Genomic DNA, 56,576 nt, shown 5'->3' on the forward strand with positions numbered 1-56,576 from the left:
GCGACTGGGTCGAGGCCAACGACGACACCCGCCGCGACATCCTCGACAAGCTCGAGGACGAGGGGCCGCTGACCTCGAAGTCCTTTCCCCGACACCACGCTCGTGCCGTGGGAGTCGAGCGGCTGGAACAACGACCGCAACGTGCGGATGCTGCTCGACCGGATGGTCGAGCGTGGCGAGATCGCCCCGGTCGGCTACGAAGGGCGCGACAAGCTCTGGGACCCGGCCGAGCGTGTCTATCCTGACGAACCGGTCGTGCCGCTGGCCGAGGCGATGCACACACGCGGCGTGCGTCGTCTGAGATCGCTCGGGATCGCGCGGGGTCGGGCGGCCGCAGCGCCCAACGAGCCCAACGACGTCGGGGAGGTGGGGGAGCCCGCGGTGATCGAGGGTGTGCGCGGGACGTGGCGCGTCGACCCGGCCTACCCGGACGTAGAGCTGGCACCGCGGGTCGCGCTGCTGAGCCCGCTCGATCGCCTCGTCTTCGACCGCAAGCGGATGGCGGAGATCTTCGAGTTCGACTACCAGCTGGAGATGTACAAGCCCGCGGCGAAGAGACGTTGGGGCTACTGGGCGATGCCGATCCTCGACGGGGACCGGCTGGTCGGGAAGGTCGACGCCACCGCCGACCGGAAGGGCGACCTCTTCGTGGTCAACGCCGTCCACGAGGACGAGCCGTTCGGTCGGGAGCGCCGCGCGGCCGTCGACGCCGAGCTCGACTCCCCGGCCGAATGGTTGGACCTGCACCGCGTGGACCGGTCGGTCGGGTCGTCCGGACGCTGATAGGATCGGCACCGCTCGAACATCCTTTAACGATCCGTCCTGTGAGGCGGAGAAGGAGGTACGGCGTTGCCTTCACGCGCCTGCGCTGCTCGTCCTCGAGGACGGGCGGTCTTTCACCGGATACGCCTTCGGCGCCGAGGGGGAGACCTTCGGCGAAGCAGTGTTCTCCACCGGCATGACCGGCTATCAGGAGACGCTCACCGATCCCAGCTACCACCGCCGGGTCGTCGTGATGACGGCCCCGCACGTCGGCAACACCGGCATGAACGACGAGGACCCGGAGTCCCGCAAGATCTGGGTCGCCGGCTGCGTCGTCCGCGATCCCGCGCGTGCCGTCCAACTGGCGCTCCCAGCGCAGCCCGGACGACGAGCTGCGCCAGCAGGGCGTCGTCGGCATCAGCGACATCGACACCCGCGCGCTGACCCGCCACCTGCGTGAGCGCGGTGCCATGCGGGTGGGGATCTCCACGACCGAGACCGACGCCCGCAAGCTGCTGGCCCGCGTGCTCGAGACCGGCGAGATGACCGGCGCCAACCTCTCCGAGGCGGTGTCGACGCAGGAGGCCTACGTCGTGCCGGCGATCGGCGAGAAACGCTTCACGGTCGCCGCCGTCGACCCGGGCATCAAGGCCAACACCCCGCGGATGATGGCCGCGCGGCATCGAGGTGCACGTGCTCCCCGCCAGCTCGACCATCGAGGACGTGCTCGCGGTCAGTCCCGACGGGCTCTTCTTCTCCAACGGCCCGGGCGACCCGGCGGCCACCACCGGCCAGATCGAGCTGCTGCAGGCCGCGCTCGAACGCGAGGTCCCCTACTTCGGCATCTGCTTCGGCAACCAGCTCTTCGGCCGCGCGCTCGGCTTCGGCACCTACAAGCTGAAGTACGGCCACCGCGGCATCAACCAGCCCGTGATGGACCGCACCACCGGCAAGGTGGAGGTGACCGCGCACAACCACGGGTTCGCTGTCGACGCTCCGCTGGAGGGCACCACCACGACGCCGTACGGCGAAGCGTCCGTCAGTCACGTCTGCCTCAACGACGACGTGGTGGAGGGTCTCGAGCTCCGCGACGCCGAGGGAAAGCTGAAGAGCTTCTCAGTGCAGTACCACCCCGAGGCGGCGGCCGGCCCGCACGATGCGGCCTACCTCTTCGACCGATTCCTCGACCTGATGGAAGGGACGGCCTGACATGCCGAAGCGCGACGACATCAAGTCCGTCCCGGTCATCGGGTCCGGCCCGATCATCATCGGCCGGGCCTGCGAGTTCGACTACTCAGGCACCCGGGCGTGCCGGGTCCTCAAGGCGGAGGGCCTGCGGGTCATCCTGATCAACTCCAACCCGGCCACGATCATGACCGACCCCGAGTTCGCCGACGCCACCTATGTCGAGCCGATCACCCCGGAGTTCGTCGAGATGGTGATTGCCAAGGAGCGGCCCGACGCGATCCTGCCGACCCCGGGCGGGCAGACGGCCCTCAACGCCGCGATCGCGATGCACGAGAACGGTGTGCTGGAGAAGTACGGCGTCGAGATGATCGGGGCCAACTTCGAGGCGATCCACCGCGGTGAGAACCGCGAGCTGTTCAACGCGATCGTGCGGAAGGTGGGTGGGGAGGTCGCCCGCTCCTTCGTGTGCCACACGATGGACGACTGCGAGAAGGCGACGGTCGAGCTCGGTTACCCGGTCGTCATCCGGCCGTCCTTCACCATGGGCGGCACCGGCTCCGGCATCGCCTACAGCCCGCTGGACCTGCACCGCATCGCCGGTGCCGGCCCGGCTGCCTCTCCGACGACCGAGGTGCTGATCGAGGAGTCGATCATCGGCTGGAAGGAGTACGAGCTGGAGGTGATGCGCGACAAGTCCGACAACGTCGTGATCATCTGCTCGATCGAGAACTTCGACCCGATGGGCGTGCACACCGGTGACTCGATCACCGTCGCCCCGGCGATGACGCTGACCGACCGCGAATACCAGCACTTGCGTGACCCGGCCATCGACATCATCCGCGAGGTGGGCGTCGACACCGGCGGCTGCAACATCCAGTACGCCGTCAACCCGGCCGACGGGCGGGTCATCGTCATCGAGATGAATCCGCGGGTCTCCGGGTCGAGCGCGCTGGCGTCGAAGGCGACCGGTTATCCGATCGCCAAGATCGCGGCCAAGGTGGCGATCGGCTACACCCTCGACGAGATCGACAACGACATCACGATGACCGAGGCAGGCACCGCCACGGCCGCCTCGTTCGAGCCGTCGCTCGACTACGTGGTCGTCAAGGTGCCGCGGTTCGCGTTCGAGAAGTTCCCGACCGCCGACACGACCCTGACCACGCACATGAAGTCGGTCGGCGAGGCGATGTCGATCGGTCGCAACTTCACCGAGGCGTTCAACAAGGCGCTGCGCTCGCTGGAGGACAAGGCCGCCCCCTTCCACTGGACGGGGGCGACGGGGGACAAGTTCGCCCTGCTCGAGGAGATCCGGCGCCCGCACGACGGACGCGTGCAGAAGCTCATGCAGGCCGTCCGCGCCGGCGCGACCCGGGAGGAGATCTTCGAGGCCACGAAGATCGACCCGTGGTTCGTCGACCAGCTCTTCCTGATCGACGAGGTGGCCCCGGAGGTCGCGGCCGCGGTGTCGCTCGACGCAGCCACGTTGCGCCTCGCCAAGCGCCACGGCTTCTCCGACGCGCAGATCGCGGGCATCCGTGGCCTCGCCGAGGCCGAGGTCCGCCAGATCCGCTACGACGCGGGCGTCCGCCCGGTCTACAAGACGGTCGACACCTGCGCCGCCGAGTTCGCTGCCAAGACGCCCTACTACTACTCCTCCTACGACGAGGAGACCGAGGTCCTGCCCCGCACGAAGCCTGCGGTGCTGATCCTCGGCTCGGGCCCCAACCGGATCGGTCAGGGCATCGAGTTCGACTACTCGTGCGTCCACGCGGCCCCCGGAGCTGAGCCGGGCCGGCTACGAGACGATCATGGTCAACTGCAACCCGGAGACGGTCTCGACCGACTACGACACCGCCGATCGTCTCTACTTCGAGCCGTTGACGCTCGAGGACGTGCTCGAGATCTATCACGCCGAGCTGGCCGCCGGCCCGATCGCGGGGGTCATCGCCACGCTCGGTGGCCAGACGCCGCTGGGCCCGGCCCGTGGGTCTGCAGGATGCCGGTGTGCCGATCGTCGGCACGTCGCCGGAGGCGATCGAGCTCGCCGAGGAGCGGGGTGCCTTCGGCCGGGTGCTCGCGGCGGCCGGCCCGGTCGCGCCCAAGCACGGCACGGCCGTCTCCTACGAGGACGCCCGGGAGATCGCTCACACCATCGGCTACCCCGTCCTCGTGCGACCGTCCTACGTCCCGGGTGGCCGCGGCATGCAGATCGTCTACTCGGACGACCAGCTCAAGTCCTACATCGAGGGCGCGACCGAGATCAGCCCGGATCGCCCGGTCCCGGTGGACCGGTTCATCGACGACGCGGTCGAGATCGACGTCGACGCCATCTTCGACGGCGACGAGCTCTTCCTCGGCGGCGTGATGGAGCACATCGAGGAGGCCGGGATCCACTCCGGCGACTCGTCGTGCGCGCTGCCTCCGATCACGCTGGGAGCCGCCGAGATCCAGCGGATCCGAGCGGCCACCGAGGGGATCGCCCGCGGCGTCGGCGTCCGGGGCCTGATCAACATCCAGTTCGCGCTCGGCTCGGACGTGCTCTACGTCCTCGAGGCCAACCCGCGCGCCTCGCGCACCGTCCCGTTCGTCTCCAAGGCCACCGGGACCTCACTGGCCAAGGCTGCCTCCCGGGTGATGATGGGGGAATCGATCGCCCAGCTGCGCGCGGCCGGCATCCTGCCCGCGACGGGAGACGGTGGCGACCTGCCCGCCGACGCCCCGATCGCGGTGAAGGAGGCGGTGCTGCCCTTCAACCGCTTCCGCACGCCGGAGGGCAAGTTCGTGGACACCGTGCTCAGCCCCGAGATGAAGTCGACCGGCGAGGTGATGGGCTTCGACGCCGACTTCGGTACGGCGTTCAGCAAGTCGCAGGCCGCGGCCTACGGAGCGCTGCCGACGACGGGCAAGGTCTTCATCTCGATCGCCAACCGGGACAAGCGGACGATGATCTTCCCGGCCCGGGTGCTGGTCGACTACGGGTTCGAGATCCTCGCCACTCAAGGCACCGCCGAGGTGCTCCGCCGCAACGGGATCCCCTCGACGATCATCCGCAAGCACTTCGAGGGGGCGGGACCCGAGGGGCAGAAGACCTCCGTCCAGATGATTCTCGACGGCGAGATCGACCTGATCGTCAACACCCCCAACGGCTCAGCAAGTGACGCCCGGGTGGACGGCTACGAGATCCGCGCGGCGGCCGTGCTGGCCGGCATCCCGTGCATCACCACCGTCCGGGGTCTGGCAGCCGCGGTCCGGGGCATCGCGGCCGTGCGTCGCGGTGACATCGGGGTGCGGTCCCTGCAGGAATGGGCGGCTCACGGCGCGAGCGGCGCCCGGTGAGCTCGCCCTACCGGTTGCTCTTCGACCACGTGCTGACCCGGACCGATCCTGAGCGGGCGCACCACGCGGCGTTCGCGGCGATCCGCCTCGGGGCGCCCGTCACGAAGCGGCTTCCGCGACCGAGCTCCTCGCCGGTCACGGCCATGGGGCTGACGTTCGCCCATCCGCTCGGACTGGCGGCCGGTTTCGACAAGAACGCCGTCGGCATCGACGCGCTCTGGTGCCCCGGGCTTCGGGCACGTCGAGATCGGGACCGTCACCGGAGAGCCGCAGCCCGGCAACCCGCCGAAGCGACTGTTCCGCCTGCCCGCCGACCGCGCGGTGATCAACAGGATGGGCTTCAACAACGACGGTGCCGAGGTGGTCGCCGCACGGCTCAAGGCCCGCGGACGACGCCCCGGACCCGTCCTCGGAGTCAACATCGGCAAGACCAAGGTCGTGGCCGAGGAAGACGCGATCGCCGACTACGAGAAGAGCACCCGCCTGCTCTCGCCGTACGCCGACTACCTCGTCGTCAACGTCAGCTCGCCCAACACACCGGGTCTGCGCGGATCTGCAGGCCGTCGAGAAGCTCGAGCCGCTGCTGAGCGCCGTCCGCAGGGAGGCCGACCGGCACACGGCCGATCGCGTGCCGCTGCTCGTCAAGATCGCGCCCGACCTGAGCGACGACGACGTGCTCGCAGTGGCCGACCTCGCCATGGCCCCGGGGCTGGACGGGATCATTGCCACCAACACCACCATCAGCCGAGCCGGCCTGCGGTCCGACGCCGCCAAGGTCGAGGCGATCGGCGCCGGCGGTCTCTCCGGGCGTCCGCTCACGGCCCGCGCCAACGACGTCATGCGAGCGCTGCGCGGCCGTGTCGGCGACGACCTGACCCTGATCGGGGTCGGCGGCATCACCACGCCCGCCGACGCCCGTGAGCGGCTCGAGGCGGGCGCGACGCTGCTGCAGGGCTACACCGCGTTCATCTACGAGGGTCCGTGGTGGCCCCGGTCGATCGCGAGTGCGCTTGGCTGAGGATCGCGGCCCCCTCCACGTCACCGGCGAAGTGCTGGCGACGAAGAAGGCCGGTGCCTACCGGCACCTCACGATCACCGCCCCCGGCATCCCGCACCGATTCCGGGCGGGCAACTTCGTGGCCGTCAGCGTCCGGGACGGCCGCCTCGCGCGCCGCGCCCTCTGGATCCACCGCGTCAAGGAGTCCGGCGCCTTCGGTCCGACCCTCGACGTCGTCGTCAGCGCCACGGGCCCGGGCAGCACTGGCTCGCCGAGCGCCCCGTCGGCGCCCGGCTCGAGGTCACCGGCCCCCCGGGGCGGCCGTTCGCGCTGCCCCGGGAGCCCGTGACGTGCGTGCTCGTGGGCGACGGCCACGGCGCGGCGCCTCTGTTCCCGCTGGCCGAGCGACTCCGCGAACGCGGCTGCGCGGTCAACCTCGTGGTCTCCGCGCCTGACGAGTCCCGGCTGCTGTCCGCCCTCGAGGCGCGACGGTCCCGCCCGCGCCGTCACCGTGATCACCGGCGACGGCTCCGTGGGTGTTCGCGGCGCCGTACCCTCACAGATCGGCGGGATCCTCGAACGCGCGGACGCCGACGTCGTCTATGCCGTCGGCCCGCGAGAGATGCTGCGCGCCGTCGCGTCCGCCGCCGAGCAGCGGGGCGCCCGGAGCCGGTGGCGCTCGAGACGCCGATGCCGTGCGGCACCGGCCTGTGCCGGGGCTGCCCGGTCGCGGTGATCGCCGAGGACGGCGCCTCCCGGTCGTGCGTGGTTGCGTCGACGGTCCGGTCTTCCGCGGCGACCGGGTCGACTGGGAGTCGTTGTCATGAGCACCCTGCCCGGTCCGGTGATGGTCGCGAGCGGTTGCGGTGGCACCGGGCGCGAGCTCGCGGCGTACGCCGATCTGGTCGGTCTCGACTTCGTCACCCGATCCATCACCCTCGACCCGCGCCCCGGCGGCTCCTCGCCCCGGGTCGTGGAGACCCCGAGCGGCCCGGTCAACGCGATCGGGCTGCAGAACCCCGGCCTCGAGCACTTCCCGGCCACCGAGCTGCCGTGGCTGGTCCGGGCGGGCGTGCGGGTCTTCGTCTCGATCGCCGGCTCGACGATGGGGGAGTACGCCGACCTCGCGCGCCGCCTGAGTCGCGCGCCCGGCGTCGCGGGACTGGAGATCAACGTCGGCGCCCCCCGACCCGGGTGGGCGAGGACCTGTTCGACGTGCGCGAGCCCTACCACGCGGCCAGCGTCGTGGGGGCGGTCCGCCGCGAGTTCCCCGGCGACCTGCCGGTGCTCGCGAAGCTGCGACCCGACCTGTCGCGCATCGTGGAGGGTGCGCGCGGGGTGGTCGACGCGGGCGCCACGGCCGTCGTGATCGGCAACGCCGTTCCCGCTGCCATGCCCGACGGTCGCCCCGGCGGCCTGACCGGCCCCGCCATCGGCCCGATCGCGCTGCGCTGCGTCGCCGCGGTCCTGACGGAGCTTCCCGACGTCGCGGTGATCGGGGGCGGCGGCATCAGCACCGTCGCCGACGCTCGCCGCTTCCTCGACCTCGGGTGCGAGTTCCGTGCAGATCGGCACCGCCCTGTTGCATGATCCGACCACGGTTGCGCGGGTGCGCGCAGCCCTGACAGCAGAGGACACAGCATGACCTTCGGCGCACGACTGCACGACGCGATGAACACCCGCGGGAGGTTCTGCGTCGGCATCGACCCGCACTCCGCACTCCTGCAGGAGTGGGGGCTCGGCGACGACGTGGCCGGGCTGGAGAAGTTCGCCCTCACCGTCGTCGAGGCGGTCGCGCCCCACGTGAGCGTGGTGAAGCCGCAGAGCGCCTTCTACGAGCGCTTCGGATCGCGCGGTGTCGCCGTGCTCGAGCGGGTGATCGCCGAGTCCCGCGCCGCGGGCGCGCTGGTGCTGCTGGACGTGAAGCGGGGCGACATCGACTCGACCAGCCGGGCCTACGCCGACGCCTACCTCGACCCCGCCTCGCCGCTCGCGTCCGACGCGATCACCGCCAGCCCCTTCCTCGGATTCGGCTCCGCTCGACCCGATGATCGAGACCGCCCGCCGCTTCGAGGCCGGGGTGTTCGTGCTCGCGCTGACCTCGAACAAGGAGGGTGCGGAGGTGCAGCACGCCCGCACGTCCGAGGGCACGGTGGCGGGTGTGGTGCTGGACCACCCGGCGCACCTCAACGCCGACGCCACCCCGCTCGGCGACTTCGGCGCGGTCATCGGTGCCACCATCGGCAGCAGCGACGAACGGCTCGACTTCAACGGTCCGGTGCTCGCTCCCGGCTTCGGCGCCCGGGGCGGCACCGTCGAGGACCTCAAGCGGATCTTCGGCGCGGCTGCCCGCAACGTGCTCCCGAGCTCCTCGCGAGACGTGCTCCGGGCCGGCCCCGACGTCGCGGCGTTGCGCGAAGCGGCCCTGCGCGGCAACGACGCCGTCGCGGCGCTGGGAGACGCATGAGGATCTGGGTTGCGCTCGGAGTGGCGGCGGTCGTGCTGACGGCCTGCTCCGAGGACGGGACCGGCGGTTACTGCGAGTCCGTGAAGGAGCACCGGGTCGTGCTGAGCGACCCGGCCGCGAGCACCGAGCCGGGCGCGGTCTTCGAGCTCCTCGGCCCATACGCCGAGCTGCGGGACGAGGCGCCACGTGATCTTCGCGACGAATGGAGCCGGGTGATCGGCCGGATCGAGGCACTTCAGAGCGCCCTCGATGAGGCGGGCGTCGACCCGTCGACGTACGACCCGAAGACGACCCCGGACGGCCTTCCCGCCGCGGAACGCGCGGCAATCCGAGGCGCAGCGCGGATCTGGGGGATGAAGCGACGGTGGCGGCCATGGCCGGGATCGAGCAGCAGGCCCTCGACGTGTGCAAGACGCCACTGAGCCAGTAGCCGCCGGGGGAGCGTGAGACGGACGGGGTGCCGATTGCCTGCCGAGCAGCACTCTGACTAGATTGACGCGCACGTCCAGCCCGACCGACAGAGGAACCGATTTCGTGGCCTTGCCCCCACTCACGCCCGCGCAGCTCCGGCCGCCCTCGACAAGGCTGCGGCCTCACGCCGAGAGCGTGCCGAGGTGAAGAACCGCCTCAAGAACTCTGGCGCCTCGATCGTCGACGTCCTGCGCGAGGGGCGCGAGAACGAGGTCATCGGCAAGATGCGTGTCGTCGAGCTGCTGCAGTCGATGCCCGGTCTGGGCAAGGTCCGCGCCAAGCAGGTGATGGAGCGGCTCAGCATCGCCGAGAGCCGCCGCGTCCGGGGGCTCGGCATCAAGCAGGTCGCAGCGCTGGAGCGCGAGTTCGGCCCGCAAGAGCCGTCTTGAGCGAGATCGATCCTCCTCGACGCTCGCGACTGATCGTGCTCGCCGGCCCGACTGCCGTCGGCAAGGGCACCGTGGCCGCCGAGGTGCGCCGCCACCACCCCGAGGTGTGGATCTCCGTCTCCGTCACGACCCGCAAGCCGCGCCCCGGGGAGGAGAACGGCGTCCACTACTGGTTCGTCTCCGACGAGGAGTTCGACGCACTGGCCGAGCGCGGAGACCTGCTCGAGTCGGCCGTCGTACACGGCGTCAACCGTTACGGCACCCCGCGGGGTCCCGTCGACCTCGCCCCGGCCAGCGGCCACCCGGCGATGCTGGAGATCGACCTGCAGGGCGCGCGGCAGGTTCGAGAGACGATGCCAGAGGCGCTGTTCGTGTTCCTCAAGCCGCCGTCCCGGGAGGAACTCGAGCGCCGGCTGGTCGGTCGCGGCACCGAGACGGCCTCCGAGCGGGCGCGCCGGTTGGAGACTGCGCGGGTCGAACTGGCCGCCGAGAGCGAGTTCGACGTCACCGTGGTGAACCACGAAGTTCACGCTGCCGCCGAGGAGTTGGTAGCCTTGATGATGGTCGACGCTCCGGATCTGTCGTGAGTAGGTCGACCGACCATTTCTTCGACTCTGTGAGGCTCTAGCTGTGTCTGCCCCCAACATCGCCGCCGAGGGCGTCACCAACCCCTCGATCGACGACCTGCTCACCAAGACCGACAGCAAGTACAAGCTGGTCCTCTACAGCGCCAAGCGCGCTCGCCAGATCAACGCCTACTACTCCCAGCTCGGCGAGGGCCTGCTGGAATACGTCGGCCCGCTCGTGGACACCCACGTGCAGGAGAAGCCGCTGTCGATCGCGCTGCGCGAGATCAACGACGACCTGCTGACCTGTGAAGACGTCGACCCCGCCGAGCTCGCCGCCGAGGAGGCCGCTGCCGCGGCCGCCCGCGCCGAGGCGCAGGCGCAGTTCAACGCTGCCGAGTGACGTGTGACCACTGAGTCGACTGAGGCCGTGTCCCCACTGGGGGCGCGGCCTCGCGTCGTCCTCGGGGTGAGCGGCGGCATCGCGGCCTACAAGGCATGCGAGCTGCTGCGCCGCTTCACCGAGTCCGGCCACGACGTGACGGTCGTCCCGACCGCCGCCGCGCTGGAGTTCGTCGGCGCGCCGACTGGGGGCCGCTCTGTCCGGCAAGCCGGTCACGAGCGAGGTGTGGACGGGCGTCCACGCCGTGCCGCACGTCGCGATCGGCCGGGCTGCCGACCTCGTCGTGGTGGCACCCGCCACCGCCGACCTGATGGCGAAGGCGGCCCACGGACTGGCCGACGACCTGCTGACCAACACGTTGCTGACCGCGCGCTGTCCGGTCGTCTTCGCACCCGCGATGCACACCGAGATGTGGGAGCACCCCGCGACCGTCGCCAACGTCGCGACGCTGCGGGCTCGGGGCGCGATCGTGATCGAGCCGGCCGAAGGACGACTGACCGGCAAGGACACCGGCAAGGGCCGGCTCCCCGACCCGGCCGAGATCTTCGACGTCGCGATCGACGTGCTCGACCGCGGCGTGGCCGAGCCCGACCCGGCCGGACGCCACGTGGTCGTCAGCGCCGGCGGCACCCGGGAGTACCTCGACCCGGTCCGCTTCCTCGGCAACCGCTCGTCCGGCCTGCAGGGCTATGCCCCCGGCCGGGGTTGCGGCCGCTCGCGGTGCCGAGGTCACGCTGATCGCCGCCAACGTCGCGCTGCCCGGCCCGGCCGGCGTCAAGGTGATCTCCGTGGAGACCACTGCCCAGCTTCACGACGCGGTCGTCTCCGCCGCTGCCACCGCCGACGCGGTCGTGATGGCCGCAGCGCCCGCGGACTTCCGCCCCACCAGCGTCAGCGACGACAAGATCAAGAAGGCCGAGGACGGCTCGTCGCCGGCCATCGAGCTCGAGCAGAACCCCGACATCCTCAAGGAGATCTCGCACCACCGGCTCCGCGAGGGATCGGTGATCGTCGGGTTCGCCGCCGAGACCGGCGACGCCACCGGCTCCGTGCTCGAGCTGGGCCGGGCCAAGCTGGCCCGCAAGGGCTGCGACCTGCTCGTCGTCAACGACGTCAGCGGGGGAGCGGTCTTCGGCAGCCCCGACAACGAGGCCGTGATCCCGGGGGCGGACGGCGGTAGCGTCGACGTACCCCGTGGCACCAAGCGCGCTCGCCCGAGTCATCTGGGACGAGGTCGCGCGTCGATTCGACCACTGAGACGAGCGTCCCGCATAGTGGGCGGTCGCTATCGTGGAACCATGCCCGCGCGCGACCCGCACGGGCTCTGAAGCCTTGAAAATCCTTGAGTATCCCTGACAGGAGCACCGCTGTGGCTGGACGCCTCTTCACCTCGGAGTCTGTGACCGAGGGTCACCCGGACAAGATCGCTGACCAGATCAGCGACACCGTCCCGGACTACCTGATGGAGAACGACGCCGACAAGGAGAACCTCCGGGTCGCCGTCGAGACGCTGTTGACCACCGGCCTCGTGGTCGTGGCCGGCGAGGTCCGTACCAACGCCTACGCGCCGGTCGCCGACCTCGTGCGCAAGAAGATCCTCGAGATCGGCTACGACTCCTCCGACAAGGGCTTCGACGGCACCACGTGTGGCGTCCGGGTCGCCATCGGTGCCCAGTCCGCCGACATCGCCGCCGGCGTCGACCGGGGCCACGAGTCGCGGGTCGGCTCGTCCGAGGACGACCTCGACAAGCGCGGCGCCGGCGACCGGGGCCTGATGTTCGGCTACGCCTGCGACGACACCCCCCGAGCTGATGCCGCTGCCGATCATGATCGCCCAGCGCCTCGCCCAGACGCTGACCGAGGTGCGCAAGAACGGCACGCTCGGCTACCTCCGTCCCGACGGCAAGACCCAGGTGACGATCGCCTACGACGAGGACGACCGTCCCACCCGGATCGACACCGTGGTCCTGTCGACCCAGCACGCCGAGGACGTCGAGCACGCCACCCTCGAGGCCGACATCAAGAAGCACGTGATCGACCCGGTGCTGGCGACGTTCGACATCCCCTCCGAGGGCTACCGCATGCTGGTCAACCCGACGGGCAAGTTCGTCGTCGGCGGTCCCATGGGTGACGCCGGCCTGACCGGTCGCAAGATCATCGTCGACACCTACGGCGGCATGGCTCGCCACGGCGGCGGTGCCTTCTCCGGCAAGGACCCGTCGAAGGTCGACCGCTCGGCCGCCTACGCCATGCGCTGGGTCGCCAAGAACGTCGTGGCCGCCGGCCTCGCCCGCCGCTGCGAGGCCCGGGTCGCCTACGCCATCGGCAAGGCCGCTCCCGTCGGCGTCTTCATCGAGACGTTCGGCACCGGAATCGTCTCCGACGAGGCCATCCAGCAGGCCGTCCTCGAGGTCTTCGACCTGCGGCCCGCCGCGATCATCCGCGACCTCGACCTGCTCCGTCCGATCTACGCCAAGACCGCGGCGTACGGACACTTCGGGCGCGAGCTGCCGGAGTTCACCCGGGAGACGACCGACCGCGCCGAGAAGCTGAAGGCTGCCGCCGGCGCCTGATCGTCTCTTCTCTGTCGGAGTCCCCGCTTAGGCGGGGACTCCGACACATCTTGGCCGTTGCAGAGGCTGTTGCTAAATCGCCGGTCCGGGTACGTGACCTCTGAGCGCTGTGCCGAAATACTGGGGCCATGGCTCGTTCGTATCGTCCGGTTGATCGTGATCAGCAGTTTCTGATGCCTCCCTCGTTGCGTGAGTGGTTGCCGGAGGATCACCCGGTGTGGTTCGTGTTGGGGGTCGTGGAGGAGCTCGACACAAGCGGTTTCCATGCCCGGCACCCGAAGGTCGGTCCGGGGCGCCGCGTTCGATCCGGACCTGCTGCTGGGAGTGCTGGTCTATGCCTACGCGGTCGGGGAACGTTCCTCGCGACGGATCGAGACGCTGTGCGGTGAGCACGTGGCGTTCCAGGGTGTTGTGCGGGCGCGATGTGCCCGACCATACGGTGATCTCCCGGTTCCGCGCGACCCATGAGGACCGGTTCGCTGAGGTGTTCGCGCAGGTGCTGGTGCTGTGCGGGCAGGCCGGGATGGGCAGACTCGGCACGGTCGCGATCGATGGCACCAAGATCGCCGCGAACGCCTCGATCTTCGCCAACCGGGCCGAGGACTCACTGCGCGCTCAGGCCGACCGGATCGCCCGCCAGATCGCCGCCGAGGCTGCCGCGGCCGACGCGGCCGAGGACGAGCTGTACGGCGACAAGCACGGTGATGAGCTGGCCCCCGAGTTCGCCAACCCGGCCACCCGCGCGGCCGCGATCAAGGCCGCGCTGGCCGAGATCGAGAAGGAGAAGACCAAGCAGGCCGAGGAAGCCGCCGATGAGGCCGAGCGACGCGCACAAACCCGGCAGGTCCGGGCCGCGGCCCTGCGTGAGGAACTTGCCGCGGCCGAGCGGGAGGCCGCGGCACGGGTCGCGGCCCGGGAGGGCGTCCGGGAAGCGGCTCGCACCCACGGCACGCGCCGCCCCAGCGGGCAACGGCCACAGTTGGTGTCATGGAAGGTCCGCCGGCTGCGCGAGCGGCTGGCAGCCCTTGAGCGTCGCGCGGCCACCGCGGCTCCCCACCCCCGCAAGAGCATGGGCCGTGCGAGCACCCGGAAGGCGAACTTGACCGACCCGCAGAGCCGGGTCATGAACACGCGTACGGGCTGGGTGCAGGGCTACAACGCCCAGCTCGCGGTCACCGCCGACCACCTGATCCCGGCGCTGATGCTGACCCGGGCGCCCACCGACATGGACTGCCTGCAACCGATGATGAACGCAGCCCAGAGCGCCGCGAGGACCATCGCCCACACACGAGCCGACGACGGCGGTGACGATGAGATCGGGCTGGTCCCGGCCGATGCCGGCTACTGCTCGATGGACAACCTCACCGCCCCCGGACCCAACCGGCTCATCGCCACCGGCAAGGACCGACGACTCGCCGACGAGGCCGCCGACGACCCGCGGACCGGCCCACCACCGCCCGACGCGAGCCCGCTCGAACGCATGCGGCACCAGATGAAGACACCCGAAGGACTCGCCGCCTACGCCCACCGCGGCGCAACCGTGGAACCAGTCAACGCACACCTCAAAGACCAGACCGGACTACGCCGCTTCAGCCGCCGAGGACTCGCCGCGGCCACCAGCGAACTCAACCTCGCCGCCGCAGTCGTGAACCTGCTCAAGCTCCACCGCCACACCACCGCAGCACTGGCCACCTGACGAGATCGGCCGGGCGCGCGCCCGGCCGACGACCCTCAACACCGCCATCGCCGCCATCCCCACGCGCCGACGTACCGAAATCAAACAGCAACAGCCTCTGCAACGGCCGGGAAGCGCAAGACTTCCCCAACCTGTTCGGCCGGTGTTGGGCCGTCTGACCACATGGGGGCATGTCCTCACCCCGGCTCCTTCCGTAGGCTGGTCGGACGCAGCCGAAGAGCGCTGCGCATTCGTGCGAGCAGGGGAATCTCGATGACACAGCGCCGGAAGATGGCGGCAGTGGCAGCAGCACTCGCGGCCCCGGCGGGCGGTCAGCTGGCCGCCCGGTCGGCGGCCGAGGCCGCTGCCGATCCGCGGAACCCCGGGATCGCCCGCCTTCAGGAGGACGCGACGACCGGAGTCCGGATCGAGCGCAACGCCTCCGGCACCGCCGAATTCGTGGGCACGCCCGCTGGTTCCCGAGTGGTCAATCCGGGCGTGACCGCGTCCACCAGCGTCCGCGCCGCCGCGCGGTCGCACCTCACGCGGTACGGCGCCGCGCTGGGCCCGGCAGACGACGCCGAGCTGTCGCTCACGCGCACCGAAAGCTCCGTGTCGCGCCGGGACGTGGTGCGGTTCCAGCAGGAGGTCGACTCCGCGCCGGTCATCGGCGGCCGGGTGGTGGTGAGCCTCGACGGCGACCGACAGATGAGCTCGATGCTCTCCACGGTCTCGACCCTCGACAGCCTCCCGGCGGCCACTGCCCCCGAGAGCGAGGCCAGCGCGACCGCCGTGCGTGCGGCCGCCGGCAGGGCCGGCGCTGCCGGTCTCACGGCGACCAGCGAGGGGCGCTGGGTCTGGGACCCGGCGGTGTTCGGTGTCACAGACGCGCTCGGTGCGCAGGGCGTGTGGCGCTTCCCGGGTCGGCGACGGCCGGGGCGTACGCCGACTCGTGCTCGTCGACGACACGACAGGTCGTGTCGTGCTCCACCTTGACCGGATCCAGCACGTCGATCGCGTGGTGTGCGACAGCAGCAACGTGTATGGCGATCCGACCCCGTGCGCCGCGCCGTTCGCGCGCACCGAGACCGGTCCGGTGAGCGCGGTGGCCGACGTCAACAAGGCCTTCGACCACGCGGGATCGACGTCCAGCACCTACGCCCAGATCGCCGGCATCGACCTCACCGACACGATCGGGATCAACGTCGGGGGCGTGAAGAAGCTGGCCTCGACAGTGCGCTTCTGCCACCCCGACGACCCCTGCCCCATGGCCAACGCGTTCTGGAACGGCACCCAGATGTACTACGGCGCCGGCTTTGCGGACGCCGACGACGTCGTGGGCCACGAGATGACGCACGGCGTGATCGACCAGTACTCGGAACTCTTCTACTGGGGCCAGAGCGGCGCGATCAACGAGTCGATGGCCGACATCATGGGTGAGATCGTCGACCACCGCGCCGGCCACGTCGCCGCCGACGACGCCCGGCTGCTGGGGGAGGACCTGCCGATCGGTGCGATCCGGGACATGAAGGACCCCGTGGCCTTCGGGGACCCGGACAGGATGACGAGCGCCAACTACACCGCCAACCTGAGCTACAACGACAACGGGGGCGTTCACAGCAACTCCGGCGTCGGCAACAAGACGGCCTACCTGATCTCCCGGGGCACCCGGGGCGGAACCTTCAACGGGCAGACGATCACCGGCATCGACGCCAGCGACACTGGACTGACCAAGACCGGCAAGCTCTACTTCGACGCGATCACCCGGCTCACCTCGGGCAGCGACTACGCAGACCTTGCCGCGGTCCTCGAGCAGAGCTGCGCCGACTTCGTCGTTGCAGGGACGGCAGGGTTCACCGCCGGCGACTGCGCCAACGTCGCCAAGGCCGTGCTCGCCACCGAGCTCCGCACCACGCCTCCTGCCGCGCCGCAGCCGAGTGACGCAGTGAAGGCGTGCCCGACCGGGACGACTCTGCGCGAGCTGTTCAACAGCGAGACCGGCACCCCTGCCACCAAGTTCTCCGACACCACGGGTCTCTGGGGCTACGGCGTCAACCCCGGGTGGGGCAGCAATGCCACCTCCGGCAGGGACTCGTGGCTGGGCTACAACCCCGACCCCGGGTTGTACGACGACCCGACCTCCGCTTCCCTCAGGGCGGCCGCAGGCATCGCCGTACCAGCAGGTCAGCAGACCTACCTGCACTTCCAGCAGTGGCGGCTGTTCGAGTGGTACCCGGGAGGAGCCGCGCCGTACATCGACGGGGGCACTGTTGAGGTCGTCGCGGGTGCCGGTCCGGTCGACGCGGCAGGCCTGCCGTGGATCAACGGCCCGCAGCAGACGTTGCAGGCATACGGCCCATCCGACCCCAACCCGTGGGCGGGCCTGCGTGCCTTCGCGGGCGACAGCTTCGGGTGGACGTCCAACCAGCTCGACCTCTCGTCCTTCGCCGGGCAGACCATCAGGCCGCAGTTCACCGTGCGTGGCGACCTCACCACCAGCGAGATCGGATGGTGGCTGGACGACATCGTCGTCTACACCTGTGACGCGTCGACCCAGCCGACGCCGACACCCACCACGACCGCACCGACGACCGCGCCCACAGCCACCAACCCGCCGGCTCCGACCGTGCCGCCCGCGCCTCCGGTCGTCCAGCAGGTCTCGACGACCAAGGTCACGGTGGGCAAGGTGCGGCCGGGAAGGTCGGTCAAGATCAAGGCCATCGTGAAGATCGCGACGGGTGTGCCCACCGGTCGCGTGACCTTCAAGATCGATGGCAAGAAGGTCGTCAAGACCCGCGACATCGCGAACGGCAAGGCGATCCTCAAGCTCAGCAGGAAGCTGCAGTTCAAGCTGGGCCGCGGCAAGCACAGGGTCAAGGCGATCTACACGGGTTCACCCACAGCCATGACCAGCACCGGGAAGACATCGTTCAACCTGCGCTGAGCCGGCCGTCGGTGGCCGCTGATTGAATGCGCGCATGACCAACCACGAGGCCGGGCCAGCAGAGATGCTGCCCGGCCTGCGTGCCTCCGTGGCCGATGCGAAGGCCAAGGCGGCGGCGACCCGGGCGAGGAAGGCGGCCGAGTTCGAGCCTGCCGAGGTCGACCCGGTCGCGCGGGTGCTGGTCGACGTGCCGCTGGCCCACCTCGACCGGCCGTTCGACTACGCCGTGGCCGTCAAGGACGCCGCGACGGCGGTGCCGGGCGCGCGGGTCAAGGTGCGCTTTGCCGGCCGGGACGTCGACGGGTTCGTCCTCGAGCGGGCCGCCACCAGTGACCACCCGGGTCGGCTGCAGCCGCTCAGGCGAGTCGTCAGCCCGGAGCCGGTGCTGCATCTGGAGATCGCCGTCCTGACGGCCAGCATCGCGGAGCGGTATGCCGGAGCGCGGGCCGACGTCCTGCGGTTGGCCGTTCCGCCGCGGCACGCGGCCGGGGAGAAGGAGCCAAGTCCGCCAGCCCCCGGTGGCACTCCCACAGCCGATCCCACGACACGGGAGCACGTCGTGCACGGGCCGGCCTTCCTCTCCCATCTGGGCGACGGCGCGTCACCGAGAGCGGTCTGGAACGCGGCCCCGGGTGACGACTGGCCGGTCATGCTCGCCCACGCCGCCGCGGCCACTCTCGCAAGCGGTCGTGGGTCCTTGATCTGCGTCCCCGACCAGCGCGATGCACAGCGCGTGTCGAGCGCGCCTCGACCGGTGCTGGGAGTCGACCAGCACGTCGTCCTGTCCGCGGAGGCCGGGCCCGCGAAGCGCTACCGCGAGTTCCTCGCCGTCTCGCGCGGTGCTCGCAAGGTCGTGGTCGGCACCCGTTCGGCCGCGTTGGCCCCGGTGCACGATCTCGGCCTCGTGGTCATCTGGGACGACGGGGACGATCTGCACGCAGAGCCGCGTGCGCCATACCCACACGTCCGGGAGGTGCTGGCGCTCCGAGCCGCTCAGCAGGACACGGCGATGCTCGTCGGCGGGTTCGCGCGCACCTGCGAAGGGCTGCTGTTGCTCCGATCGGGGTGGGCGCACGAGCTCACCTCCGACCGGGCCATCGTCCGGGCTCGGGCGCGGGTCGATGTCGTGCCCGCCGAGGACCGGGCCGTCGGCTCCCGCATCCCGAGGGCGGCCTACGACGTGATCCGCGAGGGCCTGACGAGCGGTCCGGGTGCTCGTCCAGACGCCGCGCGCCGGCTATGCCCCCTCGCTCGCCTGCGAGCGCTGCCGGACACCTGCGCGGTGTGCCACGTGTGCCGGGCCGCTCGCGCTCGGCGGCCCCACGACACCCCCGACCTGCCGCTGGTGCGGTACGGCCGACCCGGCGTGGGCTTGCCGCGAGTGCGGCCACCGCGGGCTGCGAGCGCCGGTGCGAGGGGACGCGCGCACCGCCGAGGAGCTGGGCCGGTCCTTCGCGGGCACGACCATCCGCAGCTCCAGCAGCGACCGCGTTCTCACACGGGTCTCCGACAAGCACGACCTCGTGGTCGCCACCGTCGGTGCGGAGCCGCCGGCGGACGGGGGCTATGCCGCGGTCGTCATCCTCGACACTGGCTGACGCTCGCCCGCGAGGACCTGCGGGCCAACGAGGAGGCGCTACGACGCTGGTTGGGCGCAGCCGGACTGGTGCGACCCGGGGGTCGGGTCGTGGTCGTCGGCGACCCGGCGGTGCCCGCCCTGCAGGCGCTGGTGCGCTGGGACCCGGCCGGCTTCGCCGAGCGCGAGCTCGCCGAGCGCACCCAGACCCGCCTGCCACCCGCGGCGCGGCTCGCGACGATCACGGGGGAGCCGGGAGCACTCGACGACGCCCTGACGCTGCTCGCCCTGCCTGAGGTCGCCGATCTCCCCGGGGCCCGTCCCGGCCGACCGCGACGAGCAACGCGCGGTGATCCGGGTGCCCCTCGCCTCCGGACCTGCCCTCTCCGATGCGCTCGGCGAGCTCCAACGGATCCGCAGCGCACGCAAGCTCGACGCCGTACGCATCCGGGTCGATCCGCTCACGATCTAGCACTACTTGGCGGCACCAGGTAGTGTGTGTCGCATGGTAGCTGGAGACGAACGAGAGAGCTCCCTGCTCCGGGGCGTGCTGGACATGTGCGTCCCGGCGCTTCTTCGCGAGAGGTCAGGGCACGCGTATGAGCTCGTGAACCGGCTCCGGGAACGTGGGTTCGGCACCACCAGCTACGGGACGATCTACCCGCTCGTGACCCGGCTGGCGCGATTGGGTCTCGTCACGAAGACGAGCCGCCCCAGTGCGGACGGGCCGGCGCGACATGAGCTGGGCCTGACCGAGGCGGGCGAGACGGCCCTGAACGAATGGGAAGTGCAGTGGCACGAGGTCACCGCGCGAGTGGCGGCCGTGCTTGGTTCGCCCGAGTCATCAAGGAGCAATCGTGGCTGACAGGTCTGTGGAAGCGTGGGTCGACGAGGTGGAGGACTTCTGGCGCCGGGGGGCATGGCATCGACTGACCGTCGCAGACTGGTCGCGAACCTGCAGGCCGACCCGGACGGTGCCGTCGTCCGGGGAGCGCCCGTCGGCGAACTGGTGACCCGGGACGTTGCCGTGTTCGCCCGCGAGGTTGCCGACGCCGAGGGGCTTGAGCTCCTCGTCGATCGTCCGACGCCTCCCACGCGAGTGGATCTCGCGAGAACAACCGTTGGGGGAGCGGTGGCCGGGGCGGCACTGGCCCGGGCCCGGCTCACGAGTCCTCTCATGTTCTTCCCGACGGGCCCGATCTGGGCGGCACTCGCGGTGTACTACCCGGTCGCGCTCGGTCTCATGACCGGTGGAGCGGTCGCACTGGTCCGGTGGCGCTATCGCTGGTGGGACGGTGCGCAGCGGGCCGCTCGGGTCGGAGGTGCTGCAGCGCTCGGTGGCGTCGTGGCCAGCATCGGACCGGTCGCCGGGTTGGCGACAGCGCTCGGCTACAGCACCGCACTCCCCGGCGATGCTGTTGTACGCAGCAGTCGGCGCTGGGATCTGCTTCGGCGTGAGCCGCCTGCTGTTTCGTCGCCTGTCGCCCTACGCGCGACCCTAGACTCCGGACATGTTCGGAATCGGGGCGGCGGAGCTGTGGATCCTTGCAGGGAACCGTGCTGGCCCTGACGTTGGTGCGGCACGCCCGGCGGGCGCGCTGGGTCTCCGTGTCGCGCGAGTGGGTCGTCGATCTCGACGCGCCGGAGATCGAGGCAGTGCTGCGCAAGTCGTTCGGCGCCGTGCCGGGAGGCAGGTGGCGTTCGCAGCCCGACGGTTCGTGGCTCTACTCCGTGCGCCGCGTCCCACTGTGGGCCGTCGTGCTGGGGCTCTTCACGTTGCCGCTGGGGTTGCTGCTGTTCCCCGGGTCAAGGAGACGGCCGACCTGCACCTTCGTGTGTTCGTCGACGACGGGGGCAGCCGGGTCCTCGCGGTCGGACGCACGCCCGGTCCGACCGCCCAGGCGCTCGACGCGTGGCTGACCCGGATGGCGAGGCGCGAACAGGTGTGAGCCGTCTCTAGACTGGCCGCTCCCCGACCGAGGAGAAGCACCACGTGGCCGTCCAGCCCATCCGCTTGTTCGGCGACCCGATCCTGCGCAGCCGCGCGATCGAGGTCGACGCCTTCGACAAGGAGATCCGCACGCTCGTGCAGGACCTCACCGACACGATGCTCGCCGCGCCCGGCGCCGGGCTCGCGGCACCGCAGATCGGCGTCGGCCTGCGCGTGTTCACCTGGAACGTCGAAGGCACCGTCGGCCACCTCATCAACCCCGTCCTGTCGCTCAGCGACGAGACGCAGGACGGCGCGGAGGGCTGCCTGAGCCTGCCCGAGCTCACCTATGACTGCCTGCGCGCGCTCTCCGTCGTCGCGACCGGCTTCGACATGTACGGCGAACCGCTGCGCATCGAGGGATCCGACCTGCTCGCCCGAGCGATCCAGCACGAGACCGATCACCTCGACGGGATCCTCTTCATCGACAAGCTCGACACGGCCGCCCGCAAGGCCGCGATGAAGGAGATCCGCGAGTCCGACTGGTTCGGCCTCGAACAACCGACCGTCAAGGTGAGCCCGCACGGCACGTTCGGGCTGGGTCTGTGATGCGCGTCGTCTTCGCCGGGACGCCCGACGTCGCCGTACCCGCCCCGGACGCCTTGGCCGCGTCCGGCCACGAGCTCGTCGGCGTCGTGACCCGACCCGACGCGCCGTCCGGTCGGGGTCGCAAGCTCGTCGCCAGCCCGGTCGGCATCCGTGGCGAGGAGCTCGGCGTGCCCGTGCTCAAGCCGGTCCACCCACGCGATCCGGAGTTCCAGGGCTGCGTTGAAGGAGCTGCGTCCCGACGTCTGCCCGGTCGTCGCGCATACGGCGCACTGTTGCCGCAGTCCGCGCTGGACATCCCCGAGCACGGCTGGATCAACCTGCACTTCTCGATCCTCCCGGCTCGGCGCGGAGCTGCGCCGGTGCAGCACTCGATCTGGGCGGGCGACGACATGACCGGGGCCACGACCTTCCGGATCGTCAAGGAGCTCGACGCGGGCCCGACGTTCGGCGTCATGACCGAGCGGATCCGTCCGACCGACACGGCCGGCGACCTGCTCGGAAGGCTCGCCGAGGGTGGCGCAGAGCTGCTGGTGCGCACTCTCGACGGCATTGCCGACGGTTCGCTCGAGGCCCGCGACCAGCCCGGCGCGGGCGTGACCTTCGCGCCCAAGATCCCGGTCGAGCACGCCGAGATCGACTGGACCGACAGCGCGGTCCGCATCGACCGTCAGATCCGGGCCTGCACGCCCGGCCCGGGTGCGTGGAGCCTCTGGGAGGGCGAACGGTTCAAGATCGGGGCCGTTACCGTCGCCACCGACCGGGAGCGACTCGAGCCGGGTGTCCTCGAGGTCACCAAGAACGCCGTCTTCGTCGGCACCGCGACCCGGCCCGTCGAGCTCGGCGAGGTCAAGGCGTTCGGCAAGAAGCAGATGCGTGCGGCGGACTGGGCGCGCGGAGTGACCGTGCCCGAAGGCGCCCGCCCGGGCGACGCGGCGTCTGCCTGAACTTGCGCGGGACCCGCGGTCAACGCGCACGGTCGTGCCCCATGACCTCCCCCCGGGCCACCAGAAGACTCCGCACAGCTGCCGCGCTCGCGTCCGCCGTACTCGCCTCGCTCCTGAGCCCGGTGCTCAGCGCCGGGCCGGCCAGCGCCGACCACGCAGGCGCCGAGCCCGGGCCGATCAACGCGGCCAGCACGTTCGGCTGGTGGAACAAGGGCATCCTGTGGCGCGAAGAGTTCGAGGCGCCGTACACCGGACAGATGGGTCCGCAGTGGGTGTCGAACGGCCCCGGTCAGGTGTGGCACCAGAACGGCATGCTCACGCTCAACGCCACCAGCGAGGGCACCGTCTCCGCGACCCTCGCCGGCGCGGGTGACGAGGTGGGTCGCTGGGAGACGCGCCTGCGGAGCCGGCAGTACGGCCGCGGAAACGCGCGCTACCGGGTGCTGGCCGAGCTCGTCCCCGCCGCCGGTGCGGAGGAGCACTGTGGCGCCCGCAACATCGCGCTCGCGAGCTACACCCCCAACGGCAGGGCCGCGACGGTCTATGCCCGCACCCTGCCCAACGTCGCCTACAAGGCGACGAACCCGATGAGCCCGGGTCGCGACCAGTGGCACACCTACGCAGTCGAGGTGACGCGCGAGCGGATCTCATGGTTCATCGACGCCCACGTCGTCTACACCGAGAACCGTGACGACGTCCTCACCGGCGTGCCGCTGACCGTTCGGTTCACGATGGAGGCCAAGCCCGACCGGGTGATGAACGTCAGCCGGATGCAGATGGACTGGGTGCGGCACTGGAGCCTCGAGGCGCCCAACCTGCAGCCGGTGGACGCGCCCCCGACCCGTGCGGGCGTCTACGGCAAGGCCTGCTGAGCGCGGGTCTAGGCTCGCGTCTCGTGACCGTGCATGCCCGACCCGACGACGTTGACGAGATCTGTGCGGCACTGCCGAGCACGGAGTTCGGCACGACGTGGGGCGACGTCCCGACTCGGAAGGTGCCGGCCGGCGAGAAGGGCAGGGGTTTCCTGCTCTACCGCCACCCGCACAAGTCGGCGATCGATCCCGAGTCGGGTTTGCCGTACGACGACCTGCTGGTCATCCGCACGGCCAGCCCGGCCGACAAGGCCGCCCTCGTCGAGGACGAGTCGACGCCGTTCTTCACGATCGACCACTTCCGCAACTTCAACGCGGTGCTGGTCCAGCAGTCCCGTCTCGGCGAGCTGACGCTCGACGAGCTCACCGAGGTCGTCCAGACGCCCGGGCTGGCGGTCGCGCCCAAGCGCCCGGCGAAGGAGCTCCTGCCGGATGGCGAGTAACAACAAGGTGGACCCGTCACGACTGGCGGCCTACGACGTCCTCAAGGCCGTGCGTCTCGACGACGCCTACGCCAACCTCGTCCTGCCACAGGTCCTCGCCGAGCACAGGCTCGAGGGTCGCGACGCCGCCTTCACCACCGAGCTGGTGTCCGGCACCATCCGCTGGCAGGGCACCTACGACGCGATCATCGACGCCTGCCTGACCAAGCCGAAGCTCGAGGCCAAGGTGCGCGACGCGCTGAGGCTCGGCGTCCACCAGCTCCTCGCGATGCGGGTGCCGGACCACGCCGCCATCAGCACCAGCGTCGACCCGGTCCGCGCCCGGATCGGTGTCGGCCCGACCGGCTTCACCAATGCCGTGCTGCGCAAGGTGAGCGCCCGGGACCTCGGGGCCCGGATCATGCAGGTCGCCCCGGACCCGGTCCAGGACCCGGTGGGACATGCCTCGATCGCCCACTCCCACCCGCGCTGGGTCGTCGAGGCGCTGAGTGCGGCACTCGACACGGCAGCCGAGCTGCCCGCGTTGCTCGCCGCCGACAACGCCGCACCGCGGGTGATGCTCGTGGCCCGACCGGGACTCTCGACAGTCGGGGAGCTCGAGGCGGCCGGGGGAGTGCGGGGGAACCTTTCGCCGTACGCCGTCGAGCTGGCCGGCGGCGACCCGTCGGCCGTCCCCGCGGTGGCCGAGGGTCGCGCCGGTGTGCAGGACGAGGGATCGCAGCTGGTGGCCCCGGCCCCGGCCGAGGCTGATCTCGACGGACGCGACGAGCGCTGGCTGGACGTGTGCTCCGGACCCGGCGGCAAGGCCGCCCTGCTCGCCGCGCTGGCAGCGCAACGCGGTGCCAAGGTGCTGGCGAACGAGCTCCAGCAGCATCGCGCGCGGCTCGTCGCGCGTGGCACACGAGCCGTACAGGGAAGGCCTGAGCGGCGTCGTCACCGGCGACGGCACTCGTCCGCCCCGGCGCGAGGGAACGTTCGACCGGGTGCTCGTGGACGCCCCGTGCTCCGGCCCGGGCGCGCTTCGCCGCAGACCCGAGTCGCGGTGGCGGCGCATGCCCGAGGACCTCGACGTCCCGGTGCCGCTGCAGCGTGCCCTGCTCGCCTCGGCGATCGCGTCGACCCGTCCCGGTGGCGTGGTGGTCTATGCGACCTGCTCGCCGGTGCTGGCCGAGACGACGGGCGTCGTGGACGCCGTCCCGGCCGACCGGGACGACGCGCACTGGAGTCCACCCGCCAGCTGTGGCCGCACCGCGACGGCACGGACGCGATGTTCTTGGCCACGATTCGGCGACGCTGACTGTTCTCCATACCGCAATCGGGGGTCACCTGTTCCCTCCCGGGCGGTTGGTGTGGATGATGGACTCCGGGGGACCGGTCGGAGTGATCGGCACACGAGGGATCGAGCAGTCAGTGCAACGTCGTCTAAGGATCGCGGCCATCGGCGCGGCCCTGCTCTCACCACTGTTCATGTCGGGCGCCCGGGCGGAGGATGCGTCCAGGTCCACGTTGTCCGGTCCGGGGTCACCACTGGACGGGATGTACCTGACGTACGTCGGTTGCGATGTCATCGACGGGCCCGTCAGCGCTCCGTCTTCGCGGATCAACCGGGGACCCGACGTCGCGCCGCTCGGTCGCCGCAGCTTCGGCCCGGTGCCCACCGGCACGGGCACCGCGGCCGGGCCCGCGATCCATTTCCTGTCCCTGTCCGCGCTGGGCGCGAGCGTCGACGTCCGCGCCGAGAGCGGCACCACCGGCGCCTCCTACATCTGGGTGACCGCCCTCGACGCCCCGGCGGGGCACGCCCGGGGGGGACGCGTCAACCTGACCGTCTCGCCCGCCACCCGGCAGCACGTCGACACCGCGACGCTGCCCCACGAATGGCAGCTGGTCGACCTCTCCACCGGCCTGACCATGGCGGTCGAGTCCGCCACGCCCGCCGACTTCGCGGCCGGGCACGGCGACGGCGCGGGCTACGTCGTGACCGGCTTCGGCTGTGACGGCCGGGCGTTCAACGTCGATGCCGTCACCGGCAACGGACGGACCTGGGACTTCGAGGGGCTGACACTGTCCACGTCCATCACGCCGCTTGCGACGCAGATGGTCGCCGGGCAGCAGCTCGAGGTCGCCGGCCGGGTGACCGACCTCGTCGGCCGGGTCATGGGCGATCCGCTCATCCTGCAGTCCCGCGCGCCCGGTGCCGTCGACTGGGTCGACGTGTCGCCGCTGACCTACTCCGGCCCCGACGGCTCCTCACATGCCTCGGTCACGGTCACCGAGACGGCGGAGTTCCGCTGGCTGCGTCCCGAGAGCGAATACGCCGACTCGGGAGCCAGCGAACCGGTCCTCGTCACGGTCACGCCCGCGCCCACCCCCGAACCCACCCCCACCCCCGAGCCCGAGCCCGAGCCCGAAGAGACCGTCGCGCCGACTGGCTAGGGTGCGGGCATGGCGACCTCACCCAGCACCGAGATCGAGGTGGACGACCGGGTCGTGCGGGTGAGCAACCCCGATCGGGTCTACTTCCCCGCGTCGGGCGCCACCAAGCTCGACCTCGGTCAACTACTACCTCGCCGTCGGCGAGGGCATCGTCAACGCGCTCTACGAGCGGCCGTGCATGCTGCACCGGTTCCCCAAGGGTCTCGCCGGCGACAAGGTGCACCAGAAGCGGATCCCCGGCGGCGCACCGCCGTGGTTGGAGACCGTGCAGCTGCACTTCCCGCGTTGGAACCGCACTGCCGACGAGCTGTGCGTCACCGAGCTCGCGAGCGTGATCTGGGCGGTCCAGATGTCCACGGTCGAGTTCCATCCGTGGAACAGTCGACGCGCCGACACCGAGTCCCCCGACGAGTGGCGCATCGACCTCGACCCGGGTCCGGAGTGCGACTGGGAGACGGTGCAGCGGGTCGCGCACATCTCGCACGAGGTGCTCGACGAGCTCGGCGCCGTCGGCTTCCCGAAGACGAGCGGTGGCTCCGGCATCCACATCTACGTCCGGATCAAGCCCGACCACGGTTTCCGGGACGTACGCCGCGGAGCGCTCGCCTTCGCGCGAGGTCGAACGCCGAGCCGGTGGTGACGTCACCACCGCCCGGTGGCGCAAGGACCGTGCGCCCGACCAGCTGTTCGTGGACTACAACCAGAACGCCCGCGACCACACGATCGCTGCGGCCTACTCCGTCCGCGGCGTCGCCAACGCGCGTCTCCGCCCCGGTGCGCTGGGAGGAGATCAACTCCTTCGAGCCCGACGACTTCACGATCTTCACCATGCCGGCGCGGTTCGCCGAGATCGGCGATCTGCACGGCGGCATCGACAACGAGGTCTTCGACATCGCGCCCCTCCCGGAGTGGGCCGATCGCGACGAGGCGGCCGGGGCCGAACCTCCCGCCGACCCGGAGGACTGAGGTCCTGCTGACCCCGTGTCGAGTGATTCGTCGCACCGTGGATACAGCCACCTCATCACTCGACTCGTCGCGGCCCTAGGCTGACACCCGTGGGAATCCAGATCACGCCGTCCATCCTGAACGCCGACTTCGCCAAGCTGGGCGAGGAGATCGGTCGGATCGGCAGTGCCGACTGGGTGCACGTGGACATCATGGACAACCACTTCGTGCCCAACCTGACCTTCGGTCCGTCGATGATCGACGCGCTCAGCAAGGCCACCGACATCCCGCTCGACGCGCACCTGATGATCGAGGACTGCGACACCCGGGCGCCGCTCTACGCCGAGGCCGGCGCCAGCAGCGTCACCTTCCACGTGGAGTCGACCAAGGCGCCGATCCGGCTGGCCCGCGAGCTGCGCAACCGGGGCGCCCGGGCGTCGATGGCCCTCAAGCCGGCCACGCCGATCGAGGCCCTACGAGGCGCTGCTGCCCGAGCTCGACATGGTGCTGATCATGACCGTGGAGCCCGGCTTCGGCGGCCAGAAGTTCCTCGACCTGTGCCTGCCCAAGATCCGTACGGCGCGGGCGCTGATGCGCAAGCACGGCGTCGAGACTCGGTTGCAGGTCGACGGTGGAGTCAGCCTCGAGACCATCGAGCGCTGCGCCGAGGCAGGCGCCGACGTGTTCGTCGCCGGCAGCGCGGTCTACTCCGCAGGCGACCCCGACGCGATGGTGCGCGAGCTGAAGGCTCGCGCGGAGGCCGTCTCCACGTGAGCCGGCGGGCGACGGTTGACGACATCCACACCACCGCGCGGGCGATGCCGCACGTCACCGTCCACCGCCCCGAGGCCAACCCGGTCTACCGTGGTCGGCAGCAAGTCGTTCGTCTTCTTCCGCACGCCGCGACCCGACGCCGTTGACCCGGTGACGGGGGAGCGCTACGAGGACGTGATCGTCATCTGGGTCGCGTCCGAGGGCGACAAGCTCGCACTGGTGCAGGACGAGTCGTCGCCGTTCTTCACGACGCCGCACTTCGACGGGCACCCGTCCGTCCTGCTGCGCGCCTCCCGGGTGGGCGAGGTGTCGCGTGAGGAGATCGTCGAGCTCGTCCAGGACGCCCGGCTGGCCCAGGCCTCCCGCCGTCGAGGGGAGACGTGGCTGCGCGAGCACCAGCTGGGAGATTCCTAGCGTCGGCAGTTGGGAGGCTGATCGCAGCGACCACCCGCTCAGCGTGCTGCCGGCAAGCTCGAACTGCCGACGTCAGGACGGACGGGCCGCGATCTCCGAGCCACGTAGCCGACGTCACACTGAGACACCCGCGCGGGAATGTCCGGCCCTGTGGCAGAGTTCGATCCAGCAAGAGCGTGCTCTGGGGGCGGTGAAACTCCGCACCGGCGGTTACTGAGTCCGAAGCTTCCTCGCTTCGCTCGGAAGTCCAGCGACCCGACCACATCCAGTGGCCGGTTGACCAGTGAAATTCCCCGGACCGACGGTCAAAGTCCGGATGAGAAGATCACGCAGCGTGGACGTCGAGACGACGCCCGCGCCCGCCACCCCGGAGTCCACTTCCGGGACTAGAGGGGTAGCGATGACCACGACACCGGCCGAACAGGCTGCGATGCGCCGCGCCCTCACGCTGGCCGCCACACCCGGCGTGCCGCTGGGGCCCAACCCGCGCGTCGGCTGCGTGCTGCTCGACGCCGAAGGCGTGGAGATCGCGGAGGGCTTCCACCGCGGAGCCGGTACGCCGCACGCCGAGGTGGCTGCGTTGACCGAGGCCGGCGAGGCGGCGCGCGGAGCGACGGCCGTCGTCACGCTCGAGCCCTGCAACCACACGGGACGGACCGGCCCGTGCGTCGAGGCGCTGATCGCGGCGGGCGTGCGCCGCGTCGTCTTCGCGCAGCGCGACCCCAACCCGGTCGCCTCCGGGGGCGCAGCGGCGCTCGAGGCCGCCGACATCGAGGTCGAGGCCGGTGTGATGGCGACGGTGGCCCGGGGCGTCAACCGGGCGTGGACGTTCGCGGTCGAGCACCAGCGGCCCTTCGTCACCCGGAAGTTCGCCACCACCCTCGACGGTCGCAGTGCCGCCGCCGACGGCACCAGCCGCTGGATCAGCGGCACCGACGCCCGTCGCGACACGCACAGTCTGCGGGCCGAGTGCGACGTGCTCCTCGTCGGCACCGGCACCGTGCTCATCGACAACCCCCGGCTCAACGTCCGCGACGAGGTCGACGAGCCGGTCGAGCACCAGCCTCTGCGCGTCGTCATGGGGGAGCGCGGCATCCCCAACGACCGCCGCATCTTCGAGGCCCCGGGCGAGGCCCTGCACCTGAGGACGCGCGATCCGCGCGCCGCCCCGGCCGAGCTCTATGCCTCCGGTCGGCAGCACGTCTGGCTCGAGGGCGGTCCCACGCTGGCCGCCGCCTTCCTCAAGGCCGGCCTGATCGACGAGATCTACGCCTACGTCGCGCCCACCTTCCCGGGCGCCGGAGCCAACGCGGTCGGCGACCTCGGCATCAACACCATCAACGACCAGCTCCGCTGGCACCTCAAGCGGGCCGGCGTCGTCGGCACCGGCGCCGACGCGACCGTCCGCCTCACCCTCGAACCGTCGAAGGCAGGGATCTGATGTTCACCGGAATCGTCGAAGAGCTCGGCACCATCACCGCCGTCGAGGAGCAGGGCGACGCGATCCGGCTGACCGTGCGTGCCAGCACTGTCCCGGAGGGCACCGGTCTCGGCGACTCGATCGCCGTCAACGGGTGCTGCCTCACCGTGGTCACGACCGACGACGGCACTGGACCGCCGACGTCATGCAGGAGACGCTCGACAAGACCAGCCTCCATGGCGTCAAGGCCGGCGACGCTGTCAACCTCGAGCGCGCCGTCACGGTGGAGAAGCGCCTCGGCGGGCACATCGTGCAGGGCCATGTCGACGGCGTCGGCGAAGTGATCTCGAGGACGCCCAGCGAGCACTGGGAGGTCATCGAGATCTCGATGCCCGCCGACTTCGGCCGCTACCTCGTCGACAAGGGCTCGATCACCGTCGACGGCGTCAGCCTGACCGTGGTCGACGCCAAGGACGCGAGCTTCACCGTCAGCCTGATCCCCGAGACGCTCGCCCGCACCACGCTCGGCACGCGCCAGCCCGGCGACCGGGTCAACCTCGAGTTCGACGTGATCGCCAAGCACGTCGAGAAGCTTCTCATGGGCGGCTACCTGAAGGACCGCGGATGATCGACTGGATCCTGCACGGCACCATCGCCGTCGGCGACGGGCAGCTCTACGTCCGCGAGGTCGTCGGCAACGTCTTCGGCCCGGCCAGCGGATCCTCGGCATGCGCCGGGTCGTCTGGGCGTGGCCGGTCGGCCTGATCGGCAACATCTTGCTCTTCACCGTCTTCGTGACCGGCGAGATGAGCGGCGCCACCGACGAACCGCTCTGGGGCCGGGCCGGCCGGCAGGTGTTCTTCGCCGCGGTCAGCCTCTACGGCTGGTGGCGCTGGTCCCGCTCGCGCGCGGGCAGGCGGTGCCGCCGACGGCGGAGCGATCACGCCTCGCTGGGCCACTCGGACCGAGCGCGCCCAGCTCGTCGCGCTGGGGCTCGTCGGCTACGCAGCGGCGTACGCCATCCTCACCCGCATCGGCTCGTGGGGCCCGACCACCGAGGCCCGGATCCCGGCCGGCTCGATGCTCGCGACCTACGGCATGGCCCGCGGCTGGGTCGAGTTCTGGCTCGTCTGGATCCTCGTCGACATCGTCGGCGTGCGCTCCCTGATCAACGCGGGCTACTACCCGACGGCGGGGATGTACCTCGTCTACGCAGGATTCGTCCTGCTCGGCTTCGCCGTCTGGTGGCGAGCCACCCGAACCACCACCGAACCCACCCCTGAACTGGAAGGGGCCATCGCATGAGCGAGCCCATCAAGCTGGACAGCGTCGAGCAGGCCATCGCGGACATCGCCGCGGGCAAGGCGGTCGTCGTCGTCGACGACGAGGACCGTGAGAACGAGGGCGACATCATCTTCGCGGCCGCCAAGGCGACGCCGGAGCTGATGGCCTTCACCATCCGCCACTCCAGCGGCGTGATCTGCGTGCCGATGCCGGGCGACATGCTCGAGCGGCTCGAGATCCCGCTGATGACCCCGCACAACAAGGACAAGCTGCGCACGGCCTACACGATCTCTGTCGACGCCCGCGACGGCGTCAGCACCGGGATCAGCGCCGCCGATCGCGCCCACACGGCCAAGGTGCTCGCCGACTCGGCCACCGAGCCGTGGGAGCTCACGCGTCCGGGCCACGTATTCCCGCTGCGCTACCGCGAGGGTGGGGTTCTCGTACGCCGCGGGCACACCGAGGCAGCCGTCGACCTCGCCAAGCTGGCGGGCCTGACGCCCGCCGGCGTCCCGGTTGAGGTCGTCAACGACGACGGCACCATGAAGCGGGCGCCCGAGCTGCGGGCCTTCGCCGACGAGCACGGCCTGTCGATGATCTCGATCGAGGCACTGGTGCGCTACCGCCGCCGCCACGAGCTGCACGTCCTGCGGGTGGCCGAGACTCGCCTGCCGACCGCCCACGGTGACTTCACGGCCTACGGCTACCGGATCACGATCGACGACAGCGAGCACGTCGCCCCGGTGTACGGCGACGTGTCGGGCCCCGAGCCGGTGCTGACCCGCGTCCACTCCGAGTGCCTGACCGGCGACGTCTTCGGGAGCCACCGGTGCGACTGCGGACCGCAGCTCAACGAGGCGATGAAGAAGATCGTCGCCGAGGGCAGGGGAGTGGTGGTCTACCTCCGCGGCCACGAGGGCCGCGGCATCGGTCTGGTCGCCAAGCTCCGGGCCTATGCCCTGCAGGACGAGGGCCGCGACACCGTCGACGCCAACCTCGACCTCGGCCTCCCGGCCGACGGCCGCCACTACGGTACGGCGACGCAGGTGCTGCGCGACCTCGGCATCGAGTCCGTCCGGCTGCTCACCAACAACCCGGACAAGACCACGAGCCCGGAGGACTTCGGCATCAAGGTGTCCGAGACCGTGCCGCTGGCGATCCACCCCACCGACCACAACATCGACTACCTGCGCACCAAGCGCGACCGGATGGGGCACGTGCTGCCCGACCTGCCGGAAGAGATGACTGAGGAGCTGCACCAGTGAGCGAGCGAACCATCCCACACAGCGCGCCCGGTGCCTCATGCGCGCACGGAGCGAAGCGAGTACGTGCATGAGCAAACACGGAGCACCTGACCAGAGCGCGTTCGACGCGTCCGGCCTGAAGGTCGCGGTCGTCGCGGCGAGCTGGCACACCGAGGTGATGGACGGTCTTGTCGCCGGCGCCGAACGCGCGCTCGCCGCCCACCGGAGTCACGGACGCCACCATCGTCCGGGTGCCCGGCACCTTCGAGCTGCCCGTCGTCGCCTGGCGCTGGCACAGGGCGGCTACGACGCGGTCGTGGCGCTCGGCGTCGTGATCCGCGGCGGCACCCCCGCACTTCGACTACGTCTGCAACGCCGCCACCGACGGGCTCAACCGGGTCGCGCTCGACACCGGTGTGCCGGTCGGCTTCGGCGTACTCACGTGCGACAACGACCAGCAGGCGCTCGACCGCGCCGGTCTCGAGGGGTCCAAGGAGGACAAGGGCTGGGAGGCCACGTCCGCCGCCCCGGAGACCGCACGGACCCCCGGCCGACCTGCGAACGGGCTAGCGAGACACGCCATTCGTCGGCGAGCAGGGCATAGGACAGCCCGTCGTACCACTCGCCGTTGCGGTGCAGCCCCTCGCCGACATGGAGCGCTTCACGGCGCAGGCCGATGCGCTCCATGACGCGCCGGACGGTTCGTTCACGGCGAAGCAGTTGGCGATCACGCGACGCAGGCCCAGCCCGTCGAAGGCGATGGTGAGCAGCTCCCCGGCGGCCTCGGTGGCGAAGCCGCTACCTCCATGGGCCGGCGCCGTGCACCAACCGATCTCTGCGGTCACGTCCCGAGCCTGCTCGACGATCTCGGTCTGCGACCGGGCGTTCTCGGTCTTGAGGAACAGGTCACCGATGACCTCACCGTCGAGCTCGATCATCAGTGCGTAGGGGTAGCGCTTGTCGAAGTCGGTGCGCCGGGCCACGACATCGGTCGGCAGCATGGTCATCCAGTGGCCGACCGACTCCGGGGAGCGGTACGCAAACATCGTGTCGGCGTCCTCAGGCGTCGCCGGACGCAGGGTCAGGCGCTCGGTTGCGCGCGGCCGGGCGAGGCGTCCCCAGTCGGGCACGCCGATGATCTCGTTCATCCGGCCAGTCTTGCGGATGCCGGTCCCCGGACCGGGGCAGGGGAAGGGCGCGCGACCGCCTAGGCTTGCTGCTCGTGAAGACGTTCGAGGAGCTCTGGGCCGAGCTGAGCGAGAAGGCCGCCACCCGACCCGAGGGTTCGGGCACGGTCAAGCAGCTCGACGCCGGTGTCCATGCGATCGGCAAGAAGCTGATCGAGGAGGCCGCCGAGTCCCGGATGGCCGCCGAGCACGAGGGCAAGGACGCCACGGCGCTCGAGATCAGCCAGCTGCTGTACCACGCGCAGGTGCTGATGATCGCCAGCGGCCTGACGCTCGACGACGTCTACGCCCACCTCTGAGGAACCCATGACTCTCCGCATCGCCGTACCCAACAAGGGTGCGCTCTCCCGAGCCGCCAGCGACATCCTGCGCGAGGCCGGCTACCGCCAGCGCACGGACTCCAAGGAGCTCGCGCTCATCGACGCCGAGAACGACGTCGAGTTCTTCTACCTCCGTCCCCGTGACATCGCGCTGTACGTCGGCGAGGGCACGCTCGATGTCGGCATCACCGGCCGCGACCTGCTGCTCGACTCGGGCGCCCGGGCAGTCGAGTCGATGCAGCTCGGCTTCGGTCGCTCGAAGTTCCACTTCGCCGGCCCCGTCGGGCAGTTCGGAGAAGCTCGAGCAGCTCGAGGGCAAGCGCATCGCCACGTCCTACGTCGGCGTGGTGGAGGCCTTCCTCAAGGAGCGCGGCATCGACGCGTCGGTCACCCGCCTCGACGGTGCCGTCGAGACCAGCATCCAGCTCGGGGTCGCCGACGTGATCGCCGACGTCGTCGAGACCGGCTCGACGCTGCGCGCCGCCGGCCCGGCGACGTTCGGCGACGTGATCCCGGAGTCGGAGGCCGTGCTGATCGCCCGCGAGGGTGCGGAGAACGATGAGTTCGAGATCTTCCGCCGCCGCGTCGAAGGCGTCATGGTCGCGCGCGGCTACGTGATGATGGACTACGACATCGAGCAGGCCAACCTCGACCGCGCCGCCGCGCTCGCGCCCGGCCTCGAGGGACCGACGATCTCGCCGCTCGGCAAGGCCGGCTGGGTCGCCGTCCGGGTGATGGTGCCGCGCGCCGGCTCCCAGCGCCTCATGGACGACCTCTACGGCCTCGGGGCCCGCGCCATCCTCATGACCGACATCCACGCCTGCCGGCTCTGAGGTGACCGTGCCAGAGGCCGTCGACCTGCCGCACACGTGGCGGCCGTTCGGGGCACGTATCGCGGTGATCTTCTTCGGCGCGATGCTGTTCATTCTCTGCGCCTTCGCGTGGTTCGGTCTCGACCCCGAGATCCGGGCCAAGTTCACGGTGCTCCAACTCGGGACGATCGTCTTCATCGGCCTGCTCTACGTCGCCGCCGGCTATGCCATCGCCCGGTCGCGTGTCGTCGCGTCGGAGGCGGGCGTGCACGTGGTCAACGGCTACAAGCAGCGGGACTACGAGTGGGCCGAGATCATCGCGATCCACCTGCCCGCCGGTGCGCCGTGGGCGACGATCGACCCGGCCGACGGCACCACCGCCTCGATGCTCGCGATCCGGGGGCTCCGACGGCGACCGCGCGCGTGCGGCGGTCCGGACCCTGCGCACGCTCATCGATCGCTGAACCTTCTCGTCGACGTCACCCGCCGGACACCGCCGACTGGTGAGGTCTGCCCATGACACTCGGATTCCGCGCCGTCGCGCTCGCGACCATCGCCCTCACCGCAGCCGCAGCCCTGCCCGCGCACGCAGCCCCGAAGGGCTCGCCCACGTCCCCGGACGAGGCCACGCTCTCCGCCCCGGTCGGTTCTTCCGGCCGCGACCTACGTCCCCGGGAGCGAGACGAGCGGTCACTGGACCACGGGCAACGCTGCCGTCCCGGCGCCGTACGCGGGACAACCGGTCCAGGGGCTTCTCCGGCACCCACGCGCTCGGCGACGGCTCGTTCCCGGTGCTCAGCGACAACGGCTTCGGCGCCAAGGCCAACAGCGCCGACTTCCTGCTCTCGCTCCACCGGATCACCCCGGAGACGGACGCCGCCGACGGCGACGGGGCCACGACGTACGACGACACGCTCTTCACCTTCAGCGACCCGGACCACCTCGTGCCGTGGCCGATCTGGCGCGACGGTGCCTGCGCCAGCGCCGCGTCGCTGCCGGCGGGATACGCCTGCCCCACGGCCGACCGGCAGCTCACCGGCTGGGACTTCGACCCCGAGTCGCTGCAGGTCGCGGACGACGGCACGTTCTGGGTCGGCGAGGAGTTCGGGCCCTACCTGTTGCACCTCAACGCCGACGGGGAGCTGATCGAGGCACCCGTCCCGACGCCCGGCGTCCAGAGCCCGTCCAACCCGACGCTCGGCTCGGCGGTGCCCAACCTCGCCAACTCGAAGGGCTTCGAGGGCATGGCGATCAGCCCCAACGGCCGGGCGCTGCGCCCGATGCTGGAAGGGGCGACGGCCGAGGACAAGGCCGCCGGGCTCGGCTCCGACCTGCGGATCTACACCGTCCGCAACGATGCCTACGCCGACGGCTTCCTGCGCTACCGGATGGAGAGCGCCGCCAACGCGCTGGGCGACTTCATCCAGTCAACAACCACGAAGCACTCGTCATAGAGCGGGACAACGGGCAGGGTGCCGCGGCGGTCTTCAAGCGGATCTACCCGGTCGACCTGCGCGACTCGGACGAGGACGGCTACGTCACCAAGCGGCTGCTCGTCGACCTGATGAATGTCGCCAACCCCGACGGCCTCTCGCCGTACGGCGACCCGTTCACCTTCCCGTTCTTCACCATCGAGGACGTCGAGATCCTCGACGCCGACACGATCGCGGTGATGAACGACAACAACTTCCCGGCTTTCGGCGGCCGCTCCGCCACGGAGCCCGACCAGAACGAGTACCTCGAGATCACGCTCGCCGAGCCGCTGGACGTCGACCAGCGGCTGCTGCCGGCGAGCTGAACCTCAGTCCGCGGTGATCGCCCGGATCCCCCGGGTGACGGACAGCTCGTCACCGGGGGAGCCGGCGGGGGCGAGCGTCACGAGGTCCGTGCCGGAGTTGAACGCGTCGGCCGGCGCGGTCATCGGCTCGACCGCGAGTGAGCGGCGTTCCCGGCCGGGCACGTCGTCGGCGCTGTAGACCTGCAGCCACGGGATCCGCTCGCCGACCCACAACGCGACCCCGTGGCCGTCGCCGGGATCGCGCAGGGTGGTCGTCGCGACACCGTCCACGCGCTCGAGGGCTCCGTAGCCCTCGTTGAACTCCACGGCACCGATCGGCCGGCCGACGCGGAAGTCGTGCTCAGGATCCACCGGAACAGTCTCCACCGGGATCAGCCGCTCGTCGGCGACGATGCGCGTCCCGGCGGGAAGCGTGAGCTCCGGGTGGTCGATGCCGTCGCCGACCGCGAGATAGGGGTGCGCCCCGCAGGCGTGCAGGCGCCGCCTCGCCACTGAGGTTGGTCGCGGTCTGCGTCACGGTCAGCCCGTCCGCGGACAGGTCGTAGAGCACGTGCAGGTCGACCGCCCACGGATAGCCGGTCTGTGCCATCACCCGGTAGACGAGGGACACGGAGTTGGCGGTGTGCTCCTCCGGGGTCCACGCGGCCCAGCGGGCCAGCCCGTGCGAGGCGTTGGACCGCTTCGGCTCGGTCAGGGCCAGCTGGAGGTCGCGGCCGCCGAAGGAGAACTTCCCGTCGCGGATCCGGTTGGGCCGGGGGCATCAGCAGCTGGCCGCGCCCTCCCGGTGACATCTCGTCGGCTCCGAACCCGTCGACGAGTGCGCGTTCGCCGTACGACAGGACGCGCAGCGCCGCTCCGCTCTCGGTGACGACGGCGCGATAGCCGGCCGCCTCGATCTCGAACTGCTCGCCGGAGGGAAGGACCATGGTCAGAAACCTACGACGTGAAGATCAGGTCCGCGCGCTCGCGGGTCCGTTCGCGGGCGTGCAGGTCGGCCTCGTCGGCGGCCCACTGCTCCCAGTAGGGCGCGAAGTCATCGCCGTCGCGCGCCAGCCCGCGGGCGAGTCGCACGTCACGGTCTGCCTCGAGCCAGACCAGCGTGGTGATCAGTTCGTCGTACGCCGCCGCGCCGGCCCCGACCCCGTCGATGATCAACAGGGGTGCGGGCGCGAGGGTGGGCGTCTCGGCCCGTGCGGAGACGTGCCAGTCCCACCGTCGCCACTGCGACGGACGTCCCGCAGCCAGCGGACGCAGCACGGCCTCGATGGTGGCGCCGAGCCGCGGCAGCCCGCCCCAACCCTCGAGGAGCTCGTCGGCGTGGAGCACCGGCGCTCCGGTGAGGGTCTCGAGTGACATCGACAGCGTCGTCTTGCCGGCGCCGGCCGGGCCGTCGATGCAGATCAGGCGTCCCTCACCCGGGGTCGGCGGCGACGCCGGGGGCGTGGGTGAGGACGGCGGCGGCCCAGTCCTCAGAAGACATGGCCGAGACCGCGATAGCTCCGCACGGTCTCGACGATCTCCTCGCCGGAGACCGGGTGGACGTGGGTGACGTGCTCGAACAGCTCGCCTGACTTGGCGTGCCGGAACCACACGAGGTCGCCGATCGAGAGCATCGCGGCCGGGTGTCCGGTCAACGGGGTCTGGACCTCGCCGGCACCCTCGAGACCGAGCAGGTGCAGTCCCGGCGGTGCCCGGGGAATAGGCAAACGGTCGTCGCCGGCCGGCCCCGAGGCGACCAGACCGCCACCGTGCACCGTGGCGAGAGTCGGCGAGGGCTTGCGGCTCACGCGCAGGCCGAAGTAGGCCGCCGGGCGAGGGGAGAAGGACTGGTAGTGGTCGAAGAGGCCCGGCACCAGCAGCCCGGACCCGGCGGCCACCTCGGTGACCGCGGAGTCTGCGACGGTGGACTCGACCGAGCCTGAACCGCCCGCGTTCCAGAACTCCGGGTCGACGATCGGGGCGAGCGCGTCGGCGATCGCGCGGCGGCGTACGTCCAGCTGGGCCACCGATGCCTGCTTGAGCCGCCGGACGACCAGCGACTCGGCACGCTGCGACGGCACGTCGTCGGGTACGCCGGCGACCCGGCCCTCGTAGGTCATCACCCCGACCAGCCGGAATCCGTCGCGGGCCACGACCGCTCGGGCCGGGGCGGCGATGGTGGAGGCGTCGTACAGCGGGGACCGCTTGGGCCCGACGTGCTGGTTGCCGAGCTTCAGCCCGGCGTCGATGTCGAGGGCGACCCGGACCTGCACAGCCTTGGACGAGCGGACCGAGTCGATGACGTCGAGGTGGGCCACGTCGTCGACCATCAGCGTCACCGCGCCGGCAGCGGCAGGTGAGGCCACCGGGTCCGTCAGGGCAGCCCGGTCGACGCAGGGGTAGGCGACCACGAGGTCGTCGGTGATGCCCAGCTCGTGCAGCACGAGCGCCTCGCGCAGGGTGTAGGCCAGCACGCCCTCGAAGCCGGGAGTCGCAAGCGCCCGCGAGATCAGGGCCGGCACGCGCAGCGACTTGGACGCAACTCGGATCGGCTTGCCGGCGGCCCTGCGAGCGAGATCCGTGGCGTTGGCGTCGAAGGCATCGAGGTCGATGACCGCGATCGGGGTCGGCAGGTGGTCGGGGTGCGCGGCAACCGCGGCATTGAGGCGGGCCCAGAGGCGGTTGCGAGCGACGAAGTCCGTCACGTGATCCCGCGCCGCTTCAAGATGGCCTCGATGTCGGCCAAGTCGTCATCCACGGCAGGTCCGGACGCGGGCGCGCGGGTCGACTGTGCCTCGGGAAGCGGTGGCTTCGGGGCAGCGGTGCCGTCCCGGACCCGGCCCAGCTGGCGGTCGCGGAGGTAGCCGGAGATGAAGATCAGGACGACGCCGAAGCCGGCCAGCCCGATGCCGGTCCAGGTGATCGGGTTGAAGACCAGCCCGGTGGCCCAGTCGGTGACCGACCCGGCGATCTCGGTGAACATCTCCAGCGTCCCGGTCAACCACGCGGCGACCGGCAACGTGGTGAAGCCGAGTGCCCGCATCGCAGCGATGGCGCCGCGCCGCCGGTAGGACACGTAGGTCCACACCAGCCCCAGCAGGGTCAGGGTCGCGGCGAGCGCCGCCCAGTGTGCCTCGTCCACGACTCCAGACTGGCACAGTGGACAATGGGTGCCGTGGAGCGACTCATCCCTGACCCCGGATTCGCGGGAGACACCGGCGACGCCGACTCTGCCTTGGCGGCCGAGCTGGCGGCCTACGCACGACACGAGTCGAGCCACGGCGACGTGCTGCTCGCTCTCCAGGACTGCGCGGCTGCTGGTCCCGGTGGTCGCGATGCTGGGGGAGGTGGAGTACGACGAACGCGGACTCGCCCACGACAAGACCAGTGACATGGCCGCCGTGCTGATGCGCGGCGCCGACGGACGGCTTGCGCTGCTCGCCTTCACGTCCACCGAGACGCTGGCGAGGTGGAACCCCGAAGCCCGCCCCGTGCCGGTCGTGGCGAAGCTCGCCGCGCAGTCGGCCGTGCAGGAGGACGCGGCGGCGTTGGTCGTCGACATCGCAGGACCGACCACCTTCGTGGTCGAGGGCGACGACGTGCGCGCTGGCAGCCGGATATCGGCTGGCCCGGGTGGGGGACCACACGGCTTGGTTGGCGGTCCCATGACCTTCGCCGAGAACTCGGCGTCATCGACTCGGTGGACCACCGAGCCATTCCTCGAAGAGCTCCGGGCATGGATCGAGTCCAGCGTCGGCCGGGTCCGCACGCTAGAGCAGGCCAAGCTGCGCGCGTGGGCAGGCGTCTGGCGGGTCACGACCGTGGACGGCGTCTTCTACGCCAAGCAGAACACCGACGGCCGGGCCTTCGAGGCGGCACTGGTCGCCGAGCTGGCGGCGCTGGCACCCGGTCACGTGGTCCCGGTCGCGGCCGTGGACCGCGAGCGCGGGCTGCTGCTCACGGTCGACCGGGGCACGGTGTTTGCCGAGACGGTTGCCGACGACGACCCGGACGCCCGGATCCGGCTGGTGACGCGGGCAATGGAGCTGGCCGGGATCGTTGCTCCCGCGATGCCCGTGCTGGTGACCGCCGGGCTGTCGGAGGCTCCGGGGCACCCGAGCGTCGCCGCGGAGATTGAGCAGGTCGACGCACTCGGACTCCCGATCTCGATCAGCCACAACGACCTGCACGGCCACAACGCGTTCGACACCCCCGGCGGCCTGCGCTTCTTCGACTTCGCCGACTCGGTCGCCGCCAACCCGCTGTCCGGGCTGCTCGTCCCGCTCAACGAGATCGCCTACTTCCTCGGCGAGCCGCCACCCGACGACGCGCGCCTGCGCCGGGTCGCCGACGCGGCGCTCGAGGTCTGGTCCGACGTGGTGCCGATCGACGAGCTGCGCGCCGCACTGCCCGCCGCCCTGCGACTGGGCCGCCTCGGGCGGGCAGAGTCCCGGCGCCGTGCAGGCGGAAACACTCGCGCCGCAGGACCGGGCCGAATACGCCAACCACCACCGGGTGTGGATCGACATGCTGCCCGATCCGTCGCCCGTGCACTTCTGAGGATTGGTGGGGGACCGGAATGATCGGCTAACCTTCTTTGTTGACCGATCAGTCCCGCTTGCGGGATCGATCCACCAAGCGGAGACAGCACGTTCGTCCCCCACCCGCATCGACCAGCAGGTCGTCGGGTTCCGGTCCGGATCAGGCGCACAGATTTCTTGTGGGCGTGACGCTGGCTTCCGCTTGGGCAAAGCGGGAGCCATTGTTCATTTCCGGGCCAATGTCCTCCGTGAGGGTCCACCACCACCCCAAATCACTGGAGGACACATCAGCACCGAGCTGCGAATCAACGAGCGGATCCACGTTCCCGAGGTCCGGCTTGTCGGACCCAATGGCGAGACCGTCGGCATCGTGCCGACCGATCAGGCGTTGAAGCTTGCCCAAGAGGCAGACCTTGACCCGGTCGAGATCGCTCCCCGGGGCCGGCCGCCTGTCTGCAAGCTCATGGACTACGGCAAGTTCAAGTACGAGAACGCCCAGAAGGCTCATGAGGCCCGTCGGAACCAGACGAACGTCATCATCAAGGAGATGAAGCTTCGTCCCAAGATCGACGCGCACGACTACGAGACCAAGAAGGGCCACGTCGTCCGCTTCCTGAAGGCCGGCGACAAGGTCAAGATCACGATCATGTTCCGCGGCCGCGAGAGCAGCACCGTCCCGAGCTCGGGTTCCGGTTGCTGCAGAAGCTGGCCGAGGACGTGACGGAGCTGGGCTTCATCGAGTCCTCGCCCAAGCAGGACGGCCGCAACATGATCATGGTGCTCGGCCCGCACAAGAAGAAGGCCGACGCCAAGATCGACGCCGCCGCCGCCAAGGAAGAAAAGATGGCAGAGCGCGCCGCGATGGTGGCAGCCGAGGACGCCGAGCGCGAAGCAGCCCACGCTGCCGGCCCGGTGGCCGCCAAGAAAGAGCGCGGGCGCTCCGAGAACCTCGACGACGACATCGAAGCCTGACCTCTCCGGTCAGCACGTCGTCCCCCAGACATCACAGATCAGAGGAGTAGAGATATGCCGAAGAACAAGACGCATTCCGGTGCCAGCAAGCGCTTCCGCGTGACCGGCTCGGGCAAGATCCTTCGCGAGAAGGCTGGCAAGCGCCACAACCTCGAGAAGAAGCCCTCCAAGGTCACCCGTCGTCTGACGGGCACCGTCGAGGTTGCCAAGGCCGACGTCCCGCGTGCCAAGAAGATGCTGGGTCTCTGAGTCTTCCGACTCGTTCCCACTCGCACCCACCTCAGTTTTTGAACAAGGAGTAATGAAATGGCACGCGTCAAGCGGGCGGTAAACGCCCAGAAGAAGCGCCGGGTTGTCCTCGAGCGCGCCTCCGGCTACCGGGGTCAGCGCTCGCGCCTGTACCGCAAGGCCAAGGAGCAGGTCACCCACTCGCTGGTCTACAGCTACAACGACCGCCGCAAGAACAAGGGCAACTTCCGCAAGCTGTGGATCCAGCGCATCAACGCCGCCGCGTGCGCAGGGCATGACCTACAACCGCTTCATCCGGGGCCTCAACCCGGCCGGCATCGAGGTCGACCGCAAGATCCTCGCCGAGCTCGCCGTCAACGACATCGCCGCGTTCAACACGCTGGTCGACGCTGCCAAGGCCGCGCTGCCCGAGGACGTCAACGCGCCCAAGGTCGACGCCTGAGCATGAGCACCCCCTGACTGCGGGCAATGCTCGCGTCAAGGAAGCTCGCAAGTTGAGCCGCCGTTCGGTCCGATCCGAACGGCGGCTCTTCCCTGCCGACGGCCCGAAGGCCGTCGAGGGCGCCCTGCGCCTGCCCGACTGCGTGGTCGAGGTCTTCGCCACGCCTGCGGCGTCCGAGTCGTACGCCGACGTGCTGGCCTCCGCCCGGTTGGTGACTCTCGTCGACGACCGGGCGCTCGCGTCGCTGTCCGACGCCGTCAGCCCGGCCGGCGTCGTGGCGCTGTGCCGCCACCTCGACGTACCCCCGGGACACGCTGCTCGCGGAGGTTGAGGTAGGCGCTCTGGCGCCTGTCACGAAACCCCCGGCCCTCCTCGTCATCTGCGCCGACGTCCGCGACCCCGGCAACGCCGGCACCGTGATCCGCACCGCTGATGCGGCGGGCGCGGTCGGTGTGGTGCTCGCCGGCCAGTCGGTCGACGTCTACAACCCCAAGACCGTGCGCGCCAGCGTAGGCAGTGTCTTCCACCTGCCGATCGCCCTCGAGCCCGATCCGGCGGCCGCGGTGGCCGCCGCGCGTGCGGCGGGCTTCACCGTCTCGGCCGCCGACGGCGCCGGCGACGTCGACCTGTTCGAGGCCGACCTGACCGGCCCGACCGCCCGGTTGTTCGGCAACGAGGCTTGGGGTCTCCCCGACGACCCGGCGGCCCCGGCCGATCACCGGGTCGCGATCCCGATCCATGGCCGGGCCGAGAGCCTCAACCTCTCCACGGCAGCGGCCGTGTGCCTCTTCGCCAGCGCCGGGGCGCAACGCTCCGGGCGCTGAGTCACTAGACTCCCGCGGGAGCACGGACTCCTTGACCGGCTCGTCTCCGGGGGCCCGATGGGAGTGCACAGGCGGCAAGCGGTCGACCTGCCGATCGTCTCGGGGGTCCCCGCGCGATGATCCTGATCGATCCGCCGGCCGTCGAGCGGTGGGGCCGCGTGTGGTCGCACCTCGCGAGCGACGAGTCCCTCGAGGAGCTGCACACGTTCGCCCGCGACGTCGGCGTACCCGACCGTGGCTTCGATCGCGACCACTACGACGTTCCTTCCGAGTGGTACGCCGCCATGCTGGCCGCCGGCGCCCGGGCCGTCAGCTCCCGCGAGCTCGTCACCCGGCTGCGCCGTGCGGGCCTGCGCCGTCCCAAGGCAGCCGAGCCCGACTAGGGTGACGCCCGTGTCCCGCATCGAGTCGAGGCCCACGCGGTTGCGGTCGCTGGCCGACCTGCACCCTGACGGCATCGTGGGCGCCACGATGGTGGGTTCCGGCGACACGCCCCAGATCACCTTCGTCAACGACCACGCGGCCCGGCTGCTCGGCACCACCACCGAGGCCGCGACGGGGGCGCGCATCGAAGCGGTCCTCAGGCTGCAGGACCAGGGACGGCCGCAACTGGTGGCAGGTCAACCGGCCGGACCAGAGCCTGTCCACCCGCACCGCCATCCCCGAGCAGTCGTGGCTGAACACCGACGGCGAGGAGGTGCTGACCACCGCGCGCTGGTCCGCGACCGACCCCTTGCTCCGGTCATCGGCATCGTGATCGGAATCCGGAGCGGGCGCGGCCGGGCCCGCCTCGACCGGGAGCGGTCCGACCTCGTCGCCACCGTCGCGCACGAGCTGCGCTCCCCGCTGACCGGCGTCAAGGGCTTCGTCCGGGCACTGTTGAACCGGTGGGACAAGCTCAACGACGACCAGCGCAAGCTGATGCTCGAGACGGTCAACGCCGATGCCGACCGCCTCGTCCGCCTCATCGCCGAGCTGCTCGACGTGGCCCGCATCGACACCGGGCGACTGCCGCTCTATCCCCGTCAGTCCGACGCTGTCGCGCTCGTGCGGCGGGTCGTCAACTCGGTCGGTGCCGGGACCAGCCGCGCCATCGAGCTGGCGGCGCCCGATGACCTGCCGGAGATCTTCGCCGACCCCGACAAGTTCACCCGGGTCGTCACCAACCCGGTGGAGAACGCCGTGCGGCACGGCCGGGGACTCGTGCAGGTCACGTTGTCCGAGCTGCCCGCCGACGGAGCCTTCACCGGGGTGCGGATCCATGTCGACGACGAGGGCGACGGCATCCCCAAGGAGATGCGCAACCGCATCTTCACGAAGTTCTGGAAGCACGGCGCCAGCGGCGGCTCCGGCCTCGGCATGTACATCGTCGGCGGGCTCACCCCGCGCCCACGGCGGCGCTGTCGTGGTGACCGATGCGCCGAAGGTCGGCGCGCGTGGTGGTCGACTGGCCGTCCGAGGACCTGCGACCGGGCTGAGTCGCTGGTCAGTCCGTCGCGGCCGGGGTCGCGCCGAGCCCGATCATCATCACGCCACCGGTGGCACCCATGGCGTCCGGGCGCTGCGGTTTGCGCGCGAACCAGTCGCAGGCGCGGCTGGCCGCCAGCGCCCACACCGAGTCGGACGCCACGGCCATCACCGCGAAGAGGACGCCGAGGAGGGCGATCTGTGCGCCGACGTGACCGGCGGCCGCGTTGGTGAACTGCGGCAGGAACGCCACGAAGAAGACGATGGTCTTGGGGTTGGTGGCGCCGACGACGAAACCGGTCCGCAGGGCCGCGCTCGTCCGCTCCGGCAGACGGCCGCCGAGCTCGAGGGCCGCGCGTGCGTCGCCCCGGTGCCTGATCGCCCGGATACCGAGCCACACGACCCAGCCGGCACCGACGATCTTGAGCACGGTGTACGCCGCCGCGCTGGCCGCCACGATCGCACCCAGTCCGAGCGCCACGGCGACGATCTGGGCGAGGAGCCCCAGTGCGTTGCCCAGCACCGAGAGCAGGGCAGCGCGACGACCCACCGTGAGCGCCCGGCCGATCGTGAACAGCAGGCTCGGGCCCGGGACCCGGATGAAGAGGATCGAGGCGAGCGCGAAGGCGAGCAGCTGGCTGGTGGTGGGCACCTCCCAAGGGTAGGGCCGCGGTCGCCGTACGAGAACTCGATTTCGGCGGGGGATCTGCACAGAACCTTCACGAGTCGTCCCCGTCTCCTGCGCAGTCACGCTCCTAAGGTCAGAGCATGAGCGAGCGCAGCGAGGGAATCAATCAGCACAGGGCGTCGGGTGCCTCATGCGCGCACGGAGCGAAGCGAGTACGTGCATGAGCAAGCAACACGTCTTGGTCGTCGAGGACGACCGGGTCATCAACGACCAGGGTGACCGAGCGGCTGCGCGCCGAGGGATACGAGGTGACGCAGGCCTTCGACGGCCCGTCGGCGGTGGCGCTCGCGGCCGCGAGCGCGCCGGCCGTGGTGCTGCTCGACGTGATGCTGCCCGGCTTCGACGGCCACGAGGTGTGCCGGCGCATCCAGTCCGAGCGGCCGGTTCCGGTGCTGATGCTCACCGCACGCGACGACGAGGCCGACATCCCGGTCGGGCTCGGGGTCGGAGCCGACGACTACCTCACCAAGCCGTTCCGGATGCGCGAGGTCGTGGCCCGGGTGGGCGCCCTGCTGCGGCGGGTGGAACGCGCCGCCGAGCTGGCCGCGACCACCGATCGGGCACCGCTGGTCCAGGGGCGCGCTCAGTGTCGATCCGGGCCGTCGGCGTACGACCATCGGGGACGTCGAGGTGCACCTGACCCCGACGGAGTTCGACCTGCTGGTCTGCCCGGCCCGCGAGTCCGGCCGGGTGCTCACGCGCGAGCGGGCTGCTCGCCGACGTGTGGGGATGGGGCGAGGCGACGCTCAGCGGCGTCGCGACCCGAACGGTGGACAGCCACGTCAAGGCGCTGCGCCACAAGCTCGGCGCGGGCTGGATCCGCACCGTGCACGGCGTCGGCTACGCGCTCGAGGTGCCCGCGTGAAGACCCTGCTCGACGCCGCCACCAGCATCAAGGTCAAGCTCGGCGCACTCGTGGCGATCTCCGTGATCGTGGTCGCCCTGCTGGCCACGCTCGGCTCGTCCGCCGGTGTGCCTGTGTGGCTGACGCTCCCGGTGGCCGTGCTGCTCACGCTGGGGGTGACGCAGCTGCTGGCGGCCGGGATGGTGTCGCCGCTGCGGTCCATGACCGAGGTCGCCCAGCAGATGGCGCGCGGCGACTACACCGGTCGTGTGCGCACCACGTCGACCGACGAGGTCGGTCGACTGGCCGCGGTCTTCAACCAGATGGCGGGCGACCCGGCCGTGGTCGAGGCCGAGCGCCGCGACCTGATCGCCACCGTGTCGCACGAGCTGCGCACGCCGCTGGCCGCCATGATCGCCGTGCTCGAGAACCTCGCCGACGGTGTCGTGCCCGCGGACGCGGAGCACCTCGACGGTGCTCTCGCGCAGGCCGAGCGCCTCCGCCGGCTCGTCACCGACCTGCTCGAGCTCTCGCGCCTCGAGGCCGGCGTCACTCGACTCCAGCCCACTGCCGTGCCGGTGCGCGCTCTCGTCGCCGACTGCATCGCCGAGGTCGCCGCCGCCGGGCGCACGGGGGGAGTTCGACCTCGAGATCCCCGACGACCTGGTCGTCCGGGTCGACGAGGCCGAGGCTGCGACAGCTCCCGGTCAACGTCGTCGACAACGCGGCTCGCCACGCTCCGGCCGGATCGCCGGTCAACATCTCCTCAGCGAGTACGCCGACGGGCTGGTGGCTCACGGTCGCCGACCGCGGCCCCGGGGTGGCCGAGTCCGACCGCGAACGCGTCTTCCAGCGTTTCGGCACCGACGCCACCGGCGGCGGCACCGGGCTCGGCCCGGCCGTGGCCCGCTGGGTGGCCCAGCTGCACGGCGGCACGCTCCGCTTCACCGACCCCACTCCCGGGCACACCGGGGCCCTGCTCCGGCTCGAGCTCCCGCACCTGACGACTGCCCACGACCCGAAGACCTCGCCGCCCCGGGGAGGCCGCCATGACTGCTCCGACCCCGCCGCCCGCTCCGCAGGCGCCACCCGCGCCGGTCAGCTACACACCGCTGGCGCCGGGAGCCCGTGGCTCCGTCCCCCGGGATGGACTCCCTCTTCGGCACCTTCTGGCCCGAACGGCCCGGCCTCGCCGGCCTGCGGGTCGTCGTGGCATGCGCCCCGGTCGGAGTTCTGGCCGGAGCGACGATGACCTTCACCGCGCCCGGGCTGTCATGGGTGCTCGTGCTTCTGGGCGCCGGCACGGCGGCGTACCTCACGGCGCGGCTGCGCAGCAACCCGTTCACCATCGCGTGCACGGTCCTCGCGGCGCTGCTCGTGCTACCGCTGATGCTGCTGGACGCCGAGGGCATCGCGCTGCTGGGTGTGTTCGCCGCCGCGGGCGTGTTCCTGATCGGGGTGACCGGCGCCCGCACGCCGATCGGATTCTGCGCTGGCCGGCATCGCCCGGCCGCTCTCGTCACTGCGCGGTCTGCCGTGGTTCGGCCGCGCGCTCCGGGTGGTCGGCACCGGCGGCCGCACGCCCGCGATCGTGCGGACCGTGGTCGTGTCCCTGATCGCCCTCGGCGTCTTCGGTGCGCTCTTCGCCTCGGCGGATGCGCTGTTCAAGACCCGGATCGACGTGCTGGTGCCGTCCCTGAGCTTCAACGACCCGGTCACGCGCGTCTTCGTCGGCTGCCTCGTCTTCGCCGTCACCCTCGGCGCCGCCTACCTCGCCCTCAACCCCGCCCGGGTCGAGCCCATGCGCCGACCCGTCGACGCGCTGGGCAACCGGTTCGGAGTGGTTGATCCCGGTGTTGCTGGTCGACGCGGTCTTCCTGCTGTTCCCGGGTGCGCAGGCAACCGCCTTCTTCGGCGGGCACGACTACGTCGAGGAGACAACCAGCCTCACGTACGCCGACTACGTGCACCGGGGCTTCGGGCAGCTCACCTTCGCCACCGTGCTGACGTTGTTCGTCGTGTGGGCGGCCGCACGCAAGGTGAAGGACGAGCCGCTCGATCGGCTGTGGATGCGCGGTTCGCTCGGGTTGCTCTGCGCGCTGACCCCCGGTGGTCGTCGGGTCGGCGTTGCACCGGATGAACCTGTACCGGGGAGGCCTACGGCTTCACCACCCTGCGGCTGACGGTCGACGTCTTCGAGGGCTGGCTGGGTGTGGTGGTGTTGCTGGTGATGGTCGTCGGGGGACTCGGGTACGGCGGATGGTTGCCGCGACTGGCTCTCGTCACCGGCGCGGTTGCGGGTCCTCGGGTTGGCCTCGATCAACCCCGATGCCCGGGTCGCGGGGCGCAACATCGACCGCTACGAGGCGACCGACAACCTCGACCTCCACTACCTGCAGTCGTTGTCCTCCGATGCGGCCCCGGTGATCGCCGAGCGGCTGCCTGCCGATGTCGCGGCGTGCGCGCTGCGTGAACTGTCCTACGAGGACTTCGACTCCGGGCAGGAGCGGCGACCGCTGGACTGGAACCGCGGTCGATCGCGCGCCGAGGAGGCACTGGCCGACCCGGACATGGAGGCGACGCGCTTCGGCACCGAAGGGAACCCGTGCGACGCGATCATCGCCGCCTACATGGGCGACGACGCGGGGTAGAGTCCGGGACGTGAGCCCCAGTCAGCGATTTCTTCGCCCCGGACCCGCAGGGTGTCCGGGGGCCCGTCGATCTGCCTGATCGACCGTTGCGCTCCTGACGTCGCCGGGTCCGGGGAGAACCCCCGTCCGACCCACTTCTAGAATCGCGCCGTCAACACGATGCGCTGAGGAAAGGGAGCCATGTCCGGCCCCAACACTGACTACGACCCCGTCGAGGTCACCCCGCTCAAGGCTGAGGAAGTCGAGCGGATGCGCGACGAGGCGCTGGCCGCCATCACCGGTGCCGCCGACCTCGACGAGCTCAAGCAGGTCCGCCTCGACCACGCCGGCGACCGCTCGCCGATCGCGCTGGCCAACCGCGAGATCGGCGCGCTGCCGCCGCAGGCACGCAAGGAGGCCGGTGCCCGTGTGGGCCGGGCCCGAGGCGCGATCAACAAGGCGCTCGGCGAGCGCGGCGCCGTGCTCGAGGAGGAGCACGAGGCGCGCATGCTGGTCGAGGAGAGCGTCGACGTCACGCTCCCCACCGACCGCCGCAGCCGCGGCGCCCGGCACCCGATCACGACCTTCTCCGAGCGGCTCGCCGACATCTTCCCGGCCATGGGCTGGGATGTCGCCGAGGGCCCGTGGGTCGAGGCCGAGTGGCTCAACTTCGACGCCCTCAACATGGGCGCCGACCACCCCGCGCGCACGATGCAGGACACCTTCTGGCTCGAGCCGGCCGAGGCCGCGCTGGTGCTGCGCACCCACACCTCGCCCGTCCAGGGCGCGCACGATGCTGTCGCAGGAGCCGCCGATCTACGTCGTCTGCCCGGGCCGCGTCTACCGCACCGACGAGGTCGACGCGACGCACTCGCCGGTCTTCCACCAGATCGAGGGCCTCGTCGTCGACAAGGGCATCACCATGGCCCACCTCAAGGGCACGCTCGACCACATGACGACGGCGCTGTTCGGCGAGGGCATCACGACCCGCTTCCGTCCGTCCTACTTCCCGTTCACCGAGCCGTCCGCCGAGATGGACATGGTCTGCTTCGTCTGCCGCGGCGTCGACTCGGACAGCTGCCGCACCTGTCGCGGCGAGGGCTGGATCGAGCTCGGCGGTTGCGGCGTGGTCAACCCGCGTGCTGACCGCCTGCGGCATCGACCCGGAGGTCTACTCCGGGGTCGCGTTCGGCTTCGGCATCGACCGGATGCTGATGTTCCGCCACAACGTGACCGACCTGCGCGACGTCTTCGAGGGCGACGTCCGCTTCGCCAGTGCTTTCGGGACGGAGATCTGACATGAAGGCGCCACTGTCCCGGATTCTGGGAGTACGTCGACCTGCCGGCCGACGTCACGCTGAGCGTGCTCACCGACAAGCTGACGATGCTCGGGCTCAAGCTCGAGGCCATCACCAACCCGGCCGATGCGATCACCGGCCCGCTCGTGCTCGGTCGCGTGCTCACGGTCGAGAAGGAGCCGCAGAAGAACGGCAAGGTCATCAACTGGTGCTCCGTCGACGTCGGGGACGCCAACGGCACCGGGGAGCCGCAGGGCATCATCTGCGGCGCGCACAACTTCGTCGAGGGCGACCTCGTCGTGGTGTGCCTGCCCGGAGCCGTGCTCCCGGGTGACTTCGTCATCAGCGAGCGCAAGACCTACGGCCACCTGTCCGCCGGGATGATCTGTTCTGCCGCCGAGCTCGGTCTCGGCACCGATCACGACGGCATCATCGTGCTGCCCGCCGACGCGGGCGCGCCCGGCGACAACGCCTTCGACGTGCTCGGCATGGACGACCCGGTCATCGAGTTCGAGATCAACCCCGACCGGGCCTACGCCCTGTCCCTGCGCGGGATCGCTCGCGAGGCCGCGCTCGGCTTCGGCCTGCCGTTCGCCGACCCGGCGCTTCGGGAGACGCCTGCTGCCGATGGCGCCGGCTACCCGGTCGTGGTCGAGGACCCCGAGGCCTGCCCGGTCTTCGTGGCCCGCACGGTCAGCGGCTTCGACCCGACGACGCAGACGCCGGCGTGGATGACGACCCGCCTCGAGCAGGCCGGCATGCGCCCGATCAGCCTCGGCGTCGACATCTCCAACTACGTCATGCTCGAGCTCGGCCAGCCCAACCACTGCTACGACAAGGCGAAGCTGGCCGGTCCGATCACGGTGCGGCGTGCGGCGGCGGGGGAGCAGATCACCACCCTCGACAGCGCCGTGCGCAAGCTGACCGAGGTCGACCTGCTCATCACCGACGACAACGGCGCGATCGGCATCGCCGGCGTCATGGGTGGCGAGGACACCGAGCTGTCCGACACCACGACCGACATCGTCGTGGAGGCCGCGCACTTCGACGCGGTGACGATCTTCCGCGCCGGCAAGCGGCACAAGCTGCACTCCGAGGCGTCCAAGCGCTTCGAGCGCGGTGTCGACCCGCTGCTGCCGCAGGCCGCGGCCGACCGGGTCGTCGAGCTGCTCGTCGAGCTGGGTGGCGCCGTGTCGGACCCCGGCGTGACGCTGGTCGGCACGCCTCCCACGCCGGTCTCGATCACGATCCCGGTCGACCTGCCCGCCCGGATCAGCGGCATCGACATCTCGGCGGAGACCACGGTCGCCCACCTCGAAGCAGTGGGCTGCGCCGTCTCCGTCGCCGGCTCGACGCTCACCGCAATCGCTCCCTCGTGGCGCCCTGACATGACCGACCCCTACGACCCGGTCGAAGAGGTGGTCCGGATCGTCGGCTACGACCAAAGTGCCGTCGGTGCTGCCGCCGGCCCCGCCCGGTCGAGGTCGCACCGAGGCGCAGCGCCTGCGTCGCCGGGTCGGGCTCACGCTCGCCGGTGCCGGGCTGGTCGAGACGATCAGCTACCCCTTCGTCGGCGAGGCCGACTGGGATCGCCTCGACCTGACGGCGGACGACGATCGCCGTACGGCCCTGCGCATCGTCAACCCGCTCAACAACGAGGAGCCGCTGCTCGCCACCACGCTGCTGCCCGGCCTGTTGAAGGCCCCGGCCCGCAACGTCGGGCGCGGCAACAGCGACGTCGCCCTCTTCGAGACCAGCCCGGTGTTCGCACCGACGGGTGACGAGCGTGCTCCGATCCTCGGGGTCGACCGCCGGCCGACCGACGAGGAGTGGGCCAGCATCGAGAAGGCCGTGCCCAGCCAGCCGCTGCACCTCGCGATCGCGCTGACCGGTCACACCGAGGACGCCGGCTGGTGGGGCGAGGGGCGGGCCGCGTCCCGGTCCGACGCCATCGGTGTCATCCGCACGCTTGCCGACGAGCTCGGTGTCGAGCTCGAGGTCGCGTCCACGACCCGGGAGCCCCGGCACCCGGGCCGCTGCGCGGAGCTGCGGATCGGCGAGCGCGTCATCGGCCATGCGGGCGAGCTGCACCCGAAGGTGTGCAAGGCGTACAGCGTCCCGGCCCGGTCCGCAGTTGCCGAGATCGACCTCGACGCCCTGCTCGAGCACGCCACCGCGATCGTGACCGGTCCGGAGTTCTCGTCCTACCCGGTTGCGAAGGAGGACGTGGCGCTCGTCGTCGACGCGTCCGTCCCTGCCGCGGCGGTCGAGGCGGCCCTGCGAGAAGGAGCGGGGGAGCTGCTCGAGTCGATCCGGCTCTTCGACGTCTTCACCGGCGACCCGGGTCGGCGAGGGCAAGAAGTCGCTGGCCTACGCGCTGCGGTTCCGCGCCGCCGACCGGACCCTCAAGGAGGGCGAGGCGGCCGCAGCCCGCGACGCCGCCGTCGCGCTCGCAGCGGAGCGGACCGGCGCCGTCCAACGCTGACCTGACGAGATGGCGGTGGTCCGCAGTCACCCGGTGACTGCGGACCACCGCCATCTTCAGGTGATGGGGTGCGACACGATCCCGCGGGAAGCGGTCGAGGATCGACCGGTCGCCGGCGATCGACAGCTCGCTGTCGTCACCTCGGTGCCACAACCGGGCATCAAGGGCTGCCGCCGGCCCGTCGATCACCGCGTCGGGCTCGACGTCGTCGGGCGCCTCGACGAGGTGGAAGTCCTGCTCCCCGGAGATCACGTCACCGCTGTCGGGGTCGGTGCCGCTGAAGAGGCCGAACTGTGCCCAGAGCTCGTCACCCGTGTCGGTGCAGTCGAGCCGGGCGTAGTGGGGGAGCGGCTCCCACGAACCCCATGGCGGGCAGCCGCCGAACATGACGCCGATCATCTCCGCGACGCCGTCGGCGGCGAGGTTGGCGTCCACCTCTGACAACGCACCAGCGGTCTGCTCGGCGTCGAGTCGGTGAATCAGCGCCTCGTGCGCCTGCCGGCGCAGGATGAACCCGACCGTGTGGTCGTCCGACCACGTCCACGCCTCCTCCTTGACGTCGATGCCCTCGAGCGCGCCGACCGGGGCGGCGGACCAATCGTCGAAGGCGGCCAGCAGGGCGGCGTACGCCGCAGGCCGCTCGGGCTCGTCGGCCTCGTCCTTCTCGGCCGGGCGGTCAACGACGATGCCCGCCCAGAACCGCTGGACCTTGGCGAGGTGCCAGAGCAGGTCGGCCGCCGACCAGTCAGGGCAGGTGGGCACCCGCGCCTCCGGGTCACAGTCGGCGAGAACTGACCGGAAGCGAGCGGACTCGACACGGATGTGGTCGAGATAGGTCTCGGGGCTCAGGAGCGTCATGGCTTCAACCTAGGGTGAGAGACGGACACCGAGACACTTCTTTCAGCGCCCCCACCACCGTCGGCGGCCGACCGGTGCCACCTCGTGGCCCAGCGCGAGGCGCAGGGTCCGCAGGAGCGACGGGTCGCCGGACTCGGTGACCAGCGTGGCGTCGTGGGTCCGGGCGAAGAGCCGGGGGAGCAACGTGGCCGCGGGCGCGGAGACCTGAGCGCCCAATGGAGCCCGGGTCGGTGAGGCGCAGCGTGCCGTCGGCGTCGGCCTCCGCCACGAGCACGGTCCAGGGAGTCCCCGGTGTCGGTGGTGGTGAGCGAGACGCCGCGGGGCAGCCGGGCTGCCTGTTCGCCGTCGTCCGGGTGGGCGAGCTGCTGGGCGATGCCGTCCGCCGCGACGTCCGCGGGGATCGGGGTCATGGCCAGCCCGGCGGACTGCTCGGCGTCACGCGAGTGCACCACGGTCTCGAGAGCCATCAGCCCGGCCACTCGGATTGCCGGTGCCTGCGTGCCGAAGTAGCAGACGGGCTGGTCCGGTCCGACCTGTCGCAGGGCCTCGACCAGCTGGTGGTTCGTGACATCCAGCAGCTCGAGGCGATCAGCGTGGGCGGCCGGGGGCGAGACGCCGACGAAGCCCTCGTTGAAGTCGCTGGGACGGTTGATGACCAGCCAGCCCCAGATGTCGTTCATCTCGATCAGGTGGGTGAGGAGATCACCGGCTCGCCAGTCGGGGCAGCCGGGCACCGGTGCAGCGGGCTCGGCCCGCCTCAACGCTCCGACGACGCGCATCGTGTCGTGGGCGATCAGATCGAGATACTGGGGAAAGGCGAGCACGCTCGAACCCTAGTAGCGGATGAACATACGGAGTGATGTATAGTCATGCACATGAAGTTCACGGTGGCAGTCGCGGGGGCGAGCGGGTATGCCGGTGGTGAGGTCCTGCGCCTCCTGCTCGGCCACCCGAACGCATCGATCGGAACGCTGACCGCGGGCAGCAACGCGGGGGAGCGGCTCGGCAGCCTGCAGCCGCACCTCCTGCCGTTGGCCGATCGCGTCCTCGAGCCCACCACCGTCGAGACCCTGTCCGGTCACGACGTCGTCTTCCTCGGGCTCCCGCACGGCCAGTCGGCCGAGATCGCGGAGGCCCCGGGGCGACGAGACGGTGGTGATCGACTGCGGTGCCGACTTCCGCCTCACCGACGCGGCCCAGTGGGAGAAGTTCTACGGCGGGCAGCACGCCGGCTCGTGGCCCTATGGCCTCCCCGAGCTCGCCGACCAGCGAGCCGCCCTGAAGAACGCCGGGCGCATCGCCGTGCCCGGGTGCTACCCCACCGTCTCCACCCTCGCCATCGCCCCCGCCCCGGAGGCGGGGCTGGTCCAGCCCGACATCACCGTCGTCGCGGCGAGCGGACTGAGCGGCGCCGGCAAGTCCCTCAAGCCGCACCTGCTCGGCAGCGAGTCGATGGGCAACGCCAGCGCCTACGGCGTCGGCGGCGTGCACCGCCACACCCCGGAGATCACGCAGAACCTCGGCCTCGTCCACGACGGCGAGGTCAAGGTCAGCTTCACCCCGATGCTGGTTCCCATGTCGCGCGGCATCCCGGCGACGGTCTCCGCGCCACTCGCCGGCGACGTGACGGAGCAGGACGCGAGGCGGGCCTACGCTGCGGCGTACAGCGAGGAAGCCTTCATCCACCTCCTGCCTGCCGGCCAGTGGCCGCAGACCAAGGCGGTGGTCGGTTCCAACGCCGTGCACGTCCAGATTGCCGTCGACGAGACGGCCGGTCGCCTCGTGGCGGTCGCCGCCATCGACAACCTCACCAAGGGCACCGCCGGTGCCGCCGTGCAGTGCATGAACCTCGCCCTCGGCCTCGATGAGACCACCGGCCTTTCCACGATCGGACTCGCACCATGACTGAGCAGACCACCCCCGAGACCAGCGGTCCCACCCTGACGCTGCTCCAGTTCCCCGAGAAGCTCGCGATCGTGCGGCTCGGCCCCGGCGCGGAGATGCCCAAGTGGGCGGAGAGCGCGAGCCTCTTCTCGATGACTGCCACGGCCACCGAGACGAGCGTCATCTGCGCGACCCGGACGATCCCGACCAAGACGCCGCACATCGGCCCCCTGACCGCCTTCCGGTGCAGGGAACGCTCGACCCCGACGCCGTGGGCATCCCGGCGAGCCTGCTCGTCCCGCTCGCCGAGGCGGGAGGTCCCGGTCTACACGCTGTCCACCTTCGACACCGACTGGATCATGGTCCGGCTCGTCGACGGGGAGAAGGCGACCGAGGCATGGCGACGACGAGGTCACACCGTGATCGCCGCCGTCCCCGCCAAGCCCACCGGGGCGCCTCGTTCCCAAGGAAAGACGAAGACCAAGAAATGACCACCACCCACCCCGCAGGATTCACCGCCGCCGGCGTCGCCGCCGGCCTCAAGTCCACCGGCGCCAAGGACCTCGCCCTCGTCGTCAACCACGGCCCCACGTTCGATTCCGCCACGGTGTTCACGGCCAACCGCTGCAAGGCAAA

Annotated in this window: 49 protein-coding genes, 30 pseudogenes and 1 riboswitch (2 of these 80 cut by a window edge); of the genes and pseudogenes, 69 read left to right on the plus strand and 10 right to left on the minus strand. The window is 70.8% G+C overall.

Going from position 1 to position 56,576, the window contains the following annotated elements; all coding sequences use genetic code 11:
* From LP418_RS24680 to LP418_RS24875, 41 genes and pseudogenes are all read left to right on the plus strand, one after another.
* On the plus strand, positions 1–245 hold the final stretch of the coding sequence (locus LP418_RS24680; protein WP_257954066.1) for a hypothetical protein. Its footprint begins 337 nt before the window's first position; 245 of the gene's 582 nt are visible here — the last part of the coding sequence; the start codon falls outside the window, past its left edge; the stop codon is at positions 243–245.
* The gene (locus tag LP418_RS24685; RefSeq protein WP_257954067.1) at positions 148–783 is read left to right on the plus strand and encodes a DNA glycosylase AlkZ-like family protein; all 636 of its coding nucleotides are present in this window, start codon (positions 148–150) and stop codon (positions 781–783) included. Before LP418_RS24680 ends, LP418_RS24685 begins: the two co-directional genes overlap by 98 nt.
* Positions 784–868: 85 nt before the next feature.
* Positions 869–1,971, plus strand: a pseudogene (gene carA / locus LP418_RS24690) (glutamine-hydrolyzing carbamoyl-phosphate synthase small subunit).
* A gap of 1 nt (position 1,972) precedes the next feature.
* Positions 1,973–5,286, plus strand: a pseudogene (gene carB, locus LP418_RS24695) (carbamoyl-phosphate synthase large subunit).
* Between the two features lie 246 nt (positions 5,287–5,532).
* A pseudogene (locus LP418_RS34525) lies at positions 5,533–5,772 on the plus strand (quinone-dependent dihydroorotate dehydrogenase); the annotation flags it as partial.
* A 97-nt stretch (positions 5,773–5,869) separates the two neighbouring features.
* The gene (locus LP418_RS34530; RefSeq protein ID WP_257957177.1) at positions 5,870–6,304 is read left to right on the plus strand and encodes a hypothetical protein; all 435 of its coding nucleotides are present in this window, start codon (positions 5,870–5,872) and stop codon (positions 6,302–6,304) included.
* Positions 6,297–6,632 carry a hypothetical protein gene (locus LP418_RS24710; protein WP_257954068.1) on the plus strand — a complete coding sequence of 112 codons (336 nt, stop codon included), beginning with the start codon at positions 6,297–6,299 and terminating at the stop codon, positions 6,630–6,632. Before LP418_RS34530 ends, LP418_RS24710 begins: the two co-directional genes overlap by 8 nt.
* Positions 6,633–6,794: 162 nt before the next feature.
* Positions 6,795–7,019: a hypothetical protein gene (locus tag LP418_RS34535; protein ID WP_442940005.1), complete on the plus strand. Its 225-nt coding sequence runs from the start codon at positions 6,795–6,797 to the stop codon at positions 7,017–7,019.
* A gap of 111 nt (positions 7,020–7,130) precedes the next feature.
* Positions 7,131–7,652: a hypothetical protein gene (locus LP418_RS34540; protein ID WP_442940321.1), complete on the plus strand. Its 522-nt coding sequence runs from the start codon at positions 7,131–7,133 to the stop codon at positions 7,650–7,652.
* Complete coding sequence (locus tag LP418_RS34545; protein ID WP_442940322.1) at positions 7,562–7,873, plus strand: hypothetical protein; 312 nt, start codon at positions 7,562–7,564, stop codon at positions 7,871–7,873. Before LP418_RS34540 ends, LP418_RS34545 begins: the two co-directional genes overlap by 91 nt.
* Positions 7,874–7,924: 51 nt before the next feature.
* A pseudogene (gene pyrF / locus LP418_RS24720) lies at positions 7,925–8,750 on the plus strand (orotidine-5'-phosphate decarboxylase).
* Entirely contained in the window at positions 8,747–9,172 is a 426-nt protein-coding gene (locus tag LP418_RS24725; protein WP_257954070.1) for a hypothetical protein, read from the plus strand. The pseudogene pyrF and the gene LP418_RS24725 overlap by 4 nt, the downstream one beginning before the upstream one ends.
* Positions 9,173–9,364: 192 nt before the next feature.
* Complete coding sequence (gene mihF / locus LP418_RS24730) at positions 9,365–9,610, plus strand: integration host factor, actinobacterial type (protein WP_010833185.1); 246 nt, start codon at positions 9,365–9,367, stop codon at positions 9,608–9,610.
* Positions 9,607–10,197: a guanylate kinase gene (gene gmk, locus LP418_RS24735; RefSeq protein ID WP_257954071.1), complete on the plus strand. Its 591-nt coding sequence runs from the start codon at positions 9,607–9,609 to the stop codon at positions 10,195–10,197. The genes mihF and gmk overlap by 4 nt, the downstream gene beginning before the upstream one ends.
* A gap of 43 nt (positions 10,198–10,240) precedes the next feature.
* Positions 10,241–10,579, plus strand: a complete 339-nt coding sequence (rpoZ, locus tag LP418_RS24740; protein ID WP_010833183.1) for a DNA-directed RNA polymerase subunit omega — start codon at positions 10,241–10,243, stop codon at positions 10,577–10,579.
* A gap of 66 nt (positions 10,580–10,645) precedes the next feature.
* A pseudogene (locus tag LP418_RS24745) lies at positions 10,646–10,696 on the plus strand (hypothetical protein); the annotation flags it as partial.
* Positions 10,697–10,865: 169 nt separating this feature from the next.
* Positions 10,866–11,228: pseudogene (locus tag LP418_RS24750) on the plus strand (flavoprotein); the annotation flags it as partial.
* Positions 11,229–11,268: 40 nt separating this feature from the next.
* Positions 11,269–11,907, plus strand: a complete 639-nt coding sequence (locus LP418_RS24755) for a phosphopantothenoylcysteine decarboxylase domain-containing protein (protein WP_257954072.1) — start codon at positions 11,269–11,271, stop codon at positions 11,905–11,907.
* Between the two features lie 41 nt (positions 11,908–11,948).
* Positions 11,949–13,152 (plus strand): annotated as a pseudogene (metK, locus tag LP418_RS24760) (methionine adenosyltransferase).
* 484 nt (positions 13,153–13,636) lie between these two features.
* Positions 13,637–14,848: a transposase gene (locus LP418_RS24765; RefSeq protein ID WP_257954073.1), complete on the plus strand. Its 1,212-nt coding sequence runs from the start codon at positions 13,637–13,639 to the stop codon at positions 14,846–14,848.
* Between the two features lie 252 nt (positions 14,849–15,100).
* Positions 15,101–15,823, plus strand: a complete 723-nt coding sequence (locus tag LP418_RS24770) for a hypothetical protein (RefSeq protein ID WP_257954074.1) — start codon at positions 15,101–15,103, stop codon at positions 15,821–15,823.
* The gene (locus tag LP418_RS24775; RefSeq protein WP_257954075.1) at positions 15,723–17,771 is read left to right on the plus strand and encodes a M4 family metallopeptidase; all 2,049 of its coding nucleotides are present in this window, start codon (positions 15,723–15,725) and stop codon (positions 17,769–17,771) included. The genes LP418_RS24770 and LP418_RS24775 overlap by 101 nt, the downstream gene beginning before the upstream one ends.
* A gap of 34 nt (positions 17,772–17,805) precedes the next feature.
* Positions 17,806–19,842, plus strand: coding sequence for a primosome assembly protein PriA (locus LP418_RS24780; protein WP_257954076.1), 2,037 nt, complete (start codon positions 17,806–17,808; stop codon positions 19,840–19,842).
* 61 nt (positions 19,843–19,903) lie between these two features.
* Positions 19,904–20,212 (plus strand): PadR family transcriptional regulator, encoded by a 309-nt coding sequence (locus LP418_RS24785; RefSeq protein WP_257957179.1) that lies wholly within the window; start codon positions 19,904–19,906, stop codon positions 20,210–20,212.
* A 692-nt stretch (positions 20,213–20,904) separates the two neighbouring features.
* Positions 20,905–21,267, plus strand: a complete 363-nt coding sequence (locus LP418_RS24790) for a hypothetical protein (RefSeq protein WP_257954077.1) — start codon at positions 20,905–20,907, stop codon at positions 21,265–21,267.
* Between the two features lie 73 nt (positions 21,268–21,340).
* Positions 21,341–21,886 carry a peptide deformylase gene (def, locus tag LP418_RS24795; protein WP_257954078.1) on the plus strand — a complete coding sequence of 182 codons (546 nt, stop codon included), beginning with the start codon at positions 21,341–21,343 and terminating at the stop codon, positions 21,884–21,886.
* Positions 21,886–22,830 carry a methionyl-tRNA formyltransferase gene (locus tag LP418_RS24800; protein ID WP_257954079.1) on the plus strand — a complete coding sequence of 315 codons (945 nt, stop codon included), beginning with the start codon at positions 21,886–21,888 and terminating at the stop codon, positions 22,828–22,830. The genes def and LP418_RS24800 overlap by 1 nt, the downstream gene beginning before the upstream one ends.
* Positions 22,831–22,871: 41 nt before the next feature.
* Positions 22,872–23,702 (plus strand): family 16 glycosylhydrolase, encoded by an 831-nt coding sequence (locus tag LP418_RS24805; RefSeq protein ID WP_257954080.1) that lies wholly within the window; start codon positions 22,872–22,874, stop codon positions 23,700–23,702.
* A gap of 23 nt (positions 23,703–23,725) precedes the next feature.
* Complete coding sequence (locus tag LP418_RS24810) at positions 23,726–24,145, plus strand: hypothetical protein (RefSeq protein WP_257954081.1); 420 nt, start codon at positions 23,726–23,728, stop codon at positions 24,143–24,145.
* Positions 24,135–25,037, plus strand: a pseudogene (locus LP418_RS24815) (transcription antitermination factor NusB); the annotation flags it as partial. The gene LP418_RS24810 and the pseudogene LP418_RS24815, both read left to right, overlap by 11 nt.
* 1 nt (position 25,038) lies before the next feature.
* Positions 25,039–25,311, plus strand: a pseudogene (locus LP418_RS24820) (rRNA cytosine-C5-methyltransferase); the annotation flags it as partial.
* Between the two features lie 370 nt (positions 25,312–25,681).
* Positions 25,682–26,581, plus strand: coding sequence for a hypothetical protein (locus tag LP418_RS24825; RefSeq protein ID WP_257954082.1), 900 nt, complete (start codon positions 25,682–25,684; stop codon positions 26,579–26,581).
* Between the two features lie 178 nt (positions 26,582–26,759).
* A pseudogene (locus tag LP418_RS34550) lies at positions 26,760–27,558 on the plus strand (DNA polymerase domain-containing protein).
* A gap of 78 nt (positions 27,559–27,636) precedes the next feature.
* Positions 27,637–28,300: pseudogene (rpe, locus tag LP418_RS24840) on the plus strand (ribulose-phosphate 3-epimerase).
* A gap of 90 nt (positions 28,301–28,390) precedes the next feature.
* Complete coding sequence (locus LP418_RS24845) at positions 28,391–28,714, plus strand: hypothetical protein (protein ID WP_257954085.1); 324 nt, start codon at positions 28,391–28,393, stop codon at positions 28,712–28,714.
* Positions 28,715–28,886: 172 nt separating this feature from the next.
* Positions 28,887–29,047: riboswitch (FMN riboswitch) on the plus strand.
* Between the two features lie 67 nt (positions 29,048–29,114).
* The gene (gene ribD / locus LP418_RS24850) at positions 29,115–30,155 is read left to right on the plus strand and encodes a bifunctional diaminohydroxyphosphoribosylaminopyrimidine deaminase/5-amino-6-(5-phosphoribosylamino)uracil reductase RibD (protein WP_257954086.1); all 1,041 of its coding nucleotides are present in this window, start codon (positions 29,115–29,117) and stop codon (positions 30,153–30,155) included.
* Positions 30,155–30,762: pseudogene (locus tag LP418_RS24855) on the plus strand (riboflavin synthase). Before ribD ends, LP418_RS24855 begins: the two are co-directional and overlap by 1 nt.
* Positions 30,759–31,439 (plus strand): annotated as a pseudogene (gene pnuC, locus LP418_RS24860) (nicotinamide riboside transporter PnuC). Before LP418_RS24855 ends, pnuC begins: the two co-directional pseudogenes overlap by 4 nt.
* Positions 31,436–32,683 (plus strand): bifunctional 3,4-dihydroxy-2-butanone-4-phosphate synthase/GTP cyclohydrolase II, encoded by a 1,248-nt coding sequence (locus LP418_RS24865; RefSeq protein WP_257954087.1) that lies wholly within the window; start codon positions 31,436–31,438, stop codon positions 32,681–32,683. Before pnuC ends, LP418_RS24865 begins: the two are co-directional and overlap by 4 nt.
* Positions 32,684–32,840: 157 nt before the next feature.
* A pseudogene (locus LP418_RS24870) lies at positions 32,841–32,951 on the plus strand (hypothetical protein); the annotation flags it as partial.
* Between the two features lie 121 nt (positions 32,952–33,072).
* Positions 33,073–33,144, plus strand: a pseudogene (locus LP418_RS24875) (6,7-dimethyl-8-ribityllumazine synthase); the annotation flags it as partial.
* A gap of 84 nt (positions 33,145–33,228) precedes the next feature.
* Here LP418_RS24875 and LP418_RS24880 read toward each other — a convergent pair.
* Positions 33,229–33,810 (minus strand): GNAT family N-acetyltransferase, encoded by a 582-nt coding sequence (locus LP418_RS24880; RefSeq protein WP_257954088.1) that lies wholly within the window; start codon positions 33,808–33,810, stop codon positions 33,229–33,231.
* A 74-nt stretch (positions 33,811–33,884) separates the two neighbouring features.
* Between LP418_RS24880 and LP418_RS24885 the strand changes: the two genes are divergently transcribed.
* From LP418_RS24885 to LP418_RS24905, 5 genes and pseudogenes are all read left to right on the plus strand, one after another.
* Entirely contained in the window at positions 33,885–34,148 is a 264-nt protein-coding gene (locus LP418_RS24885; protein WP_257954089.1) for a phosphoribosyl-ATP diphosphatase, read from the plus strand.
* A gap of 7 nt (positions 34,149–34,155) precedes the next feature.
* Positions 34,156–35,002, plus strand: a pseudogene (hisG, locus tag LP418_RS24890) (ATP phosphoribosyltransferase).
* A gap of 7 nt (positions 35,003–35,009) precedes the next feature.
* A complete protein-coding gene (locus tag LP418_RS24895) occupies positions 35,010–35,501 on the plus strand; it encodes a PH domain-containing protein (protein WP_257954090.1) in 492 nt (163 codons plus the stop codon).
* Positions 35,485–36,162 (plus strand): annotated as a pseudogene (locus LP418_RS24900) (esterase-like activity of phytase family protein); the annotation flags it as partial. The gene LP418_RS24895 and the pseudogene LP418_RS24900, both read left to right, overlap by 17 nt.
* Entirely contained in the window at positions 36,069–36,779 is a 711-nt protein-coding gene (locus LP418_RS24905; protein WP_336276132.1) for an esterase-like activity of phytase family protein, read from the plus strand. The pseudogene LP418_RS24900 and the gene LP418_RS24905, both read left to right, overlap by 94 nt.
* A gap of 3 nt (positions 36,780–36,782) precedes the next feature.
* Here the strand turns inward: LP418_RS24905 and LP418_RS24910 are convergent, their stop codons facing one another.
* From LP418_RS24910 to LP418_RS24930, 5 genes are all read right to left on the minus strand, one after another.
* Positions 36,783–37,211 carry a hypothetical protein gene (locus LP418_RS24910; RefSeq protein WP_257957180.1) on the minus strand — a complete coding sequence of 143 codons (429 nt, stop codon included), beginning with the start codon at positions 37,209–37,211 and terminating at the stop codon, positions 36,783–36,785.
* Entirely contained in the window at positions 37,120–37,521 is a 402-nt protein-coding gene (locus LP418_RS24915; protein ID WP_336276133.1) for an aldose epimerase family protein, read from the minus strand. Before LP418_RS24915 ends, LP418_RS24910 begins: the two co-directional genes overlap by 92 nt.
* Positions 37,522–37,715: 194 nt before the next feature.
* A complete protein-coding gene (locus LP418_RS24920) occupies positions 37,716–38,135 on the minus strand; it encodes a uridine kinase family protein (RefSeq protein ID WP_257954091.1) in 420 nt (139 codons plus the stop codon).
* Positions 38,136–38,248: 113 nt separating this feature from the next.
* Positions 38,249–39,463, minus strand: a complete 1,215-nt coding sequence (locus LP418_RS24925) for an amino acid deaminase/aldolase (protein WP_257954092.1) — start codon at positions 39,461–39,463, stop codon at positions 38,249–38,251.
* A complete protein-coding gene (locus LP418_RS24930) occupies positions 39,460–39,900 on the minus strand; it encodes a hypothetical protein (RefSeq protein WP_257954093.1) in 441 nt (146 codons plus the stop codon). The genes LP418_RS24925 and LP418_RS24930 overlap by 4 nt, the downstream gene beginning before the upstream one ends.
* 33 nt (positions 39,901–39,933) lie before the next feature.
* On the opposite strand from LP418_RS24930, the gene LP418_RS24935 reads away from it, so the two are divergent.
* Together LP418_RS24935 and LP418_RS24940 are read left to right on the plus strand one after the other, a co-directional pair.
* Positions 39,934–40,149, plus strand: a complete 216-nt coding sequence (locus LP418_RS24935; protein ID WP_257954094.1) for a hypothetical protein — start codon at positions 39,934–39,936, stop codon at positions 40,147–40,149.
* Positions 40,094–41,341 carry an SseB family protein gene (locus LP418_RS24940; RefSeq protein WP_257954095.1) on the plus strand — a complete coding sequence of 416 codons (1,248 nt, stop codon included), beginning with the start codon at positions 40,094–40,096 and terminating at the stop codon, positions 41,339–41,341. The genes LP418_RS24935 and LP418_RS24940 overlap by 56 nt, the downstream gene beginning before the upstream one ends.
* Positions 41,342–41,459: 118 nt before the next feature.
* Here the strand turns inward: LP418_RS24940 and LP418_RS24945 are convergent, their stop codons facing one another.
* Positions 41,460–41,702, minus strand: coding sequence for a hypothetical protein (locus tag LP418_RS24945; RefSeq protein WP_257957282.1), 243 nt, complete (start codon positions 41,700–41,702; stop codon positions 41,460–41,462).
* Between LP418_RS24945 and infC the strand changes: the two genes are divergently transcribed.
* The 8 genes and pseudogenes from infC to LP418_RS24980 form a co-directional block, all read left to right on the plus strand.
* Positions 41,616–42,020 (plus strand): translation initiation factor IF-3, encoded by a 405-nt coding sequence (gene infC / locus LP418_RS24950; RefSeq protein WP_257957182.1) that lies wholly within the window; start codon positions 41,616–41,618, stop codon positions 42,018–42,020. The two genes, LP418_RS24945 and infC, sit on opposite strands and share 87 nt — an antisense overlap.
* Positions 41,993–42,271: a translation initiation factor IF-3 C-terminal domain-containing protein gene (locus LP418_RS24955; protein WP_257954096.1), complete on the plus strand. Its 279-nt coding sequence runs from the start codon at positions 41,993–41,995 to the stop codon at positions 42,269–42,271. The genes infC and LP418_RS24955 overlap by 28 nt, the downstream gene beginning before the upstream one ends.
* A gap of 54 nt (positions 42,272–42,325) precedes the next feature.
* On the plus strand, positions 42,326–42,520 hold the full coding sequence (gene rpmI / locus LP418_RS24960) for a 50S ribosomal protein L35 (protein ID WP_257954097.1): 195 nt from the start codon (positions 42,326–42,328) through the stop codon (positions 42,518–42,520).
* A gap of 57 nt (positions 42,521–42,577) precedes the next feature.
* Positions 42,578–42,962, plus strand: a pseudogene (rplT, locus tag LP418_RS24965) (50S ribosomal protein L20).
* Positions 42,963–43,014: 52 nt separating this feature from the next.
* Positions 43,015–43,293, plus strand: a complete 279-nt coding sequence (locus LP418_RS31535) for a hypothetical protein (protein WP_336275809.1) — start codon at positions 43,015–43,017, stop codon at positions 43,291–43,293.
* Positions 43,294–43,378: 85 nt separating this feature from the next.
* Complete coding sequence (locus LP418_RS31540; RefSeq protein WP_336275810.1) at positions 43,379–43,786, plus strand: TrmH family RNA methyltransferase; 408 nt, start codon at positions 43,379–43,381, stop codon at positions 43,784–43,786.
* A gap of 116 nt (positions 43,787–43,902) precedes the next feature.
* The gene (locus tag LP418_RS24975) at positions 43,903–44,169 is read left to right on the plus strand and encodes a DUF4031 domain-containing protein (protein ID WP_257954098.1); all 267 of its coding nucleotides are present in this window, start codon (positions 43,903–43,905) and stop codon (positions 44,167–44,169) included.
* 88 nt (positions 44,170–44,257) lie between these two features.
* Positions 44,258–45,100, plus strand: a pseudogene (locus LP418_RS24980) (sensor histidine kinase); the annotation flags it as partial.
* Between the two features lie 172 nt (positions 45,101–45,272).
* On the opposite strand, the gene LP418_RS24985 reads toward LP418_RS24980, so the two are convergent.
* Positions 45,273–45,905, minus strand: coding sequence for a LysE family translocator (locus LP418_RS24985; RefSeq protein WP_257954099.1), 633 nt, complete (start codon positions 45,903–45,905; stop codon positions 45,273–45,275).
* A 284-nt stretch (positions 45,906–46,189) separates the two neighbouring features.
* Between LP418_RS24985 and LP418_RS24990 the strand changes: the two are divergent.
* From LP418_RS24990 to LP418_RS31555, 10 genes and pseudogenes are all read left to right on the plus strand, one after another.
* Positions 46,190–46,384 (plus strand): annotated as a pseudogene (locus LP418_RS24990) (response regulator); the annotation flags it as partial.
* Positions 46,385–46,985: 601 nt separating this feature from the next.
* Positions 46,986–47,321 (plus strand): annotated as a pseudogene (locus LP418_RS34555) (histidine kinase dimerization/phospho-acceptor domain-containing protein); the annotation flags it as partial.
* A 209-nt stretch (positions 47,322–47,530) separates the two neighbouring features.
* Positions 47,531–48,037: pseudogene (locus tag LP418_RS34560) on the plus strand (ATP-binding protein); the annotation flags it as partial.
* Between the two features lie 279 nt (positions 48,038–48,316).
* Positions 48,317–48,505, plus strand: a pseudogene (locus tag LP418_RS34565) (DUF4153 domain-containing protein); the annotation flags it as partial.
* 121 nt (positions 48,506–48,626) lie between these two features.
* A pseudogene (locus LP418_RS25010) lies at positions 48,627–48,968 on the plus strand (DUF4153 domain-containing protein); the annotation flags it as partial.
* 111 nt (positions 48,969–49,079) lie between these two features.
* Positions 49,080–49,436: a DUF4173 domain-containing protein gene (locus tag LP418_RS25015; protein WP_257954103.1), complete on the plus strand. Its 357-nt coding sequence runs from the start codon at positions 49,080–49,082 to the stop codon at positions 49,434–49,436.
* Positions 49,437–49,616: 180 nt separating this feature from the next.
* Positions 49,617–50,713, plus strand: a pseudogene (gene pheS / locus LP418_RS25020) (phenylalanine--tRNA ligase subunit alpha).
* Between the two features lie 86 nt (positions 50,714–50,799).
* Positions 50,800–52,092: pseudogene (locus tag LP418_RS31545) on the plus strand (phenylalanine--tRNA ligase subunit beta); the annotation flags it as partial.
* Positions 52,093–52,168: 76 nt separating this feature from the next.
* Positions 52,169–52,993: pseudogene (locus LP418_RS31550) on the plus strand (phenylalanine--tRNA ligase subunit beta); the annotation flags it as partial.
* Positions 52,926–53,198, plus strand: a complete 273-nt coding sequence (locus tag LP418_RS31555; protein WP_442940323.1) for a hypothetical protein — start codon at positions 52,926–52,928, stop codon at positions 53,196–53,198. The pseudogene LP418_RS31550 and the gene LP418_RS31555, both read left to right, overlap by 68 nt.
* A 342-nt stretch (positions 53,199–53,540) precedes the next feature.
* On the opposite strand, the pseudogene LP418_RS34570 reads toward LP418_RS31555, so the two are convergent.
* Together LP418_RS34570 and LP418_RS25035 are read right to left on the minus strand one after the other, a co-directional pair.
* A pseudogene (locus LP418_RS34570) lies at positions 53,541–54,056 on the minus strand (maleylpyruvate isomerase family mycothiol-dependent enzyme); the annotation flags it as partial.
* A complete protein-coding gene (locus LP418_RS25035) occupies positions 54,053–54,880 on the minus strand; it encodes a maleylpyruvate isomerase N-terminal domain-containing protein (RefSeq protein WP_257954104.1) in 828 nt (275 codons plus the stop codon). The pseudogene LP418_RS34570 and the gene LP418_RS25035, both read right to left, overlap by 4 nt.
* Before the next feature lie 45 nt (positions 54,881–54,925).
* On the opposite strand from LP418_RS25035, the pseudogene argC reads away from it, so the two are divergent.
* From argC to argJ, 3 genes and pseudogenes are all read left to right on the plus strand, one after another.
* Positions 54,926–55,961: pseudogene (gene argC, locus LP418_RS25040) on the plus strand (N-acetyl-gamma-glutamyl-phosphate reductase).
* Positions 55,958–56,431 carry a hypothetical protein gene (locus tag LP418_RS25045; RefSeq protein ID WP_257954105.1) on the plus strand — a complete coding sequence of 158 codons (474 nt, stop codon included), beginning with the start codon at positions 55,958–55,960 and terminating at the stop codon, positions 56,429–56,431. The pseudogene argC and the gene LP418_RS25045 overlap by 4 nt, the downstream one beginning before the upstream one ends.
* Positions 56,428–56,576: pseudogene (argJ, locus tag LP418_RS25050) on the plus strand (bifunctional glutamate N-acetyltransferase/amino-acid acetyltransferase ArgJ) (it continues 1,004 nt past the right edge of the window). Before LP418_RS25045 ends, argJ begins: the two are co-directional and overlap by 4 nt.

The organism is Nocardioides sp. B-3, from assembly GCF_024703895.1.
GTDB lineage: Bacteria > Actinomycetota > Actinomycetes > Propionibacteriales > Nocardioidaceae > Nocardioides.

Excerpts from the sequence above, each read along its gene's own strand:
- LP418_RS24685 (WP_257954067.1), top strand. The coding sequence starts at position 148 with ATGCTGCTCGACCGGATGGTCGAGCGTGGCGAGATCGCCCCGGTCGGC.
- LP418_RS34540 (WP_442940321.1), top strand. The coding sequence starts at position 7,131 with ATGGTCGCGAGCGGTTGCGGTGGCACCGGGCGCGAGCTCGCGGCGTAC.
- LP418_RS24725 (WP_257954070.1), top strand. The coding sequence starts at position 8,747 with ATGAGGATCTGGGTTGCGCTCGGAGTGGCGGCGGTCGTGCTGACGGCC.
- LP418_RS24755 (WP_257954072.1), top strand. The coding sequence starts at position 11,269 with ATGCCCCCGGCCGGGGTTGCGGCCGCTCGCGGTGCCGAGGTCACGCTG.
- LP418_RS24770 (WP_257954074.1), top strand. The coding sequence starts at position 15,101 with ATGACACAGCGCCGGAAGATGGCGGCAGTGGCAGCAGCACTCGCGGCC.
- LP418_RS24780 (WP_257954076.1), top strand. The coding sequence starts at position 17,806 with ATGACCAACCACGAGGCCGGGCCAGCAGAGATGCTGCCCGGCCTGCGT.
- LP418_RS24785 (WP_257957179.1), top strand. The coding sequence starts at position 19,904 with ATGTGCGTCCCGGCGCTTCTTCGCGAGAGGTCAGGGCACGCGTATGAG.
- LP418_RS24800 (WP_257954079.1), top strand. The coding sequence starts at position 21,886 with ATGCGCGTCGTCTTCGCCGGGACGCCCGACGTCGCCGTACCCGCCCCG.
- LP418_RS24805 (WP_257954080.1), top strand. The coding sequence starts at position 22,872 with ATGACCTCCCCCCGGGCCACCAGAAGACTCCGCACAGCTGCCGCGCTC.
- LP418_RS24825 (WP_257954082.1), top strand. The coding sequence starts at position 25,682 with ATGTACCTGACGTACGTCGGTTGCGATGTCATCGACGGGCCCGTCAGC.
- ribD (WP_257954086.1), top strand. The coding sequence starts at position 29,115 with ATGACCACGACACCGGCCGAACAGGCTGCGATGCGCCGCGCCCTCACG.
- LP418_RS24865 (WP_257954087.1), top strand. The coding sequence starts at position 31,436 with ATGAGCGAGCCCATCAAGCTGGACAGCGTCGAGCAGGCCATCGCGGAC.
- LP418_RS24880 (WP_257954088.1), bottom strand. The coding sequence starts at position 33,810 with ATGAACGAGATCATCGGCGTGCCCGACTGGGGACGCCTCGCCCGGCCG.
- LP418_RS24920 (WP_257954091.1), bottom strand. The coding sequence starts at position 38,135 with ATGTCACTCGAGACCCTCACCGGAGCGCCGGTGCTCCACGCCGACGAG.
- LP418_RS24940 (WP_257954095.1), top strand. The coding sequence starts at position 40,094 with ATGCTGGGGGAGGTGGAGTACGACGAACGCGGACTCGCCCACGACAAG.
- rpmI (WP_257954097.1), top strand. The coding sequence starts at position 42,326 with ATGCCGAAGAACAAGACGCATTCCGGTGCCAGCAAGCGCTTCCGCGTG.
- LP418_RS24975 (WP_257954098.1), top strand. The coding sequence starts at position 43,903 with ATGATCCTGATCGATCCGCCGGCCGTCGAGCGGTGGGGCCGCGTGTGG.
- LP418_RS25045 (WP_257954105.1), top strand. The coding sequence starts at position 55,958 with ATGACTGAGCAGACCACCCCCGAGACCAGCGGTCCCACCCTGACGCTG.